Raw genomic sequence first — 52,314 nt, 5'->3', positions numbered from 1 at the left:
GGTCACCGGGATCATCGTGGTCGGGGCGCTGGCCATCTGGATGCGGTTCGACACCGTCAACCAGCGGCGCAAGGAAGCCAGGAAGGCCCAGGTCGAAGCCGAGTTCGAGGAACTGTCCAACGAGCCGGCGAAGGGTGGCTTCCCGGTGCCACCGCTCGACCTGCCGCACTACCACGGCGTCTCCCAGCCGTGAGGCCCCCCTTAAGCCGCTCTTGATCGAAACCACCGGTTTCCGCCAGCCGGAGATCCCGAATGCGGCGTGTCGTGGCCGGCGATCTCAACAAAGCACTCAATTCCGCTACGGGGCTTGACCTCCCGCAACATGGCGCATGCAAAATATTGCATGCCAGTTCCGCAGAGCCGAGGGTCGTCGCCAGGCCGCTTCTCCGGGAGAACGCCTATCGCGCGATCCGAGACGCGATCGTCGACGGCACACTCACCCCGGGCGAGCGTCTCAACGACGGCGATCTGGCGCAGTGGCTGGGCGTGAGCCGCACACCCATCCGGGAGGCGCTGACCCGTCTGGAGCAGGCCGGGCTGGTGCGGACCAAACTCGGTCGATACACCATCGTCAGTACAGTGGACGTTCGGGCCGTGCGCGCCGCCCAGTCGGTGACGGCCGCCATGCACGAGCTCGCCGTCCGGGAGGCGCTGCCGAATCTGTCCGCCGGCGACCTGGACGCCATGCGCGAGGCCAATGCGCGTTTCGCCGACGCCCTACGTCGCGACGACGTCGACGCGGCGCTCGCCGCGGACGACGCCTGCTCCTTCCGAGAACAAGCCTCAACCCTAAGGAGCCGTACGTGTCCATCGACGACTTCGAGCGCTATCCGCTGCTCTTCGGTCCCAGCCCCGTCCACCCCCTCGACCGGCTCAGCGACTACCTCGGCGGAGCCCGCGTCTGGGCCAAGCGTGAGGACTGCAACAGCGGGCTGGCGTTCGGCGGAAACAAAACCCGGAAGCTGGAGTACCTGATCCCCGACGCCCTCGCCCAGGGTGCGGACACCCTGGTCAGCATTGGGGGAGTGCAGTCCAACCACACCCGGCAGGTGGCCGCGGTCGCCGCCAGACTCGGGCTGAAGGCCGTGCTCGTGCAGGAGAGCTGGGTGGACTGGCCGGACGCGGTCAACGACAAGGTCGGCAACATCCTGCTGTCACGCCTCATGGGCGCCGACGTCCGCCTGGTCGAGGCCGATTTCGGGATCGGTCTCAAGGACAGCTGGCGCGAAGCCCTGGAGGGCGTCGTGGCAGGCGGTGGCCGCCCGTACGCGATCCCCGCTGGAGCGTCCGACCACCCGCTGGGCGGTCTCGGCTTCGCCAACTGGGCCTGCGAAGTGCAACGGCAGGAACACGAGCTGGGTGTCTTCTTCGACACCATCGTGGTGTGCAGCGTCACCGGGAGCACCCAGGCGGGCATGATCGCCGGCTTCGCGGGCCAGGATCGTCCGCGACGCGTGCTGGGCATCGACGCCTCCGCCAAGCTCGCCGAGACGCGTGCCCAAGTGGAGAAGATCGCCCGGGCCACGGCCGAACTCATCGGCTTGGGCCGGGACTTGCGCGAGGAAGAGATCACGGTGCTGGAAGGCTGGGCCGGCGACAGCTACGGCATCCCCGTGCAGTCCACCCTCGACGCCATCAGGCTCACCGGACGACTCGAAGGAATGATCATCGACCCAGTTTACGAAGGCAAGTCGATGGCCGGGCTCATCGACCTCGTTCGCCGCGGCGAGATCCCCAGGGACGCCAATGTCCTGTACGTCCACCTCGGCGGTCAGCCCGCCCTCAACGCCTACAGCGGGGTCTTTCGCTGAGCTGCCGCGTCAGTGAGATCGGGGTGCCACCCCAGCGTGGCTAAGCTGCGCGTATGGCGCGGATCCTTCTTCTGCACTCGATGTACGGCTTGCGGCCTGCTGTTCACCAGGCCGCTGACAGGCTGCGGGCGGCCGGGCATGACGTGCACGTCCCCGATCTGTACGGCGGCCGGGTCGTCGACACGCCCGAGGAAGGCATCGCGATCAAGGAGGAGATCGGCCGCGACGAGCTGCTGAAGCGGGCCGTGGCCGCGGCCGCCCCACTGTCCGCTGACGGCGGCCTGGTGTACGCGGGTTTCTCGCTGGGCGCGGCGCTCGCGCAGAACCTCGCTCTGGCCGACGAGCGGTGCCGCGGGCTGCTGCTGATGCACGGCACGTCCGACCTGGCCGACGGTGTCTCGGCCGACGATCTGCCTGTCCAGCTCCACGTAGCCGATCCCGACACCTACGAACCCGTCGACTGGCTGAACGCCTGGTACCTCAGGATGCGCCGGGCTCGGGCCGACGTGGAGGTCTTTCGCTATCCGGGCGTTGGCCACCTGTTCACCGACCCTGATCTGCCCGATTACAACGCCGAGGCCGCCGAGCGCGCCTGGGCGATCGCCCGGGACTTCCTCGCCGATCTTTGACCTCCGGGCGAATCCCGCACGAGCGGACCGGTCTCGGCGCGGGGCGCAGCGGGCCCTGGCGCTGTCGGATGGCGGGACTACCGGCGTCGGGTGGCGCGCACGACGACATCCTGGAGGGGGACCGCTCGGCCCCCGCGGCCGGTGAGCGTGCGGAGGTGCTCTTCGGCGGTGACGATCTCCCACTCCATGCCGTCCATGCGCGCGGTGATGGCCGCGGAGGTGGCCGAGGCTTCGGCAGGAGGGTGGTGCCCGTGGCCGGTGGAGCCCGGGGTGTGCAGGTGCCCCACGATGAGCAGCGTGCCGCCGGGAGCCACCCATCCGGCGATGCGGTCGTAGAACTCCAGTTGGGGCATCGCCGGGTGGGCGTAATGGGTCATGACCAGGTCGACCTGCGCGTCCGGGCTCCAGACGCTCAGATCCGCCTCGACCCACTGCAAGCGTTCGGGGGCTTCGCTCGTCGCCGCGCGCTCGGCAGCGCGGGAAAGGGCCTCGGACGAGATGTCGGCTGCGGTGACGTGCCAGCCGTGGGAGGCGAGCCAGATCGCCTCGGCCCCGGCGCCGCACCCGGCATCCAGTGCCGTGCCCGGTGTCAGGCCGCTGGTCTCCTGAGCGAGGTACGGGTTCGGCGGGTTGCCGCCCATGGATCCCGGGCCCCCGGCTCGCCCTTGTTGCCAGTGCCGCTCCCAGAAGTCCTTGTCGAACCCGTGCGTCATAGGTCGTCCTTCTCTCGTGCACCCCCTCTGCGGGTGCGTTCTTCGGTTCGATCGTCATGGTGCAGACAGAGGAGGCTGATACGCAAATGTTGTTGCCGAATGGCAAAATGCATGGGTGGATGAAACCATTGACCGCACCCTTGACGCTGTCGGACCGAGGTTGAAACGCCTTCGGCTGCATCGCGAGGTCACGCTCGCCGACCTCGCGGCGGAGACCGGCATCTCCACCAGCACCCTGTCCCGGCTCGAGGCGGGGCTGCGACGTCCCACGCTCGAGCAGTTGCTTCCGCTTGCCCGCGCCTACGGGGTCACACTCGACGAGCTCGTCGATGCGCCGCCGACCGGCGACCCCCGCATCAATCTGCGTCCCATCCCCTGCGGCGACGGCTCGGTCATCCTGCCGCTGACCCGTAGGCCCGGAGGAATCCAGGCCTACAAGTTCGTCCTTCCGACAGCAAGCGACGACGCCGAACCCGACCTGCGCACCCATGAGGGCTACGACTGGGTCTATGTTCTCAACGGAACGCTCCGCCTTGTCCTCGGGGAACACGACCTCATCCTTAAGCCCGGGGAGGCCGCGGAGTTCGACACGCGCACCCCGCACTGGTTCGGGGCCACCAGCGCCGGTCCCGTCGAGTACCTGAGTCTCATCGGGAAACAAGGCGAACGCGCGCACGTTCGTGCAGCACCGAGAAATGGCGCGGCCGAGTAAGAAGGCTCAGAGACCACAAGTGAGGGGATCAGCCTAGAGGGTCTGGTCGGAGGCGGTGGCAAGATCTGCCACCGGGATATCCGGCGACTCGGCGGGAACAGGGACCTCATGCAGGACAGTGCCGAACCGCCGGCGAAGGCGCTGCGGACGCCGCGCGCCGCGGGAGCCGCAGGGATTCTGTCGGCCCTGCTGCTGGGCGGCGCCATGATCCTGGTACGCAGGGCGATACCCGAGCGCCCGCTCGAGGCGACCGCGTATCTCGCCGACGTCGCCGGCCGCGACGCCCTGCGGCAGGCGCTGATCCTTCTGCCGTTCGGAGGGGTCTTCTTCCTGTGGTTCATGGGTGCGCTACGCGACTCGATCGGCGCGCGGGAGGACAGGTTCTTCGCGACGGTGTTCCTCGGCGCTGGCCTGCTGTACGTGGCGATGCTCTTCGTCTTCGGCGCGACGGCGAGCGCCTTCGTGGTCACGATCGATGCGATGAGAGGCTCGATCCCGCCGGCCGGGCTGTTGCACTATGGGCGTCACCTCACGATCATCCTGCTCACCGAGTACGCACCGCGCATGGCGGGCGTGTTCACGCTGACCGCCACAACCATCGTGGCCCGCCTCGGTTTGTTCCCCCGCTGGCTGATCCTGGCCGGCTACGTCGTCGGGCTGGTGCAGGTGCTGCTCGTGAGCCGAGTGGCCTGGTCGGAGATCATCTTCCCCGCCTGGGTCATGGTCGTCGGGGTTGTTCTGCTCATCTTGCCGGCCAATCGCATTGATGCCCCGAATATGCCGAAACGATGAACCGTCATGCAACTGGCAGGATGAGGGTCAACGGCCTGGATACGATGGGGGACACACCATGAATGGACCGACGGTCGCCGCCGGTCGCGGCTCCTCCCCGCAGGGCCGTACAAGCGATACCACGACGCTGGTGGGCCGGAGAGCCGAGCTCGCCCACATCGTGGACGCGATCGACGCGGGCCGGAGCGAGCCGCGGACGTCCCCGCCGAGGTGACCAAGGTCCTCGCGGTGGCGCAGCGACCGCTGGCCGCCGGGGCGTTCACCGAGCCCGCGGCCACGGCGTCCTGGAAGACCAAGCCCTCCTGGGCCCTCATCGCCACCGGCGACCAGGCGATCAACCCCGAGGTCCAGCGGTTCGGCGCCAAGCGGGCGGGAGCGACCGCCGTCGAGGTGGATGGCGCCTCGCACGCCGTCGCGGTGTCGCGTCCCAAGGACGTGGCCGACCTGATCCGCGAGGCGGTCCGGGCCACCTCCGTCTGAGGTCGGGGGTCAGGTGCTTCTCGTTCGCCTCGGACCTGCGGCGGGACAGCGCCGTGCGCCTGTGGGCCTCGCAGCGGCCGCCTCGAGGGTCACCAAGTTCGCGGGCGGGTCCCACCTCACCCTGGTCTCGCACCCGGACGCGGTCACGTCCGTGACCGGATCGGCGATCTGCTCCGTGAAGGCCGATTAGGCGGCCGTTCGGCCTGCTGACGCGGTGCTGCCCGGCGGCGAGCCCCGCCCTTACGGGCGGAGCCGGGCCCGTGCGAGCCTCGTGGCGGGGCGCCCCGTCCGACGCGCGCCTACGGCGAGTCGAGCGGGCCGAAGGCACGCAGTGCGGTGCCCAACCCGGGGGGTTTCCCAAAAGGCTTGAAAAGGTCGGTCACCGGGCCACGGCCAGCCGGTAGTCCTCGTCGGTGGCGAGCAGGTTCCGGTGCGTGTCCTCCGCGGTGATGACGCCGTCGTCCAGGACGAGGACCCGGTCGGCGGCGTCCAGGAAGGCCGGGCTACTGGTGATCACGATGGTGGTGCGGCCCCGCCGCAGCCCGGCGATGTTGCGCGCGATGAGCTGCTCGGTGACCGCGTCCACCGCCGTCGTCGGGTCGTGCAGGACGAGGACGTCGGTGTCGGCGGCGAGGGCTCGGGCCAGAGACAGCCGTTGGCGCTGCCCGCCGGAAAGATTCGCGCCGCGGTCGCGGACGCCGTGGTCGAGTCCTTCGCGGTGGAGGGCGACGACGTCGGTCAGCATCGACGCCTCGACGGCCTCGGGGACCATCCGGCTGGTGCCCGACGGGTCGATGTTCGTGCGGAGGGTGCCCGCGAAGATCTCCCCGTCGTACGGGTTCACCAGCATGTGCTCGCGGACCGCCTCGATCGACAGGTCTGCCGTTTCCTGCCCGCTGACCCGTACCACGCCCTCATACGCGCCGGGCGGGACGTTCATGGCCAGGACCGATGCCAGGTCGGCCGCCGCGCGCGGCTGGTAGGCGGCGATCGCCACGAGCTCGCCGGCGGACACCTGGAACTTCAGCTTGCGCAGGGACCCGTACCGGACGCAGTCGACCTCGAGGTCTCCGCCCGCGGACGGGCGGTCCCGCCCCGGGGTCATCACCGGCGGCGCGGCCAGCACCAGAGCCATCCGCTCGGCCGAGGCGCGCGCGATCATCACGTACTTCGGCATCTCCGAGAACAGCTTGAGCGGTTCCATGATGAACTGCGCCAGCCCCACGGCCATGACGAGCTGCCCGATGGTGATCTGGCCCTGGAACGCGAGCCACCCCGCCATCAGGGTCACGGCGGTGGCGAGGATCGCGTTGAAGCCCAGAGCGGCGCCCGCGTACGCGCCGTTCACCCTGGCGACGGTGACCGCCTGGTGCTTCGCCTCCGTGCTGACCTTCCGGTAGGACAGGAACGCCGCGTCGTTGCCGCCGAAGCCGTGCAGCGGGCGCAGGCCGGTGATCAGGTCGGCGACCTTCGCGCCCGCCCGCGCCACCCGGGCCTGCTGTTCGCGGGTGCTGACGCCGATCCGCTTGGACATCACGCTCAGGATCGACAGGATCGCGACGGTCCCCACGATCACCAGCAGGCCGAGCCAGACGCTGGCCATGCCCAGCGTCACCGCCGTGATCAGCACCGCGACCAGTGAGCTGATCAGCAGCGGCACCACCTCGATGATGTCGGCCGTCTGGTCGGCGTCCTCGGTGGCGATGGTCAGCACCTCGCCGGACTTGAGATCGACGTCTCTGGCCACTGGCTGGAGTCCGCAGGCCGCGACCTCGACCCGCCAGCGGTGCGCCTCGGTCGTGTTGGCCTTCTGCAGGATGCGCATCCCGAATCGCCACGACAGCGACACGATGGTGATGATCACAGCCAACGCGGCGATCGACAGGGCGAGCGCGCCGAGGCTTCGCTCCCGCATCGTGTGTTCGACGATCAGGCCGAGCGCGATGGGGAAGGCGGTCTCGCCCGCCTGGTACGAGCCCAGGAGGACGGTGCCCCAGGTCATGGCGCCGAGGTTGCGCCTCAGTGCGGTCCGGAGAATGCCGGACCCCGTGCGAGGCCGCTGCGCGTCAGGAGTCGTCATCGAGGTGGCGGGCATCCGGTTGACCTAACTCCCCGCTCGCCAGGCCTGCCACAGTCGTGCGTACCGTCCGCCCAGTGCCACCAACTCCTCGTGAGTTCCCTGCTCCACCACGCATCCCGCGTCCAGCACGGCGATCCGGTCCGCCGCCGTCGCCTGCGTCAGCCGGTGCGCCACGAACAACGTGGTGCGGCCCCGGCACGCGGCCAGCACGGCCCGCTCCAGCTCGGCGGCGCCCTCGCTGCCCGCCTCTGCGGTCGACTCGTCCAGCACCACCACCGGCGACCGGCCCAGTACCAGCCGGGCCAGGGCTATCTGGGCGACCTTGGTGACGTCCAGGCGCTCGCCGCCCTCGCCGACCATGGTGTTCAGCCCGTCGGGCAGCGCGTCGACCCACCCGTCGGCGCCGACCGTGCGCAGCGCGTCCATCAGCTCGGCGTCGGTCGCGTCCGGCGCGGCCAGCCGCAGGTCGTCGGCGAGCGGACCGGAGAACACATGCGTTTCCTGCGTCAGGATGCTCACCAAGGCCCGCGCCCCGGCCTCGTCCAGGCCCGCGAGGTCGGTCGGCCCGATGCGCACCGATCCGGCCTGTGGGGTGCCGATGCCCGCGATCAGGGCAGCCAGGGTGGTCTTGCCCGCGCCCGTCGCGCCCACCAGCGCGAGCGAACCGCCGGCCGGGATCACCAGGTCGACGTCCCGGAGGACGGGCTCCTCGGAATCGGGGTAGCTGAACGTCAGTCCCTCGACCGTCACCGGGTACGGCGTGAGGTCCGCGGACACGGCGGCGGCACTGCCCACCAGCCGGTCGTGCGCGGCCTCGCCCAGCACCCCGACCAGCCGGGTCAGGCTCGCCCCGGACTTCTGCGCCTCGTCGAAGGTGAACATGATGGCGCCCAGCGGGTTGAACAGCCGGTGGAACAGCAGCGGGGCCGCCGCCACCTCGCCCAGGCTGGCGGCGTCGGCCTCGAGCAGGGCGTACCCCACCACGATGATCAGGACCAGCCCGATGAACTCGGCACGGTTCTCTCTGCCGACGAACCGGCCGAACAACCGGAACACCTCGATGCCGAGCTCGCGCACCCGCCACGACTCAGTGGTGACCTGCTGGCGGAAGGCGTGCTCAAGGCGGTATGCCCGGACTGTGTCGATCCCGTTCAGACCGCTGATCAACGCCTGCGCGCGGTCGGCCTGGGCCGCCCGCTGCTTCTGGTAGAGCGGGGCGGACCGGGGGAGATACCAGCGCAGGGCCAGCGCGTACGCGGGCAGCGCGCCCGCGCCCGCCAGACCGAGTCGCCAGTCGAGCCCGAACATGCCGGCCGTGGCGATGACGACCAGCACTCCGGCCGAGAACACCGTGGGGATGGCCGTGCGGATGCCCTTGGACAGCACGGCCACATCGTCGCCGACCCTGGACAGCACGTCCCCCCGGCCGACCTGCTCGATCCGCGCGCTCGGCATTCCCAGCACCGCCCGGACGGCGTCCTCCCGCAGCCGCGCGAGCATCTCCGCGCCCAGCCGTCCGATCAGGTACGTCGACGCCCCGGTGGCCGCGACGCCGACAAGCGCGGCGGCCACCATCAGCGCGCCGATCGTGACCAGGATCGATGGCGGTTCGCCGTCGATCACCCCGTCGACCACCCGGCCGAGCAGGAGCATCGGCAGCACCGCGAGCGCCGCCCCGGCCACCGTGGTGAGCACGGTGGCGACCGCCAGCCATGGCACGTCGCGGAAGTGCGCCGCGACCCAGCGGGTGGCCTCACGTCCGGTCGCCGTGCGCAGGGTCGCCGGGGCGAGGCGGGTGTCGGTGGCGCTCACCCGCATCTCCGCTTCGGTGGACCCATGACCATCTAAGAGAGCGCCATCAGGAAGGAACCACCATCGGCGTGCCGGCGACGGGGTCGGGGACCACGACGCAGTTGAGGCCGAAGACCTTCTCGACCAGCTCGGCGGTGATCACCGCGGTTGGGGCGCCCTCGGCGACGATGGCGCCTTCCGCCATCGCGATGACGTGGTCGCAGAAGCGGCAGGCGAGGTTGAGGTCGTGCAGCACGACCACGATGGTCTTGCCGGACTCGGCGTTCAGCGTCCGCAGCAGCCGCAGCAGCTCCACCTGGTGGTTGATGTCCAGGTAGGTCGTGGGCTCATCGAGGAGCAGCAGGTCGGTGTCCTGGGCGAGCGCCATCGCCACCCAGACCCGCTGCCGCTGGCCGCCGGAAAGCTGCCGGAGCGGGCGGTTGACCAGGTCGGCGGTGCCGGTGGCCTCGAGGGCACGGGAGACCGCGTCGTCGTCCTGGTCGCTCCAGCGACGGAACCACCCCTGGTGCGGGTAGCGGCCGCGGGCCACCAGGTCGGCGACGGTGATGCCCTCGGGGGCGAGGGGGGTCTGCGGGAGCAGCCCGAGTGTCTTGGCCACGTCGTGGGTGCTCATCTCGGTCAGCGCCTTGCCGTCCAGGTATACGGCGCCGTGACGGGGTTTGAGCAGCCGGGCCAGGCCGCGCAGCAGCGTGGACTTGCCGCACGCGTTGGCGCCCACGATGGCCGTGATCCTGCCGTCAGGGATCTGGACGTCGAGGTTGGTCACGATCGCCTGGTCGTCGTACCCGAGGGTCAGGCCCTCGGCGCGTAGCCGGGTCATCCGCCCGCTCCTTGCCGGTTGGTGGTGGCCAGCAGCCACAGCAGGTAGGGTGCGCCGACCGCGCCGGTCACCACGCCGGTGGGCAGCGCCGTCGGGAGCAGGTGGACGGCGATGAGGTCGGCGGTGAGCAGCAGCGCGGCGCCGACCAGCGCGGCTGGGATGATCCCGCCCGTGGCGGGGCCGAGCAGCCGGTTGGCGATCGGTCCTGCGACGAGTGCGACGAAGACGATGGGGCCGGCCACGGCGACGGCCAGGGCCGTCAGCACCACTGCCGTGGCGAGCAGGCCGGCCCGGCTGAGCTCGGTGCGGATGCCCAGCGCCCGGGCGGTGTCGTCGCCGAGTTCGAGCGCCCGCAGCTGCCGCTGCAGGAGGACCGCGGTGGGCAGGAGGAGCACCAGGGCGCCGAGCAGGAGCCGTAGCTCGCCGGCGTCGGCCTGTCCGACGGAGCCGGTCAGCCAATGCATCGCCTGCCGGGCGTCGGACAGCTGGGCGCGGGTCAGCATGTAGCCGATCAGGCCGTCGAAGAAGAGCGTGGCGCCGATGCCGATGAGGATGAACCGGTAGCCGGCGACGCCGTCGCGCCAGGCGAGCACGTACATCAGCAGGGCGGCGGCGACGGCCCCGCCGAGGGCCAGCGCGCTCACGGCCAGTCCGCTGACCTGCAGAAGCACGATCCCGGTGATGGCGGCGAGCCCGGCGCCGGAGTTGATGCCGACGAAATCCGGGGACGCGAGAGGGTTGCGCAGCAGCTGCTGGAAGATCGTCCCGGCGGCGCCGAGGGCGAGGCCGACGGCCAGCGCGGACGCCGCGGTGGGCAGCCGCAGCCCCCGGACGACGAAGTCGACGCTGGGGTCCTCGCGCAGGTGGAGCACCGAGGCGATGACCTCGCCCGCGCTGAGCTGGAAGCTGCCCACCATCATGGTGAGCACGAACAGCGCGCTGACGGCCACGGCCAGGGAGCACGTCACCACAAGTGAACGGGTGGCCCGGCGACGCCGGGTGGTGCGGAAGGCGCCGGCGGTCGCGGCCCGCGCGGTCGTGGTCGCTGTCATGGTCACACCTCCGACAGCCGGCCGTAGCGGACGATGCCGACGAACGCCGGTGCTCCGAGCACGCCGAGGACCACACCGACCTGCAGTTCGTCGGGGACGGCCACCACCCGGCCGAGCACGTCCGCCAGCAGCAGCACGATGGGGGCCAGGAGCATGGAGTACGGCAGAATCCACCGGTAGTCCGGGCCACAGATGAACCGCGCCACGTGGGGCACGACGAGCCCGACGAAGACGATCGGTCCGCAGGCGGCCGTGGCGGCCCCGGCGAGCACCGCGACCACGGCGAACGCGGCCGCCCGGGTCCTGGTGACCCGCTGGCCCAGGCCGCGGGCCATGTCCTCGCCGAGCGCGAGCCCGTTGAGCGCCCGCCCGAAACTCAACGAGGCGACCAGCCCGAGGATGAGGAACGGCGCGACCCCGGTCAGGATCGGGGCATAGCGCCCGGCGAGCGACCCCACCTGCCAGAACCGCAGCTCGTTCAGCGCGTCCACGTTGGTCATCAAGATCCCAGTGGTCACCGAGGCCAGGCCCGCGGTGACGGCCACGCCGGACAGGGCCAGCTTGATCGGGGTGGCGCCCTCCCGGCCGAGCGACGCGATCGCGTACACCAGCACGAGGGCCCCGATCGCCCCGGCGAAGGCGAACCAGACGTAGACGCCCGCGCCGCGCACGCCGAGCACCGTGATGGCGAAGACCACGAAGACGGTCGCCCCAGAGTTGATGCCCATGATCCCCGCATCGGCCAGTGGGTTACGGGTGACGCCCTGCAGGATGGCGCCGGCCACGCCGAGGGCGGCGCCCACCAGGATGCCGATCAGCGTGCGGGGCACGCGCAGCTCCAGCGTCACCGTGCTGTTGATCGACCCGTCGGTGTCCAGGCTGCCCAAGGCGCGCAGCACCTCCGGCAGGCCGATTGAGCGCGAGCCCAAGGTGACGCTGAGAAACGCGACCAGAGCCAGTAACACGCACAGGACGGCGAGCCCCGGCCCGAGGGCGACGGCTCTGCGTGCGAGATGCGTCGAGCTGCTCATCAGCGGCGATCAGTCGCCGACGTTCGGGTCCGCGGCCTTGACCGCCGCCGTCAGCTTGTCCAGTTCGGTGGCGAAGTGGCCGTAGGTGTGCAGCCAGTACGCCGGCCACGACGCGACGGCTCCCGCCTTGGCCGCCTTGATCTTGAACCAGGTGGGCTGCTTCTTGCCCCAATCGGCATTGGAGGTGGGCTTGAAGCTACGGCCGTCGAACAGGATCAGGTCGGGCTGGTACTTGTCGACGTTCTCCCAGCTCAGGTTCTCCCAGTACGGGAAGCCGGGGTCCGGGCTGTCCGGGTTGATCACCTTCATTCCCCAGCGCTGGAAGTCCAGCAGTTCGGGGGCGTACTCGGGGTTGGCCACGTACACCTTGTCGTCAGCAGGCGACATCGCGGCCACGGTGAGGCCCGACTTGGCCGCGACCGCTTCCTTGAAGCCGGCGAGCGCCTCCTCGAAGCGCTTCTTGTTCGCGGCGATCTGCGGGGCGTCGACGTCGGCGCCCAGGCTCCTGGCGAGGTCCTCATACCCCTTGGCCAGGTCGACGATCGACTTGCCCTGGGAGACACCCACTACCGGGGCCAGCTCGGCGAGCTTCTTGCTCTTCTCGTCGACGCCTTCCTCCAGGCCGCTGTGCGCCTTCTCCACCGGCCACCAGTCGCCGACGATCAGGTCCGGCCGCAGGGCCGCGGCCTTCTCCACGTCGATCTTGCCCCACTCCTGTCCCAGGATCTCGATGCCGGTCAGGTCGAGATCCTTCAGGTTCGCGTCGGTCTTGACGGACTCGTCGGCGTAGATGCCGACCGGCTTGATGCCGAAGGACATCAACGCGGCCGCCTCGCCCGCGTGCGCGATGATCCGCGTCGGGGTCTTGTCCGCCTTGACGACCTTGCCCGACCCGTCGGTGAACGACCACGGGCCGGAGGGTGTGGCGGAGGCTGCGGTGGTGGTGCCGGAGGAGTCCGCGGAGCCGCAACCGGCGAGCACTACGCTCAGGGCGGCGAGCACCAGGACTGGACGCCATGCGCGCATGGTGGAGCTTCCGTTCTCGTGTCGAGTGATCTACAAAGGTCAACAATTAGGCAAGGCTAACCATAGTTTTCGGCTTTTGGCTAGATCAGTGTGATCGGGCTCACCGGGGGCGAGCCCCGGCCTGGGGGCAGTGCCGCATCGCGAGGCCGGCTAGGGACGCCGAGTCGGAATTTTTCCGGACTATTGACGAAATTTGGATGACTTCGGCAGACTCTCCGCATGCGGCGGGGGCGCTCACGCAGAAAGCGAGCTCGACAGGCTCCGAAGTAGGAGGACGTGACTGATGACGAGTTCCGGCAACGGTGTGCACGTCGGCCGACGGTCCTTGCTGGCCGGAGCAGCCGGCCTGTTAGGGGCGGCGGCCCTGCCCGCGACCGCTGCGCAGGCGACCTCCGCGGAGATCGCGTCGCAGCGGTACCCGTCGAACTGGCCCGACCTCGAGCCCTACGGCCTCGCGGACACCCGGCTGGACCTGTGGCCACGTGCGGACAATTCGCTCATCCTTCCGCTCGAACTGCGCCCCCGCGACAACGAGCTCGGCCGGGTCTGGATGCGCGACACGTACGTCAACTGCTTCGTCGTCAACGGCCGTCCGATGTACGTCGCCACGGGCACCACCCGGGTGTCCGGGCTCGCCGGAGCCGCCCCATGGAACGACGGCATCTTCGTGTGGGTGTCCCCGTCCCTGCGGGGGCCATGGAGGCTGGCCGACACCACCGGCATCCGGCCCGGCGCCGAAAAGGGCAAGGTGTGGTCACCCGAGTTCATCGGCGAGAACCGGCCCGGACGCATGGTCGTCGCGCCGTGGCAGGAGTATTGGCACGACGAGCAGTTCGGCAAGCGAGGCGAGGTCTGGGCTCCGGAAGTGCACTATTTCCGCGGCACGTGGTACATCGTGGCGTGCATGGGCGACCACTCCCAGAAGGTCGGTTCGTTCATGCTTGTCAGTGAGGGCGGCATCGAGGGCCCGTACCGCCTCGTCGAAGGCAATCGCGAAAAACCCTTCGGCGACGCTTTCATCGGCGGACCCGCCTTCATCAAGCCCGGTGCCTACCACCACATCGACGGCAGCCTTTATACCGAGGGCGACGACGCGTGGCTTGTGCTGCACAACCACCTGTACGCGAAGTTCCGGGACGACATGGAAGACATCATCCCGACGACCAACCTCCCGAAATTCCAGCAGACGCCCTACACGCCCGAGCCGTACCTCGAAGGCGCGTACGTCTTCAAGCACGGAGGCAAGTACTACCTCCTCCACGCGGCATGGAACCGAAGGTCGACCACCCCCGACGGCAGCACGCGATACGCCTACGACCCGCCCGGCCCCGGCCGCGTGCAGTATCAGTACGACGCGGTCGTCGCCGTCTCGGACACCTTCGAGGGACCGTATTCCCAGCGGTGGACGGCGGGCGTCGGCGCCGGCCACAACAACTTCTTCAGGGATCGCAGCGGCCAGTTGTGGGCGACGTTCTTCCGCAACCCCAACTTCGGCTACTGGTCCGACCCGTCGCGCATCGCCGACGCCGCCGTGGCCGGCATCGTGCGTCTGGAATGGACCGGCCCGCAGGGCAATCGCCTGTACGTTCAGCGCCGGAATCACGGCCACACGATCAACGATTGACCCAGCCGGCGCTCGCCGAGCCGGCCCCATGAGGCAGGGATCGAACGCTGGACTCTCCCCTTATGGGAGGCCTCATGCTATTTTCCGGCGTTCGGCCCGCACAGCGGCTCCGCACCCGCTGATCGCCCGGCTATCGAGGAGAGCGACGCATGACCATCGTGAAGGGCATCGAGGCTCGCGGCATGCACCACTGCGAGACGACGGCGCTGGGTGTGCTGCTGCGGCATGAGGGACTTGATCTGTCCGAGCCCATGCTGTTCGGGCTCGGCTCAGGCCTGTCCTTCATCTATTGGGACGCCAAGGCAATGGACTTCCCCTTCCTCGGAGGCCGCGTCAAGCCCTTCGAGCTCACCAGGAACCTCGCCGCCCGGCTGGGGCTGACCTTGCGGGTCGAGGAGACCGCCTCACCGCGCAAGGCGTGGGCGAACGTGTCCGCCCGCATCGATGCCGGACTGCCGGTCGGCCTCCAGCTCGACTGCTACCACCTGGACTACTTCCAGTCGAAGGTGCACTTCGGTGGCCATGTCGTCGCGATGTACGGCTACGACGAGCACGATGCTTACCTGGTGGACACCGCACAGCAGGGAGGAGCCGTGCGTACGAGCCGGACGACCCTGGCCATGGCGAGGGCCGAACGCGGCCCGATGACCGCCAGGAACCGCTCCTTCTCCCTAACACTGCCGGCGCACCCGCCCTCCTGGCAGGACCAGATCATCCCCGCGATCAAGGCCTGCGCCGACGCCTTCCTCGCCGCGCCCATCGCGAACCTGGGCCATCGTGGCATCGAGAAAGCCGCCCGCCAGGTGCCCAAGTGGCTGCTCCGCACGGACGAGCCGAAGCGGGACCTGCCACAGGCCGCCCTCCTCATGGAGAAGGCCGGCACCGGCGGCGCCCTGTTCCGCGCCCTCTATCGTGACTTCCTCGGCGAGTGCGCCGGGCTCATCGACGATGGCGGCCTGCGCGCCGGTCACCGGCTGTACGCCGAGGCCGCCGCCCTGTGGACGGACGTGGCCACCTTGATCACGAAGGCCGGCGAGGAGGGCGACGCGGCGTCCCTCGAGCAGGCCGGGGTCATCCTCCACGACCTTTCGCGCATCGAGAGAGATGCCATGCGGGTGCTGCGTGAGATACAACCCGCGGCCGTAGCATCGTAAAACCGCAGTTCGGAGTATCCCGTACACACGAACAATTACTAAACCGAACCGCCGCGCTTTGCCGGATCACGATGGCGCGCCCTTGGCCATCGATTCCGCGCCGGGTGCGTGCCGGCCTTACATGAGCGACTCACGCGACCGATCCGGCCTTGAGACATGCGGCTTGACCTGGCCGGATATTGATCGGCACGGCAAACACCATCCTGAGTTCGCGGTCGTTTGCAGGTTTGTTGCAGCTTTCGTCCTCAGCATTGACACCTTTTGACAGCCGCCTCTATGGTCCGAGTGAGTGGTAAGCGCTTTCCCTGCGGCGTCCGCCTTTGTTGTGGTGGCAGCATGCCACTCCATTTCGCCATTTCCGCGCCGCCAGCGCGCGGATTCGTACGCCCTCTAACCGGTCCCGGCATTCGACGACGAAGGTGAGACGAGGATGAGACGAGCAGTCGCGTTGCGCTTCCAGGCGGCGCTGGCTACGGCGGCCATTGCGGCCGCGATCGGTGTGGTTTTACCGGCAATCCAGGCGTCGGCAGCAACCGGCAGCGCCACCGGCTACGCGACCAGCAACGGTGGGACCACCGGCGGTGCGGGCGGGCAGACGGTGCGAGCCACCACGGGCACCGCGATCCACGCGGCCCTGTGCAGCCGGGCCAGCACCAGCACCCCGATCACCATTCAGGTTGAGGGGACCATCAATCACGGCAACACCAGCAAGGTGTCGGGCACAAGCTGCAACACCGCCGACGGCCTGATCGAACTCAAGCAGATCAGCAACGTCACGATCATCGGAGTCGGCAACGGCGCCGTCTTCGACCAGCTGGGCATCCACATCCGCGAGGCCAGCAACATCATCATCCAGAACGTGACCGTCCGGAACGTCAAGAAGTCGGGCTCGCCCATCTCCAACGGCGGTGACGCCATCTCCATGGAGAGCGGCGTCCGCAACATCTGGGTCGATCACGTCACCCTGGAGGCTTCGGGCGGGGAGTCGGAGGGTTTCGACGGCCTCTTCGACATGAAGGACAACACCCAGTACGTGACCCTGTCCTACAGCATTCTGCGCAACTCCGGCCGCGGTGGGCTCATCGGGTCCAGTGAGAGCGACCTCTCGAACGGCTTCATCACGTTCCACCACAACCTGTACGAGAACATCGACTCCCGCACGCCTCTGCTGCGTGGCGGCATCGCCCACATCTACAACAACTCGTACGTGAACCTCCACGAGTCCGGCATCAACTCCCGGGCCGGGGGCCGCGCCAAGGTGGAGAACAACTACTTCAAGGACTCCAAGGACGTCCTGGGCACCTTCTACACCAGCGAGGCCGGCTATTGGCAGGTCGGCGGCAACATCTTCGACAACGTGACCTGGTCCAGCCCCGGCAGCGAGAACAATCCCGCCGGCCCCAACCCGGTGTCCAACACCACCGTCAGCATCCCGTACTCCTACAGCCTCGACGGGGCCGGCTGCGTGCCTGCCATCGTCGCCCAGACGGCAGGAGCCAACAAGGGTCTGCAGGTGTCGAACGGCAACTGCACGCCCCAGACGCCGACACCGACCCCGACCACCCCTACGCCGTCAGCCACCCCTACGCCGTCAACCACCCCCACCTCCGGCGGGACCAACCTGAGCATCGGGGCAGGCTCCGACGGCTCCAGCAAGGCCGACGGGACCAGCTACGGCAACGTGCGGGACGGCAACCTGAGCACCTACTGGTCGCCGGTCGGCTCGACCGGTGACATCTCGATCAAGTGGAGTTCCGCCAAGACGGTGTCCAGGATCATCATCCGTGAGGCGTCAGGCTCCGCAGGCGCCATAGGGTCCTGGCAGGTCACCAATGGCGGCACCGGCGCCGTCCTGGCCACCGGCAGCGGGGCGGGCGCCATCACCTTCGCCCCGACCTCACTGAGCAAGATCACCTTCAAGATCACCAGCTCGACCGGCACGCCGAGGGTCGCCGAGTTCGAAACCTACGCGGGATAGCAGGACGCCCGTCAGGACAGCACGGTGCCCTCCGCATCCGTGAGGAGCGATGGGCTCATGCCGACCGGGCGGGCTGCTGCTGCGTGATGCAGTGGACGCCGCCGCCCCGGGCGAAGATCTCGCGTGAGTCCACCCCGACGACCGTGCGGCCGGGATAGACCTCGGCAAGGACGTCGAGCGCCTCCGGGTCGGCGGGATCGTCGAAGGTGCACGCCACCACGCCGCCGTTGACGACGAGGTGGTTGACGTAGCTGAAGTCGACGAAACCCCGCCGGTCGCGGAGGGTCGCCGGAGCGGGAAGCCTGACGATCCGGTAGGAGCGGCCGAGCATGTCGGTGGTACGCGCCAGCGTGTCGACGACCTCGGCGGTGACCACGTGATCCGGGTGTTCCGGGTCGCGTTGATCGTGGACGAGCACCGTCCCCGGAGACGGGAAGGCGGCGACGATGTCGACGTGGCCGCGGGTGCCGTAGACCTCGTAGTCCCGCGTGAGGCCACGGCGCAGCCAAATGGCCTGCTCCGCGCCGATCGTGGCGGCGAGCTCGCGCTCCACATCGGCCTTGCTCATGCCGGGGTTGCGTCCCGGGTCGAGTTGCACGGTCTCGGTGACCAGCACCGTGCCGAGCCCGTCGACGTGGATGCCGCCCCCCTCGTTCACCATCGCGGAGGGCAGGTACGCGCAGCCGGCGACGTCGGCCATGGCGGCGGCGACCTTGCTGTCGAGGTCCCAGGAGGCCCATTCCTGCCCGCCCCAGCCGTTGAAGCTCCAGTCGACGCCGCCCAGCCGTCCGTCGGCGTCGAGCACGAAGGTCAGGCCGATGTCGCGCATCCACGCATCGTCGAGTGGCTGCTCGACGATCGTCACCTCACGCGAGAGCCGCGTACGGGCGTCGGCGACGTCGGACGGGTCGACGACCATGATCACGGGCTCGAACTCGAGGATCGCGTGCGCGACCTGCGTCCAGGTCCTGCGGGCGATGTCGATGTCGTCCGCGTTGCCGCCGAGCGCCGGTGAGGCCGGTGGGAACGCCATCCACGTGCACTCGTGCGGCGCGGTCTCGGCCGGCATCCGCCAGCGCATGGGCTCGCTCACGCGGGCACCTCGCCGTAGGGCTTGCCCGGGTCGGCAGGGGCGGTCAAAGGCCCGTACGTGTCGGGCCGGCGGGTGGTGAGGAAGGGGAAGAGGTCAAGCCAGTCGCGCCGCTGCTCCAGGTCGAGGTCGGCCACCAGAACAGCCTCCTCGTCCCGGGGCGCCTGGACGAGGACGCGGCCGTACGGGTCGGAGATGAACGACGAGCCGTAGAACCTCAGAGCCCCTTCGTCGCCCGTCCGGTTGGGGACGACCATGAACGTCCCCGCAGTGATCCCGTTCGCCGCGATGACCTGCTGCCAGAGCGGCTGGGTGTCGAACTCCGGAAAAGCCGGCTCGGAGCCGATCGCGGTCGGATAGACGACGACCTCGGCGCCGGCGAGGGAGTAGGCGCGGGCGAGCTCGGGAAACCACTGGTCCCAGCAGGTAGGAAGGCCGAGGCGGACGCCGTGCAACCGGTCGACCTCGTAGACCGGATGGGGGTCGTCCGCCGGCCCGGCCCGGAAGTAGGTGTCCTCGTAGTATCCATCGGTGACCGGGATGTGCAGCTTGCGCGTACGGCCGACCAGATCCCCCTCCGGGGAGACGAGGATGGCCGTGTTGAAACCGAGCCCGTCCGGGCCGTCGGCCCTTTCATAGACGGACGCGTGCACGAAGACCCCGTGCGCCTTCGCCGCGCCTGCCGCGAACGTGTACGTCGGCCCGCTGGTCAGGGACTCGGCCGTGTCGCCGGGTCGCCCGGTGGCCCGCTCGTGCGCGGGGTATTTCGCCAGGGTCAGCTCTGGCAGGAACACCACCTCGGCGCCCGCACTCGCCGCGACGCCGATGGCGTCGGTGAGCGCACCAGTGAGCTCGTCGGGGTCGGGACGCCAGGCGTGCTGCACGAGCCCGACACGCAAGGGTGACCGCTGCGGTGTGCGGACCCGGGCAGGCGACGGCGGCGGGTTCAGCCGGGTGAGGACCTTCACGATGTCTCCTTGAGCCGTGGTGGCGACAACGGGTTCGGACGGAGGTGCACCAGACGGGCCGTGGCCTCGGAGAGCAGGCCGTGTGCTTCCTCGACGGTGAGCTCTCCGGCGAGCCAGCGGTTGGCGAGGCCCTCCACGAGCGCGGTCAGGATCGTCGCCGTCCGCGTCGAGTCGGAGGCCGCGGCTGTCCCGTCGTCGTTCTGGACGGCCGCCACCGACCGGGCCACCTCCTGGATCCAGGCGGACGTGGTGCGGCGCAGCGGCTCCCGGAGCTCGGTCTCGAACACGGCGAGGGCACGCAGCTCGTTCCAGGCCGCGGAGTTCTCTCGTACTTCCGTGTCGTCGTCGATCTCGGACAGGAGCTGCTGCTCGAGTTTCGCGAAGGCCGACAGGCCGGCGTCCGCACGCCGGGCGCGTACGTCGTTGGCGTGGGCGTTGATGTAGTCCAACGTCGCGCTGAGCAGCCCGGAGCGGTCGGTGAAGTGGTAGTAGAGCAGGCCGGGGGAGACGTCGGCCTCCTCCGCGACGTCGGTGACGCGCAGACCGCGGACGCCGTCCCGGGCGATGCGCCGCGCGGCCGCCCGGAGGATCTGGGTGCGTCGATCCATCAGACGCCGGCCTCCTCGTCGATCAACTGGCTCGTGGACCACGAGCGCCATCCGGGCAGTGTGTCCCAGCCTGAAAATTCAGTCAAGCCCCCTGGTGATGCCATCGCATCAGGCCGTTTCAGGCCTGCGCCTGGGTGTCCAGCATGTGGCGAGCGTGCCTGAGGAAGCCCTCGAGGGCCAGCTCGAACGCACGGTCTGCGCGGTTGTCGCCGATCGCGTCAAGGGCTTCGGCCAGGCGCGGGGTGGCCGCGTCGTCGGCGATCTCCCACATGGTCTCGGGAGCGGCGAGGTCGAGGGCCGAGCCGAGCACGAGGTTCTCCAGGGCGACGATGACCGGCATGACGTCCGGCAGCGGGAAGCCGGCCTCGAGGAGCAGGGTGACGGCCCGCTCGTACTGTTCGAGGACGCGTGGGGCGCGTACGGGTGAGGTCATCAGCATCGGAATGGCCCGGGGGTGGGCCGCGAAGGCGGCGCGATAGGACCGGGCCCAGGTCATCAGGGCCGCGTCCCAGGGCCGGATGTCCAGGGCGGTGATGTCGATGCGCTGCGCGATCCGCTCACGGAGCAGCTCGACGATGCCGTCCCGGCCGTCCACATGGTGATACACCGAGCCGGTCTGCACCCCGAGGCGGCGCGCGATCTGGGGGACGCTGAACTCGCCCTGCGCGTCGACGATTTCCAGCGCGGTGGTGGTGATGCGCTCCCGGTCGAGCAGGGGTGTGCGCGGCCGTCCCATGGTCGGTGTTCCTCCTGGAGGGGCTTCCCTAAATTCTGGAGATGAGGTTACATTGCGGAAACCGAAAGCCTTTAGGTTAATTGGCGACGGACACCCCACACGCCCGCCTCCCTGTCTTCACCCCCAGCTAGAAGGGCTTCTCCATGCCCGTTACCCACTCCGCGTCCAGCTCCGGTGGGAGCGCCACGGCCCCGGCCCCATCCCTGCGCTCCGGCTCGCTCGGAACCACGGACATCGCGTTCTTCGTCATCTCCGCCGCCGCCCCGCTCACCGTGATGGCCGGCGTCGCGCCTCTCGCGATCATGCTCGGCGGGATCGGCGCCCCCACCGGCTACCTCATCGCCGGCATCACCCTCGCCGTCTTCGCCGTCGGCTTCACCACCATGAGCCGCCACGTCCGCAGCGGCGGCGCCTTCTACGCGTACATCACCCGTGGTCTCGGCCGCACAGCCGGGATCGGAGCCGCGCTGCTCGCGCTGGTCGGCTACAACGGCATGGAGATCGGCGTCTACGGCCTGCTCGGCTCGGCCACCCAGGGCACCGTCCAGGCCCTGTTCGGGGTGGACATCCCCTGGCTGCCCATCTCGTTGGCGGGGCTGCTGCTCATCGGCTACGGCGGATACCGGTCCATCGAGTTCGGCGCCAAGGTGCTCGGCGTCCTGCTGGTCGCGGAGATCGGCATCCTCGTCCTGCTGGCCGGCGGCGTGCTCATCAAGGGCGGCGCGAGCGGACTGTCACTCGCCTCCCTCGGGCCGGGCAACGTGCTGGTGCCCGGTACGGCCGCCGTGCTGGCGTTCGCGTTCGCCGCGTTCACCGGCTTCGAGTCGACCGTCATCTACCGTCGCGAGGCCCGGAACCCCGCCCGCACGGTGCCGCGCGCGACGTATCTCGCCGTCGGATTCCTTGGCCTGTTCTACGCGTTCATCGTCTGGATCGCGATCCAGGCGTTCGGTGACGCGCAGGTCGTCGCGGCGGCCGGCGCCGATCCTGCCGGGCTGTTCTTCTCCGCCATCACGACGTACGTCGGGGCGTGGGCGGCCGACCTGATGCACATCCTCATCGTCACCAGCGTCCTGGCCTCCCTCCTGGCCTTCCACAACGCCATCAACCGCTACGGCCTCGCCCTCGCCGAGGAAGGAATCCTGCCGAAGGCGCTGGGCCGCGTGCACCCACGCCACGGCTCCCCTTACGTCGCCGGTCTCGTCCAGACGGTCCTCGGCGCCGTCGTGGTCGTCGCCTTCGCCGCGGCCGGAGCCGATCCGTACGGCCAGCTGCTGCTGTGGGTCAACACGCCCGGCATGCTCGGCCTGATGGCGCTGCAACTGCTCGTCGCGCTCGCCGTGCCGTTCTACTTCCGGCGCGTCGGCCACCGGGAAGGCGTGCTGCGCACCGTCGTGGCTCCCGTCGCCGCGGCGGTGCTCCTCACCGCCGCCATCACGCTGGTGATCACTCACCTCGACCTCTTCACCGGCGCCTCCGCGACCGTCAACACCCTTCTCGCGGCCATCGTCCCCGTCGTCTTCCTGGTCGGGCTCGCGCTCGCCTGGCGGCTGCGCCGTGCCAGGCCTGAGGTCTACGCGCACTTCGCGGCCGAGCCGCCGGCCGACGCCGGCGACTGACGCCACGCGCCTCCGCCACACCCCGCGACCAGCCAAGGAGACTCTCCCCGCATGTCCACCGCCGACCTCGTCATCACCGGTGCCCGCGTCCGCACCCTCGACCCCGGGCGTCCGTATGCCTCCGCGGTCGCCGTACGCGACGGGCTGATTGCCGCCGTCGGTGACGCGGGGGACGTCGCCCCCTGGCGCGGACCCGGCACGGAGATCGTTGACCTGGCCGGCGGCTGGCTGGTGCCCGGCCTGGTCGACAGCCACAGCCATCCCGTGTGGGGGCTCGAGATGGCCACCGGTCTCGACCTGACCGAGGTCCGCGACCTCGACGGGCTACGGGCGGCGCTCACCGGGGCAGAGCGAACCGACGGCTGGGTCGTCGGCTTCGGCCTGGACCACAACGTCTTCGGCGGCCGGCCCATCGACCGCGCGCTGGTGGAGGACGTCCTGGACGGTGCCCCGGCCTTTCTGCGCCTGTACGACGGCCACTCGGCCCTCGTCACCGCGGCCGCGCTCAAGGCGGCGGGCATCACCGGCCCCCGGGCGTTCGCCCAGCGCTCGCACATCGCCACCGACGCCGGCGGACGGCTGACCGGACATCTCGTCGAGCACGCCGCGATGGACCTGGTCACGGCCGTCCTGCCCAAGCCGTCGTCCGCGGAGCGGCGCGTCCGCCTGCTCGAGCTGCTGTCCGCCATGGCCGCCACCGGACTGACCGGGGCCCACGTCATGGACCTCGGCGACCTCGGCCTGGTCGACGCCATAGCGCAGGAGAGCGTCCTGCCGCTGCGGCTGCGCTTCGCCCCCTGGTGCATGCCCGGCGACGGCAGCGAGGCGCTGGAGGAACTCATCACGCTGCAGAGCCGCCGGGGACGGCACTGGCAGGTCGGCGGGGTGAAGCTCTTCATGGACGGCACAGTGGAGGGCGGCACGGCCTGGCTGGAACATCCGGACTGCCACGGACAGGGCACCGAAGCGTTCTGGCCCGACCCCGCCGCCTACAGCAACGCCGTGCGCTTCCTGCACCGCGCCGGGGTGCGGACGGCCACCCACGCGATCGGGGACGCGGCCGTACGCCACGTTCTCGACACCGTCGAATCGCTCGGGCCCGGCGGCCGCCTCGCCCATCGCGTGGAGCACATCGAATCGGTGCCCGACGACACGGTGGCACGGTTCGCCCGCCTGGGCGTCATCGCCTCCCTGCAGCCACCGCACACCGGCTACACCCGCGCCGACCGGTCCGACGAATGGTCCGTCCGGCTGGGGGAGGCGCGCGCCTCCCGGGCCTGGCGCCTGCGGGACCTGCGCGATGCCGGCGCGGTCGTCGCGCTCGGCTCGGACTGGCCCATCGCCCCCTACGACGTGCGCGCCGTCCTGGCGACCGCACGCACGCCCCGGGGCGCGGCCTCCTCGCGGCCGGGACTCTCGGGCCTGCAGGCCCTGGAAGGCTGCACCACACACGCGGCGCTCGCCGCCGGCGAGGCCGCCATCGCCGGCCGCATCGCCGAAGGGTTCCGGGCCGACCTGACCGCGCTGGGGCTCGACCCCGTCGAGTCGCCCCCTGACGAAGTCGCCGAGGCGCCGGTACGCCTCACGGTGACCGGCGGGCACGTCGTCCATCGCGGCGCCTGAGCCAGGCGTTCCCGTTCAAGGTCATCCAGCTATCGTGCCTGCATAGCGGCATCGTGAGAGGTCCGTCTGGGCACGATCACGATCGTGAGGGATGACGGAGACCGGCGCGCACTCTCGACGCCGCTATTGGCCGCGGGGATCGTGGGCGTCACCGTGGCCGTGGTCGCGCTGGACGTGTTCGCGGCGACGGACGTGCGGCTGCCACCGCTACTGATCTTCCTGCCGGCGATCGTCGCGGCGCTGGGCACCGTGCGGCAGACGGCCGCCGCGTCGGCGTGGGTGGTGCTGGTGGTCGCGGGCACCCTGGCCTACCTGGGCGAGAGCCTGGACGACAATCTGCTGGCGACCGGGTTCACGGCGGTGTTCGGCGTGATGGCCGTGCTCGGGTGCCGGTATCGGGTGCGGCGTGAGGAGGAGGTGCGCCGGCTGCGCTCCGCGGCGGCCGCGCTGCAGCGGCAGATCGTGCGCCCGCTGCCGCTGCGCACCGGTGACGTGGTCGTGGACGGCCTCTATCAACCGGTGGAGGAGGACGCGATGGTGGGCGGCGACATGTACGAGGTGGCCGACTCGCCGTACGGCACCCGGGTCCTGATCGCGGACGTGCAGGGCAAGGGACTGCCGGCGATCGGCACCGCACTGGCCGTGCTGGGGGCCTTCAGGGAGGCGGCGTACCGCGAGGAGACGCTCACCGGGGTCGTGGACGCCATGGAGTCGGCCGTGGCCAGACAGAACGCCTTCGCCACGCGGACCGGCGACCACGAGCGGATGGTCACCGCCCTGGTGCTCGACATCGGGCAGGCGTTGGGGGTGGAGGCGGTCAACTGCGGGCACATCGCGCCGTACGTCATCCACGACGGCGACGCCTACCAGGCGGAGCTCGACGAGCCGGATGTCCCTCTCGGCCTGGCGGGGCTGGCGGCCGGGCCGCGCCGCGGCACGCGGTTCTCCTTTCCCGAGGGGGCGACGCTGCTGCTGTGCACGGACGGCGTCACCGAGGCCCGCGATCGCGGCGGCGCGTTCTATCCGCTGGAGGAGCGCCTGCGCGGGTGGGCCCTTGCGCCGCCGCCCGCCGACCTCGCTGAGACGCTGGACGCCGACCTGCGGCACTTCACGGGGGCGGCCCCGCGCGATGACGTCGCGATCCTCACGGTGAGCAGGGCGTCGAGCCGGGGTGCACGCGGCGGGGTCATCTGCTGATGCCGGCCGTCATGCCCTCGACGATGCGGCGGCCCAGCCAGACGTAGAGCACGATCATGGGGTAGACCAGGATCACGATGCCCGCGAACATGCCGCCCCAGTCAGAGCTGTATTGCATGCTGCTGTATAAACCGAGGAGGGCGGCAGGCAGGTTGCGTTCCTCGGGGAGCGGGGCGATCAGCAGGGCGAGCAGAGTCTCGTTCCACAGGCCCATGACGTTGAGCACCAGCACGGTGGTCAGGCCCGGCCTGGCCACGGGCATGATGACCTGGACGAACGCGCGGAGTGGACCGGCGCCGTCGATCTCGGCCGCCTCCTCGATCTCGTGCGGCAGCGAGCGCATATACCCGGTGAGCACGAACACCGCGAAGGGCACCGACAGCGCCACCTGGAAGACCAGCAAGGTGATGCGGTTGTCCCACCAGCCGGTGACCCAGTCCTCCATGAACGTGTAGACCGACAGCTTGACCACGACGATCGGCACCAGGATCGTCTGCAGCGGGATGCTCAGTCCCATCGCGAAATAGCTGATCGTGGGGCCGGCGACGCGCCGGCTCGAGCGTGCCAGCACATAGGCGGCCGGGGCGGACACCGCCACGATCACCACGGCGCCGAACCCGGTCAGCATCACGCTGTTCAAGGCCGCGGCGGAGAATTCTGCCGCCTGCCACGCCGAGCTGAAGTTGTCCCATCGCGGGGTCTCCGGCAGCGCGAAGGGATTCAGCCACACGTCCCGCGAGTCCTTCAGTGACTGCATGCCCACCCACCCGATCAGGGCGAGGTTGAAGGCCACCCAGGCCCACAGCGCGACGGCCGTGGCCCGGGGCAGCAGGATGTCCCCGATCAGACGTCTCATGACAGCTCCACTCGCTCACGCCTGGTGATGCGCCGGGTCAGCACGATCAGCACGGCCGTCACGAGCAGCGTCATCACGCCCATGGCCGCCGCGCTTCCGAGGTCCGGCAGGCCGGCGCCCTTCACCACGATGTACTGCTGCACCGCGATCGTCCGGGCGGGGATCGGCGGTGCGGCAGCGGTGCCCGCGGTGGTGAAGGCCAGCACGATGTCGAAGATCTTCAGGCTGCCGACCACCCAGAGTACGGCGGAGACGGCGAAGACGTCCCAGGTCAACGGCAAGGTGATGTGCCAGAACTGCTCCCATTTGGTGGCCCCGATGAGCTGGGCGTCCTCATACACGTGCGCCGGGATGGCGTCGGCGGCCGACATCATCAGCGCGACGTAGAAGCCGGTGCTCGACCAGACCAGCCCACCCACGATGCAGCGCAGCACCATCTCGGGGCCGAGCCAGGGCTGCGGGTCCAGACCGAACCACTCGAGCACGGTGTTGACCGCGCCCTCCGGGTTGAGCAGGAAGCCCACCGCCGCGCCGATCGCGATGATCGAGATGACCATCGGCAGGAAGACGACGGCCCGGATGAAGGCCCGCCCCCTGAGCTGCCTGAGCACGACCATGGCGAGGAAGGTGAAGCCGAAGATCAGGGCGCCGCCGACGATGGCCATCACGAAGGTGTTGGTGAAGGCCGTGGCGAAGACCTCGTTGTGCAGCAGCGCCACGTAGTTGTCCAGCCCGCGCCAGGTCATCTCCGAGCCGGGTCCCGACCATTTGGTGAGACTGACCCAGATCCCGAACAGCGAGGGCGCGACGAACAGCAGGGTGTAGACGAGGAGAGCGGGTAGCAGAAAGGGCCAGAAGGCCCGTTCGTAGGTCTTCACCCGTTCGCCAGGTGCTCGGCCGTGCGCTTCTTGCCCTCGCGGACGAACGTGGTCGCGTCGATCTTGCCGGAGAGCAGCTTGTCGCTCAGCGGCAGGAACATGTCGCCCCACCAGGTCTTGTCGGCACCCGCGTAGTCGTAGCTCAGGTGCGTCTCCTTGGCCTCCAGCACCGCCTTCTGCACGTCGGCCATGTGTGCGGGCGCGGGCACGTCACCGCGCGAGGGGATGTTCAGCGCCACGGTGGAGATCTGCTCCATGTACTTCTTCTGCAGCGCGAACGCCAGGAACTTCTTGGCCGTCTCGACGTTCTTGCCCTTGGCGTTCACGCCCCAGCCGAGGGTTCCCACCTCGATGGATCTCTTGCCGCCTGCGGGGATCTGGAACGAGGCGACCTTGAAGCCGGGAGCCAGCTGGGGCTGCACCTCGCTGGCCAGCCAGGTGCCGTTGAGGTTCAGGTCGTAGGTGCCCTGCGCCCAGGCGTTCTGCGCGGCGGGGAACTTGGTCGCCATGAAGTCCCGCTGGAAGTAGCCGCCCTGGGCGAGTTGCTCGACCTTCTTCGCCGTGTCGAGCACCTGAGGCTTGTCCCAGTTGGCGGGATCCTTGGCCAGCTCGGCGAGGCTCCCCGCGCCGTTGGCGCCCACCAGCAGGGCGTAGAACCAGTAGACGTTGTAGAAGGCGATGGTGCCGTCCTGGCCGATCGGGGTGCGGCCGGCCTTCTTGGACTCATCGAGGAAGGCGATGAACTCCTCCCAGGTCTGCGGGTTCAGCCCGGGGTGCTTGGCCGCGTCATACCAGACGGCGGTGGAGATGATCGTGTGCGGAACGTAGGCCAGGCCGTTCTTGCCGGAGGAGGCCCGCCGTACCGGCTCGGGGAGCACCTCCTTGACCGTCTTGCCCTCGCCGGGGACCTGCGCGTTCTCCAGGTCGTCCAGCGGGCCGATGATCTGCTGGGCGGTCAGGGTGTCGATGTCGCCGGTGGTGGTGTCGAACAGGTCGGGGCCCTGGCCGGAGGCCATCTCGGCGTTGAGGTTCTCGTTGCCGGTGCGGCCGACGAACTTCAGGTCGACCTTGGTGCCGGTCTCCTTGGCGAAATCGTCGAGGATCGTCTTGATGATCTTCGCCTGGGGCTCCGCCGCGCCCCAGGACGAGCGGTAGGACAGGGACTGCTGGGCGGGTTCGCTGCTGTTCTTCTTGCCGCAGGCGGCCAGGCCGAGGGCACCGATCAGGAGGAGAGCCGTCATTTTACGCATGGTGGGGGGCCTTTCCTATCGAGACGACGGTTCGGGTGTGCCTGGCTTGTTCCGCGGCCCAGACCACCCGGTGCGTGGCGAGGCTGGCCTGTGCGTCGGTCGAGACCAAGCCCGGATTGTTGTCGCGGACAGCGGCGACGAACGCCTCCAGCAGCGCCCCGTCACCCCCTCCGTGCCCGGAGGCGGCCGAGGCGTCCGCCCCCGCGAGGGCGTCGATCACCGACACCTCATCGGTGAGGAAGTCGTGGACGCGGAGCGTCTCGCCGTCGCACTCGATGGAGCCGTGCGTGCCGAAGATCCTCGTCTTCCTGTGCTCGAGCGCGCCGAACGCGGTCATGGTACAGGTGGCGCTCGTGCCGTCGGCGAACTCCATGATCACGACCTGGCTGTCGACCACGTCGTTGTCGCAGGCGTAGACGCATCTGCCGTACGGGCCCTCACGCAGCGCCGTGAGCACGCCCTCCTCGGTGAAGTCGCGGGTGATCGCGCCGAGCGGCCAGATGTGCCGGTCCGGATCGGCGAGGCACTCCATGTACAACTGCCTGGCCGAGTAGGGGCAGGTGGGTTCGATCGAGCAGTCCAGGCACCGGTCGGCAGCCCCTGCCGGCCTGCTCTCCTTGGTGAAGTGGACGAGCTTGCCGAAGGAGGAGACCCGCTCGGGCACCTCACCCTTGATGTGCACGATCCAATCGAGGTCATGGCAGGCCTTGGCGAGTAGCATCGGGGCCGACTCGGCCTCGTTTCGCCAGTTCCCCCGCACGAAGGAGTGTGCCTGGTGCCACCAGCCGACCTGCTCCAAGTGCTGGATGTTCATGATCTGGCCGATCCTGCCCTCGTCCAGGAGCTCCTTGAGCATCCTGGTGTAGGGCGCATAGCGCAGCACATGGCAGACCGCCAGGATCACGCCGTTGCGGTCGGCGGCCGCGGCGATGGCCGCGGCGTCCTCCTCCGTCGGCGCCATCGGCTTCTCCAGCAGGATGTGGTAACCCAGCTCAGCCGCTCGTACGGCGGGCTGGAGGTGCAGGCGGTCCTGCGTGGCCACGATCACCGCGTCGGCCAGCCGCTCGCCGGCCAGCAGGTCCCGCCAGTCGGCGAAGGCGTGCTCGGCGGGGATGCCGTGCTCGGCCGCGAAGTCGGCCCGCCTGCCCTGGTCGGGCTCGGCCACGGCAACGACCTCGGCCAGCCCGCCTTCGCGGGCCAGCCTGGCGTAACCGCTGCCTCGCAGGCCCGCCCCAATCACGGCAAGAGTGACCATCAACATCCCCTACGCGTAGTACATTACTAATGAAGGATGTTTTTATTTCTCTCTGCCAGTATCTGTCAAGGGGGCCAGCGTGACAATCCGTGGTGGCGACACCTCGCGGCTTCGCCGGATCAATCTCGTGACGACGCTCCGCACGGTGCGCTCGCAGGGGCCGCTCGGGCTGACCGACCTCGCCAAGCGGGCCGCACTCTCCAGGCCGACCGTCGAGGGCCTGGTCGAGGAGCTGCTGGCGGCGGGCTGGCTCAGGGAGCTGCCACCGGAGAGCGGCCAGATGGGGCGGCCGGCCAGGTTGTTCGCCTTCCACGCGACGGGCGGCCACGTGCTCGGGATCGACATCGGCTCCTACACGCTCAGGGCCAGCGTCGCCGATCTGGAGGGCACGGTCGTGGCCGCGCACGACGAGCAGATCGCCTCCACCGCCGGCCGCGCCGAGCGCCTGGCGGGACTCAGGACAGCGATCGCGGCCGCGCTGGAGGCCGGCGGGCTGACCGCCGACGGCATCGCCGCTGTTTGCGTGGGCACCACCGGCGTGGTGACTCCTGAAGGCGTGGTGAAGCTGTCGGTCGGCCTTCCCGAGTGGACCGGCGTCGATCTGGCGGGCGAGCTGCGCGCCGACTTCGACTGCCCCGTGCTGGTGGAGAACGACTGCAACCTAGCCGCGCTCGCCGAGCGTTGGCGCGGCCAGGCCGGCAGCGTCGACGACCTGGTGTTCGTGCTGGCCGGCGTGCGCACCGGTGCGGGCATCCTGGTCAACGGCAAGCTGCACAAAGGCGCCAGGGGCGGCGCGGGCGAGATCGGCGCGCTGCCGCTGCTCGGCTGGCACCGCGCGCCCGTCCATCTCACCGGCTTCCAGGGCCTGCCGCCCGGCACGCCGGCACGGGACGCCGCCGCCCAGGTCTTCGCCGCGGCCAGGTCCGGCGAGCCGGCCGCGCAGTGGGCGGTCGAGCAATACGCGCGCGACCTGGCGGAAGGCATCGCCGCCCTGGTGCTGACCGTGGATCCCGAGCTGGTGGTGCTCGGTGGTGGCGTCTCGCGCTCGGGCGACGTGCTGCTTGGGCCGGTGCGGCGGCACCTGGACCCGTTCTGCCTCGAACCTCCCGCGGTGGCGATCTCCGATCTGGGGGAGCAGGCTGTGGTCCTGGGTGCGATACGGCGCGCGCTCGATCGCGTCGACGCCCGCCTCTACGACTTCGACGCTCCCCTCCCGAAGCCGTCCTCTTGACGATGAGGGCCCCTCGCCTGACCCGGGCGACGGGCCCTCATCGGCGGCTACCTGGTCTGGCTGCTGGTCACCGAACGCAGAGCAGGCAGGTTGTAGAGCTCCAGCTCATAGACGGCATACATGCTCCAGCGGGTGTAGTTCGCATCGTTGATCTTCAACCGCAGCTTCCTGACGCCTTGCAGGTCGGGAAGATCGGCAACCGAATACTCCATGACTCCGTCGTCATCGTCGTGCGTCCACCGGAACGCGACGCCCCGCGCGGCGGTCGTCCAGTCGCTGCCGTTGGCCGAGACCTCGACGTCGACGTCGGTCAGGCCCTGCGGAATGCCGCCACGGGTCGCGACCACGAGCGTGTTGAACGCCTTCGGCTCGTCCCAGTCCAGCACGATCTCGTGCGGGAACGGGTTCGCGTCGGTGTAGCCCTGCTTGGCGGCGAACATCGTGCCGTATTCGCCGTCGGCCATCTTCTGCGGGCCGTATTGCACGCCGCCCTCGCCATCTCGGGCCGCCGACGCCGACACCGCCGAAGAGCTGCGGGCGATGTTGGCCTCCGCCGTGTTCACCGCGCCCTTCACGAGCGTGAGCCCATAGGCCTTCGAGGTCTTGCCATCGCTTGCCAGCGTGCGGATCTCGACCTTGTTCTTGCCGTTCGCCACATTGACGTCGACGGTCGCGCCGTTGGCGACAGCGCTGCCGTCGACGGTGATCGTGCCGCCGGCGTCGGTCAGCGTCGGGGTCAGGGCGACGGTGCTCGCCCCCTGGTTGACGAGCAGCGCATAGTCGCCGCGATGCCCCTCGAAGGTGAATTCCGCGACGTTGGTGAGCTTCAGGTCCTTCAACGTCGCGTCGAAGTGCTGCTGCCCGGGCGCGAGATGCACGCGGAATCCGTCGAACCGCACCTCCTTGTTTTCGAGGTTGGTGATCTCGATCCGGTGCTTGCCCGGTGTCAGCCCGGTCTTTCGATAGGCGGTGACGCGGTCGTAGGGGACCGCCTCGTAGAGGTCGATCACCGTCGCCGGCCCACCGTCGACCGACACGGACGCCTTTCCGGTCGTCGTGTTCTTCTCGAAGAACGCGTCGATACCGGTGCCCTCGAACGCGTAGGTCGCCTTGTCGCCGGCCGTCTTGCTGAGGTGGACACTGCCGAGGTAGGCGGACTGCCGCTGCCGAGGCGCCCAGCCGGCTGAGTAGCCGATGCTGCCATCGGTGCTGTCGAGCAGGAAGGTGTTCGGAACGTCCTGCCCCTCATAGGGGCTTGTCGGCTGGGGAATCGCGCCGACGGCCTCACCGGCGGCCGCCCGCACGAGGTAGCTGTGCAGAGTGTCGAGATAGGCCGGGTCGAGCGTGTAGCGCCGCGGGTCATCCGGGCTGATCGCGCTGTCGACGATCTGTTGCGCCAGGACCGGGTTGCGCTTGCGCAGGATGTTGAGCAGCTCGTAGTCCTCGAGACCATCGCGATGTGCCTCGAGCCGCAGGCTGCTCTTCACCGTCATGTTGGCCTTGTCGGGATAGACGATGTAGGAGTCGCCCTTCCACGGGCCCACGTACCACGCGTTCCACGCCCAGTGCAGATGGCCCTGCACGCCCTCGCGCTCGAGGTCCCAGAACAGCATGCGGCCGGTCATCGTCGGCTGCGTCCAGAACCGGTTGAGCCACGGGGGAGTGTTGACCTCACACGTGTAGACCCACAGGTCCTGACCCGCGGCCTGCTGTGCCTTGTAACCGGCCTTCTTGTGCTCGAATGCCGGCGTCAGCGGAACCCAGGTGTCGACATAGGGCTTGGTCCTGTCGTCGAGCAGGATGCCGTCGGGGTCGGCGTCCATGGTGCGGAAATCGGCGCCGATGCCGGCGTTGATCTGCTGAATCTTGCGCGCGACATAGGTCCAGAGGTTGCGCTGGTCGGCGGTGATGGGCTCGTCGCGAATGTGCTGATACCACGTCAGGCCGCTCGTCCAGCCCTTGCTCTTCAGGTGCTCGTGCAGCGCGGTCAGGTAGTTCGTCAGGAAGGCGTCGGTGACCGCCAGGCTGTCCGGCAGCTGGGTGTTCCAGCTGTCGCTGGGCTTTTCGTTGTCCGGCATCTTGTTCAGCGCGTGAATGAGATGCTGGTTCGCGAAGTTGGTGATCCCGTGCCGCTTGAACGCCTCGACGTAGCGGTCGAAGTTCGTCCAGTCGATGTCGTCCGGGATTCCCTTGACGAATTCCGACAGCTCCGTGCCGGTGGACTGCAGGAACAGGTCCGTGCGGAGCCAGACCATGTTGGTGCGATATTCGGCGAGCTTGCGTGCGAACTCGTCCATGAGGTCGAACCACGCGTCGCTGTAGGTGTCGACGCCGTAGTAATACTTGCCGACGTCGTAGGCCTGGGCGGTCGCGGCACCGTTCCAGCTGAAGCCGTCCCAGGTGAAACCGTTCGTCATCGTCCAGTGGTAGTTGGTGAACGGTGACTTGTCGATCGTGGGGATCTCGACGTTGCGCACGCTGAGCTGGATCGGGACCGAGTAGTCCCCCCGGCTCGTCTCGACCGTCGCCGTGCCGCGATAGGTGCCGGGCGCCGTGCCGCGTGGCACGAAGCCGGTCACGAAGACGGGCTGAGTCTGGCCGGCCTCGACCCAGGTCGCCTGGTCGTTGGACAGCGGGTCTGGCATGGGCGACTCGGGATAGAGCAGGTTGCCCTCACGGTCGGGGAAGAACGGGTTCGCCGCGACTTTGCCGTCGTCCTTGTAGGCGACGAAGCGGTAGCTCAGGTTGGCCCTCGCGATCCGCTGCTTGCCGCCTGCGGATAGGTCGCCGAAGCGGACGCGCTCGACGCGCAGCCGTTCTTTCGCGCGCACGGCGATCTGCGCGCTCTCGTATTCACCGCGGGCGGCTACGAGGTTGATGGAGGTGTTCCGGCTCTGGGGGACCGTCGTCGTGCGATAGACGGTCTTTTGCGGACTCTCGACCCATAGCTGCGCAGCGTTCGGACCGGCCATGGCCGCCGGCGTGAAGGGTGCGAAGGGTGCGAGCAGCAGGGTAACGCAGAGTAAGGGGATGGCTCGATATCGCATGGCCACTTATCATGGATTCTTGTTTAAGTCTGGTCAAGAGTGTGCGGGCCTCCGGCGAATGCAATCGTATGCCTGCATCGTGATGCTGTAGTCTTTTCCGGATGTCTGACGAGCAGCCGGCCAAGCGGCCCGTGCCCACCATGCGTGACATCGCCGCTGCGGCGGCCGTCTCGCAGAGCACTGTGTCCCGCATCCTCAGCGGCGCGCCCACCGCCGTGCCCATCGCGCCGGACACCCGCCAGAGGGTGCTGCGGACGGCGCGGGAGTTGGGCTACCGCCCCAACCCGCTGGCGCGCGGGCTGCGTGGTGCGTCGACGAACCTCATCGGCGCCGTGGTGCGCGACTTCAGCGATCCCTTCTTCGCCGGGGCGATCGAGGCGCTCGTGGTCGAGTCGATGACGCACGGCTACAACGTGGTGCTGGGCCACGCGCCGGTCCGGGCGGGCGATGAGGCGGTCTCGCTGACCACCGTGCTGGAGACCCGGCACACCGATGCGGTCGTGCTGCTCGGTGACATGCAGGAGCATCCGCAGGTCCTGGCCGACCTGCGCCATTCGATCGTGCCGGTGGTCGCGCTCTGGCCGGGCACGAGCCCGCGCGAGTTCCCGACCGTTGACGCCGACGACCGGGCCGGCATCCGGGACGGGCTGGACCATCTGGTGTCCCTGGGCCACACGAGGATCGCCTTCGTCCATGCGGAGCTTCCCAATGAATATCGGGCGCGGGAGGAGGCCTATCTCGATTTCATGCGTGAGCGGTTCGGCGCCGTGCCGCCGGGCTATGCGGAACGCTGCCCCAGCACCTTGGCCGGAGGCGATGCCGCGCTGCGGCGCCTGATGGACCGGCCCGACCCGCCCACGGCGGTGGTCGCCTCGACCGATGTGGTGGCCGTGGGCGTGCTGCACGCCGCGCACAGCGTGGGCGTGACCGTGCCGGATCACCTGTCGGTCGTCGGGTTCGACGACATTCTCATGGCGGCGCATACCGTGCCGGCGCTGACCACCGTACGAATGCCGATATCGGAGATCGTCGGCTACGCGGTCACGCAGGCGGTCGGGCTGGCTCGAGAACCGGCCGGTGCCGAGCGCCCGCCGACGCTGCAGATCTTCAAGCCGGCATTGATCGTGCGGGATTCGACCGCACCTCCGGCTCCGCGGTGACGGGGATCCAGACCCGCATCGCCTCCACCTGCCGGTTCGCCCAGGCGAAGTAGGGGATCGCGCCGGCGGTGAGGTGCTCGCCGGGCGGCGTTGAGCCCAGGTCGACGACCGGGACATCGACGCCGATCATCGCAGGCTCGACGTCGGGCCGCGGCATCTCCTGGGGGTGGCGGCTGCCGTCCCACGCCAGGTCCTCCAGCTCCGTGGTGGCCGGAGCGTCGACGGCTTCCAGGCAGTAGACCAGCGGGCCGCGCTCGATGGCGACGCACCCGCGGATCGCGTCGGCGCGCCGGTCGGGCACGGTGACCCGGATCACCGGCTCGAGGTCGAGTACGACGCTGTCGCCCGCGTTCCACTGCCGCGAGTGCTGGACCACGGGGCCGATGGCCGAGCGGCTCCATGCCGGTATCCGCAACGAGAGCGTCCACGGCCGATCAGGCGTCTGGAGAATGCGGACGGTGATGCGGCCCTGCCACGGGTATTCCGTCCGGATCGCGAGGCGGACGTCTCCGACTGTCAGCTCCGTGTCCGCATATTGGTGGATCTGGATGCCGTCCTCGTCGCCGGTGGCCAGGTAGTGGTGCCAGGAGCTGAACAGGCGCATGAGATTGGGCGGGCAGCAGGCGCACGCGTACCACGGGGCGCGCCGGCCGTGCCCGACCGGCTCCGCGGCGCGGTGAGTCCGCCGCTGCAGCGGGTTGGTGTAGAAGAACTCCTCGCCCGTGAGTGAGACCCCGGCAAGCACCCCGTTGTACATGGCCCGCTCGATCGCGTCGGCGTATTCCGGCTCGCCGGTGGCGAGCAGGAGGCGCCAGGCCAGCATCACGCTGGCGATGGCCGCGCACGTCTCGGTGTAGGCGCGGTCGGGAGGCAGCTCGTAGGGGTCGCCGAAGGCCTCGTCGCGATGCCGGCTCCCCATCCCGCCGGTGAGGTAGGTCCGGGTACGGATCAGATCGCTCCAGCGGCGCCGTACGGCGGCGAGCAACTCCGCATCGCCGAGTTCCACGGCGGCGTCGACCGCGCCGCAGTCCAGATAGAGCTGGCGTACGGCATGCCCGGCAACGGCCGCCGCCGCGCGCACAGGCTGGTGGTCCTGCCAGTACTCGGCCCCGAAGCGCCCCTGGCCGATCAGCCCGTGGCCGCGCAGCCCGAGCATCCGCTCGGCGAGCTTGAGGTGGCGCTCCTCACCCGTGACCCGGGCGAGCTCCACGAGCGCCATCTCTATCCCGGGATGCCCATCGACGCCAGGCCTGCCCCGCGCGCCGAACTCGGCGTCGATGTGGGCCACCGCGCGCGTGGCGACCGTGAGCAGCCGGTCGTCACCGAGCCCTCGGTGCCAGGCGACCGCGGCCTGGACCAGGTGCGCCACGCAGTAGAACTCGTGCCCCCAGGCCAGATCACCGTAGGGGACGCCACCCTTGACCACCTGGACGAAGCTGTTGAGATAGCCGTCGGGCCGCTGTGCCGCCACCACCACCCCGATCGCCTCCTCCGCCGCGGCGGTCAGAGCCGGATCCGCGCCACGCGCCAGTTCCCAGCCGACGGCTTCGAGCCACTTGTAGACGTCGGAGTCGAGAAACGGGAGGGTCGCGCCGACGCTGTCGGCCTCGGCCTGATACCGCCCCTGCCCGCCGGCGGCCAGCCGCAGATTGCCCAGCGCCCCGGACTGCTGGAGCCGGCCGAAGCCATGCGGGATCGTCTTCTCGCGGTTGAGCCGCTGCCGCCGCGCCCAGAACCCGCCGACGATCTCCACATCGGACGCTTTGATCGGGCACAGCCGCGGTTTCGCCGCCGCGGTCGGCCACACGATGCCTGCGCTCATTTGATGGCTCCGCTCATCAGACCCGACACGTAGTAGCGCTGAAGCAAGAAATAGACGAGAACACACGGGATGATCGAGATCGTGACGCCGGCCTGCAGCATGCCCCAGTCCGTGCCGCCGAGGCTGGTCTCCGTTCTCGACGTGGCGAGGATCAGCGGGAGGGTGAACGCGGAGCTGCGGCTCATCATCACCAGCGCACCGAGGAATTCGTTCCACGAGGTGATGAAGGCGAACAGCGCAGTGGTGACGATCGCGGGCACCGCCGCGGGGATGAAGACCCAGCGCAACGCCTCCCACGACGACGAACCGTCCATGATGGCCGCTTCCTCCAGCTCCCTCGGCACGGCGCTGAAGCTGTTGCGCAGCACGTACAGGCTGAACGGCAATTGGATGGCGGTGTGCAGGATCGCGAGGCCGAGCAGCGAGTTGGTCAGGCCGATCTTCGCGAACATGAGGAACATCGGCGTGAGCAGGGCCTGGTAGGGAATGATCAGCGCGAGCAGTAGCACCACGAAGATCAATTCTTTGGCCGGGATGGGGAAGCGCGCCAGCGCGTAGGCCGCGGGAACGGCCAGCAGCAGCGTGAGCACGATGGCCAGCAACGCCGTGCCCAGGCTGTTGGCGAGATAGACCGGCAGGCCCTCCTGGTAATTCCACAGCCGCGCGTAGCTGTCGAAGCTGAGCCCGTGCGGGAAGTAGGTCGGGGGAGAGGCGGCCGCCTCCTCGGTCGGCTTCACCGAGGCGAGAACCGACATCGCCAGCGGCATCAGCATGACAGTGCAGACGGCGAGACAAACCGCCGCCACCAGGTATTTTCCGCGTCCCTTCACTGGTGGCTCCGGCGGGTCAGCAGCAACTGGATCACGGTGAAGACGAGGATCGTGAAGGCAAGAATCATCGACAGGGCGGCGCCGTACCCGAGCTTCAGGTAGGGGAAGGAATTCAGGTAGATGTAGAAGACCGAGGTCGCCGTCTCATTGGCCGGCTGGCCGGCGGTCATGATGTAGAACTGGTCGAAGGCGAGCAGCGAGCCGATCACACTCACCAGGCTCACCAGCAGGACGGTGCGCAGGGTCAACGGCAGGATCACCCGGGTGACCCGCTGCCGGTGGTTCGCCCCGTCGACGAGGGCCGCCTCGATCACGTCCGTCGGCACGGCCTGGATGGCGGCGACGAACAGGATCATCCCGAAGCCGATCACCTTCCAGACCACGGAGGCGCTGATCGCGAAGTTGGAGACGCCGGCGTCCACACCCAGCCACAGCACGGGTTTGTCGATGATCCCCAGATCGAGCAGGGCCCGGTTCACCAGGCCGAAATCGCTGCTGAAAAGCCAGTACCAGAGCAGGCTCGACACCCCGAGACCGATCACGACCGGGATGAAGACCACCGTGCGGGTGAGCCGGCGCAGGACGGTGTTCCGGGCCGTGAGCAGTGCCAGCAGGTAGCCGCCGATGATGAGGAACGGAGTGATGAGCGCGGTGTAGAGCAGGGTGAAGCGGAAGGAGACCCAGAACTGGGTGTCGTCGAAAGCCCGCTCGTAGTTCGCCAGCCCGACAAATCTCGGCGGGGACAGCAGAGACCAGTTGTGCAACGACATCCAGGCCATCTGCACCAGGGGATAGGCGGTGAAGGCGAGCACGAAGAGCAGAGCCGGTGCCAGGTAGGCGAATCCCACCAGGCGGCCGCGTGGGCCGTGGCGCATGACAGCTCCTCTTGGTGAGTGGGGGTGTCCACCGGGCGATGGGCGGCCCGGTGGGCACGGCGAGGAAAGCCGGGTCTACGACCGGCCGGCGATGGCCTTCATCTCTTTCTTGGCATCGGCGATGACGGTGTCGAGGGCGTCGTCACTGTAATAGGCGCGCTGCAACATCTTCAGCCACGGCCCTTGCGGCGAGTTGATCTGCTCGAAGAACGTGACCGTGTACGGCGTGCGGCCCACCGTGAGGGCTTTGGCCACGTCGCGCACCAGCGGCTCGGCCTGGAAGTACTTGTTGTCCACCATGTCGGTTCGCGTGGTGAGGTTGAGCGCCTTGGCGTAAACCTCGACCTGCACCTCGTCGGAGAGCAGGAACTTCATCACGTTGACCGCGTCGTTGACCCGCTTGCTCCCCTTGGGCACCACCACCAGGTCGCCGCCGATGAAGGAGGCCGAGGAATTCGGCGCCATCCCGGGCAACAGGGCGATGCCGAAATTCATCTTGGATTCTGCTGGCGCGCCAGCGTGATGTTGAAGTTGCCGGTGCCCATCATGCCCACCTTGCCGGAGCCGAACTGGAGGTGGAATGTCTCTCCGTTCTCCGCGCGGCCTCCTTCGAGGACGTTGCCTGCCTTGACCATGTCGCGGGTGAACTGCAGCACCTGCTTGACACCGTCGCCGACCAGCGGCTCTTCTCCCGGGCCCGCTGCCTCGATCGTGGCCCCCGAGGCCCACATCAGCGGACCGACGGTGAAGATGTTGCAGCCGGCGCAGTTGCCGGGCAGGTAGTAGCCCTTGACGCCACCACCCAGCGCGGTGATCTTGTCGGCGTAGCTCCGCAGCTCTGCCAGGCTCGTGGGCGGCTTGTCCGGATCGAGCCCGGCTCGCGTGAAAAGATCCTTGTTGTAGAAGAGGGCGGACACGTCCGCATAAAGGGGGATGCCGAAGAGCCGGTCCTCGTAGGTCGCCACCGTCATGTGCCCTTTGCTGGCGGTCTTCAGCTCAGGCCAATCCTTGATCTGATCGGTGAGGTCGACCAGCTGCTGTTCCTTTTCGAACTGCGGGGCGTAGATCAGGTCCATGCCCATCAGATCGGGCACGTCGCCCGCGGCGACACCCTGGGCGATCTTCCCCACCATCTCAGTGTGGGGGATGTAGGTCAGATTGATCTTGCAGTCGGGGTTCTTGGTGTTCCACGCCGCGACCAGCATGTCCACCATCTGCTTGTTGCCGCCTGAGCGCTCCCACATCGTCAGGGTGCCCTTGCTGGCACATGTCGTCGTCGCGGCCTGCGGTCGACTGGCCGCGGGGGGCGGCTCCTCCTGGCTGCAGGCGGCGGCTGCGAGCAACAGCGCCGCCGCGGCCGCCCGGACAGGCCACCTGGGATGGGTCCTCATGGCCAGGCTCCTCTCTGTGGAGTGGACCGGTGTTGACGTGACCCCCCGCTGATGGGAACGTAACCCACATGAATACGATTGCATACAATCGTTTTCATTTTGTGATTCAGAAGCCCGGCTTGCCGGGTGGAGCCATGCGTGCAGGTCAGCGCTCCGACGTGGTCTCCCGCACCCAGGGCAATGCCAGTCGCTCGACCAGCACCAGGGCGGAGTAGAGCGCGACGCTCATCGCGGCCAGCAGGGTGATCGCCGCCCAGGCGGTGGCGCTGTCGGCGATGCCGCTGTACTGGACGATCTGGTAGCCGAGGCCGCCCTCGCCGGCCTGGAACTCGCCGATCACAGCGCCGATCGCGGCCAGCGGCATGGCGACCTTCAGTCCGACGAAGATGTGCGGCAGCGCGGCCGGAAACCGTACCTTGCGGAAGGTCTGCCAGCGGGAGGCGTCCAGGGATCGGGCCAGCTCGGCGAGTTCGGCGGGCGTCGAGGTCAGGCCGGTCGCGGTGGAGAGCACGATCGGGAAGAAGGAGAGGAGGAAGACCATGGTCAGGATCGGCCGCTGCCCCCAGCCGAGCGAGACGACCAGCAGCGGCCCGAGCGCGATCTTCGGCACCGCGTTGATCGCCACCAGCAGGGGCGAGAACATCCGCTCGGCCGCCCGCGAGGCGGCCAGGAGCAGCCCGATCAGCACGCCGGCGACCACGGAGATGAGGAAGCCGGCCACCGTCTCCAGCGTGGTCATGGCCAGCCCGCTGATCAGCTCCGCCGACTTCACCTGGAAAGCGGTCAAGACCTCGGAGAGTGGCGGCAGCACCGCCGGATGGACGAGGGGGAACGCCGAGGTGACCAGCCACCAGCCGCCGATCGCGACCGCGAGCCCGAGAGCGGGCCACCCCGCCGCCGTGACCGCCGCGCTCCCGTGGGGAACGACACGTCTCGCGGGTGGGGTGTCGCCCGCCTCGGCCATGTCACGTGCTCCTCGTCCGGTCAGGGCTTCGGCGTCAGGTCTGCGCTGATGAGCTGGTCGGGGGTCAGCCCGGGCGGCATGGCGTCGGCGTCCTGGAGAAGCTTGATGCTGCCGGCGACCCGGTTCGTATCGATCGTGCCGACCACGTTGGCGGCGCCGTCCGGCCGGACGAAAGCACTCATCAGGGTGAGTTCGGCGGCGGCGGGAGCGGGCGCCGAGGCCGGGACGTTCTTCTGCAGGATTTGTCCGGCCTCGTCAGGGTTGTCGATGCTGTGGACGAGCCCCTTCATCAGGGCCCCGATGAAACGCTTGGCCAGGTCCGGCTGCTCCCGGGCAATCTTGGTCGTGGTGATCAAGACGTTGCCGTAGAGATCACTCATCACCTCGCTGTAGGGAAGCACGACCGCCTGCTTCCCCTTGGCCACCGACTCCACCGTCGGCTCGCCCACGACGAACTGGCCGATGCCCGCCACGGTGCCGCTGGCCAGCAGGCCGATGAGGTTCGCGGGTGCGCCGTTGACCCAGGTGACCTTCGTCGCGTCGACGCCGGCCAGCTTGGCGTAGGTGGGGAAGAGGTTACGCACCACTGATCCCGGGCTGTCGGCCAGTGTCTTGCCCTCCAGGTCCTTCGGCTTGGCGATCCCGTTGCCTTGGAGGCTGATGAGCGCGGCCATGGTGCGCTGCTGGATTCCGGCCACCACGACGACGCTCTTGGCGCCGCCGTTGCCGCGCGCCAGCAGGAGGCCGGTGAGGTCGACCGGGGTGAACATCGCCGCTCCGGCCTCGATCTTCGCAATGTTGTCGCCCGTACCGCCTCCGGGCTTGATGTCCACGTCAAGGCCGGCCTCGCGGAAGAACCCCTTGTCCTTCGCTACCCAGGCGTATGCGTCCCGCCCGAAGTTGCCGAACGAGGTCAGATAAGTCACCTTTTCTAGTGGTTTATTGCTAGAAGGAGATGTCTGCTGTTGACTGTCGGGATTGCTGCAAGCAATGAGGAATGTGCAGGTCAAGGCGAGTGTGGCGACAGTACGGGTGAGCCTGCTCATGCACCGCTTCCTTTCATCCGACGCCGATCGGCCTGCGAAGGGACGTTCGGGGGCTGGAGCCGGGAGACCATGGGTGAGGTGATGTCGCTTGGCAGCTGTCGCGGACAGCGTACGAGATGCCTGAGCCTCAGATGGAAATCGCGGTGAATAATACAACAAATGGCATCTAAGCCATAAGACTTCCATTTCCTGTCAATCCGTATACTCTGGTTCGACTGGATTAAAACCGCAGTCAGATGGAGAGCTGCGCGCATGATTGAGCTGGCTGGGGTTTCCCGCAGTTTAAGTGGACGATCCGGGATCGTGGAGGCGCTGCGCGGCATCGACCTGACCGTGGCCGAGGGCGAGTTCGTCGCTCTGGTCGGCCGATCGGGATGCGGTAAATCTACACTTCTGAGGCTTGTCGCCGGTTTATTACCGCCGACCGAAGGTGAGATCACGGTCGCCGGCCGGCAGGTCACCAAGGCACGGCGCGACATCGCGATGCTCTTCCAGCGGCCCGCGCTGCTGCCCTGGCGGTCGGTCATCGACAACGTGCTGCTCCCGGTGGAGATCTTCGGCTGGCGCCGGGCGGCGCATCGTGAGCGCGCCCTGCGGCTTCTGGAGATGGCCGGGCTGGCCGGCTTCGAGAAGCGCCTGCCGCACGAGCTGTCCGGCGGCATGCAGCAGCGGGTCGCCCTCTGCCGGTCGCTGGTCGGCAACCCTCGGGTGATGCTGATGGACGAGCCCTTCTCCGCGCTCGACGCGATCACCCGTGAGGAACTGTCGGTGGAGTTACAGCGCGTGCACATGGAGAACGCGCTGACCATCGTCTTCGTCACCCACTCCATCGATGAGGCGGTGCTCCTGGCCGACCGGGTGGTGGTTCTCACACCGCGTCCGGGACGAATCCGGGAGGTGGTCGACATCCGCATCCCGCGCCCGCGGACCCTGGGCCGCAACGCCCATTTCGAAGAGGTCGCACGATGCAGCGCCGATCTGCACGAGCTGCTGGTGGGGTGGGGCACGTCCGCGGTGGCCCGGGAGAGGGGACAGTGAGCATGCGCGTGTGCGTCTTCACCGAGCCGCATCGCGGCGCCACCTACGACGATCAGCTGCGGATGGCGCGGCTGGCCGAGGACGGCGGCTTCGAGGGCTTTCTGCGCGCCGACCACTATCGGTCCATGGAGCTCGAGGGCGGCCTGCCCGGCCCCACGGACGCCTGGGTGACGCTGGCCGGCCTGGCCAGGGAGACCTCCCGGATCCGGCTGGGCACGCTGGTCTCCTCGGCGACCTTCCGGCTGCCCGGGCCCCTGGCGATGATCGTCGCGCAGGTGGACCAGATGAGCGGCGGCCGGGTGGAGTTCGGCATCGGCACGGGCTGGTACGAGCGGGAGCACACCGCCTACGGCATCCCGTTCCCTCCGGTTGGTGAGCGCTTCGACCGGCTGGAGGAGCAACTCGCCATCATCACGGGGCTGTGGGCCACGCCGCCCGGCGGCCGGTTCAGCCACCACGGCAAGAACTATCGGCTGGTCGACGCCCCTGCCCTGCCCAGGCCGGTGCAGCGGCCGTGGCCACCGATCATTATCGGCGGCCGCGGACCGAAGCGCACCCCGCGGCTCGCCGCCCGCTACGCGGACGAGTTCAACCTGCCGTTCAGGAACGTGCCGGAGACCGCAGAGGCGTTCGAGCGCGTCGTCGAGGCGCAGGAGCGGATCGGCCGGCCTCGCGACGGCCGTGCTCCGCTGGTGCTCTCCGCCGGCATCGTCGTCGCGATCGGGCGTACCGATGCGGAGGCCCGGCGCCGGGCGGCCCCGTTGCACGTGCCGAGCGCGCTGCCGCCGGAGGATCCGGTGATCGGCTCACCCGCCCAGCTCGTCGACCGGATCGGTGAGTTCGCCGCGATCGGCGCCACCCGCGTGCATCTGCGCCTGCTCGACTTCGCTGATCTCGATCACCTGGATTTGATCGCAGCGGAGGTGCTGCCGCAACTCGACAGTGGGCGTGACGCGGCCCGAACGTACGGCTGACCGGCTCAGGTGCGGAACGGGCCGGTCACGCAGTAGGTGATGCCGCCGGACGACGATCCCGAGGTGCCGCGCTGAGAGGAGAAGTAGAGCCGGTTGCCGGCGGGGTTGAAGGCCGGCCCGGTGATCTCCGACGAGCTCTGGCCGTTGATCCGCAGGAACGGGGAGATCGTGTCATCGGGAGTGATCAGGCAGATCTCCATGTTGCCGCCGTCCTCGGCCACATAAAGGTCGCCGAAGGAGGAGCCGGTGACGTTGTCGACGCCGGTGAGCGGCGGCGTACCCGGGCTGACGAGGCTGTCGTCGTAGGCGAGTTCGTAGGTGTTGCTCGTCAGGTTGACCTGCCACACCCGGTTGTCGCCCTTTGTGGTGAACCAGACCGTGTCGTTGGCGCAGTGGCAGCCCTCGCCGCCGTTGAAGGACTTCGAACCCGACACCTGGCTGCGCGTGGCCGTCGGCGAGCCGTCGGGGTCGGGGACGTCCGCCCAGGTGAAGGAGCCCGAGGTGGCGGAGCCCGCCATCAGGACCTGCAAGGTGCCCGATGACAGGTCGCCCCAGGTAGTGGGGACGAAGCGGTAGAAACGTCCGTTGGTTTCGTCTTCGGTCAGGTAGATCACTCGTCGGACCGGGTCGGCGGCGGCCGCCTCGTGCTTGAAGCGGCCCATGGCCGGGCGTCGCACGGCGGCGCTGCCGAAGGGATAGGTCTCGTAGACGAAGCCCCGGCTGACCTCCTCACACGACAACCATGTGTTCCAGGGGGTCTTGCCGCCCGCGCAGTTCGTCCGGGTGCCGGACAGGATCCGGTAGGCCGAGGTGACGGCGCCGGCGGCGTCGAAGCGGATGGCCGAGGCGCCACCGCCCGGGTTGATCTCGGAGTTGGACACGTAGATCCAGCCGCCGCCGTCGGCGAAGCACGCGCCTCCGTCGGGGGCGTTGTGCCAGGTGTAGGACGTGCCGGGGACGGCCCGGCCGGAGCGGGCGATGACTTGGCTGGTGAAGCCGGTGGGCAGGCGAATGCCGTTGGCATCCGCGGTTTTCAAGGGGCCGTACGGGCCGGGGGCGTTCTGAGCCGGTGCGGCGAGAGCCGCTCCCTGCCAGAGACTGCCGGAGAAGGCGATCGTGCTCGCACCGAGGACCGAGGCGCGTAGGAAATGACGACGTTCCATCACCAAACCTCCCTGAGGCGGGTGCAGCCTCGCCGACGGTAAGTCGGGCACGTGGACGACGTCATGTCAGGGAAGTTAACAGCAACGGTGAGCTGCGCCACGTTCCAGTACGGCCCGCGCGTGTCTCAGCGGCCTGGAGGTGCCCAACGGCGGTCACGGCGACCCGCTCACCCGTCCGCGCTCGGTCACCAGGTCCACATGCCCACCCGTGTCGGCACTCCCGGAGAGGCGTGCAAGACGGGAGCTCCCTCCGGGGCGGGCAGTCCCGCGACCTGCACCAGATCCTGTTCCAGGTTGATCAGGCGAGCCTGGGACAACGGCCACGCAGGGTGTTCTACCTGCGCGGCTGCCAGCCGGCCGGCCACGAGGGTGAACAGCAGGAAGCGGGCGGTCAGGAAGTGCGCGAGCTCGTCGCGTTCGCTCTCCGCCAGCGGCGCGCCCGCCTCCACCTCCACGTCGCATCGCGCGCCGGACGGTCCCGGCCAGCGTCGCCGGCAGCGGTAGACGGTATGACCGTCCTTGGCGTCCACCGACATGTCCGACCAGAAGTACGGCAGCCAATAGCCACTACGACCGGCAAGGGCGGCCGGCAGGAGTCCGGCGTCCAAGGACAGGAACCAGATCCCGGAGCGGCCACGAGCGTCGCGTACGTACGTCCGCAGGTTGGTCTCCGGGAATCGGGACAGCCACGGCAACGCGGGGACGCCGGGGACCCGTACCCCTTGCATGAGAAAGGGTGTGAGCCCCACCCACGCCGCTCGGTCGAAGGTCTCGACCGTGAGGCCGTCCGGCAGCAGGGCCTGCACCCGTGCGGGTGGATAGCGCCAGTGGATGAAGGTCATCTCTGACCACTGGTGATACATCACCGGCCAGGTGACGCGGGGCGACGGTGGCGCTCGCACGGTCACGTCGTTTGGTCGATGATCCGGAAGGTCGGCTGGTGCTCCTGCGTCATCTCCGCGTCGAGGGTCTTGTCGTCCAGGAATGAGGCCGCGGTCGGTTCGAGATATACCCGGACGCCCTCGGATTCGAGTATTTGATCGTCGGGGTGTGGTCCGCCCGAGATCGACAGTTCGAGAGATCTGCCGGGCCCGTCGACGGACAACGATGCGATGCGCAGGCCGGTTTCTGGCGGCGTTTCCGGTTGTGATGTCAGATCGCGGATTGCTGCGACCGCGTCCGCGGTCAGCGTGAGCACGGTGACTCCTCGGTCGGCGAAGCTGTCAGTGGTCGTGGAGAGGTTGCCCTGTCGCTTGCCCTGAACTCCTTGCCCGCGCCGAGAAGCCGATAACCCCAATTGTGGTCAAATACCTCCGCCGCGGCAGGCTGCCGCGGCGGTCAGGCGGTGGAGTCCGTCAGGGGGTTACCGGGGTGCCGCCGAAGGTCACGACGAGGCGGCCGTCGGAGGCGAAGGACCAGCCCAGGGTGCCGGTGTAGGAGGAGCACCGGGACCCGTTCGAGCCGGACCAGAACTGGTTCGTGCTGTCGGCGTTCCCAACGATCTTGTCGTTGGTTCCGCTGCTGCTGCGACAGGAGGTGTTGTTACGGAACACCGAGGTGCCGGCCTCGAACGTGAAGTTGCGCTCGGTGTTGTCGATGCTGACGTTGTTCGCTATCGACATGGTGCCGGGGTTGCGGTTGTAGGTGAACCCGTGCTTGCCGTTGCGGTAGGCGATGGTGCGCCGGACGACGTGGTTGACGCCGATGTCCTCGCCACCGAGCTTGAAGCCGTTGCGGTCGCCGTTGCCGGCCTGGCTGCCGTCGCTGAGGGTGCCGTTGTTGTAGGCCAGGGAGTCCTCGATGGTCACCGCGCCGATGGCTCCCGTGTCCGTCTTGGTGTAGAGGTCCCAGCCGTCGTCGATGTTGTTGCGGGCCACCGCGTAGCGGAAGACGTTCCCGGATCCGACGGTGAGCTTGGCGGCGAAGCCGTCGGCGTCCTCGCCGTCGGAGTCGGCGTTGTCGTGCGACAACGCGCTCAGGACGAGGTTGTTGGACGGCCACTGATCACGGGGGGTGGTGGAGACGGTCCGCGACAGCTGCAGGCCCGTGTCGCGGTTGAACCGTGTCACCGTGCGCTCGAAGATGTTGTTGCTGCCTCCGACGAAGATGCCGTTGTCACCGGCACGCTCGACGGTGATGCCGTAGACGTGCCAGAAGGACCCGTTCACGGCAAGCCCGCGGTTGGCCGGGTCCTCGCTCTGGGTGGAGAAGTTCAGCACCGGAGTCTCACCCGGGTAGGCGGACAGTTTCTTGCGGGCGCTGGAGGTGCCGTTGTTGCCCGGCGCGATGGTGACCGTCTGCGAGAAGGTGTACTTCCCGCCGCGCAGGTAGATCGTCCCGCCGGGGGCGATGCGGGTGATCGCCGAGGTGAGCGTCGTCGGGTTCGCCTGCGTCCCGGCTGCGCTGTCGGTGCCGTTGGGTGCCACATACAGCGTGCCGGCGGACGGGGTCGGCGTGCCGCCGCCGGTGGGGGTGACGGTCGGGGTGGGGGTGGGTGTGGGACTGGTGGTCGGGCCGCCGCCGCTGCCCGTGGGCCGCAGCGTCCACTGCTTGGTGATCGCCGAGTCGCAGGAGTTCTGCTGTAACAGGGCGCCGGCGGCGGTGGAGTTGTCCTTGACGTTGAGGCACTTGCCGCCATTGGTGTTGACCACGCGGTAGTGGGATCCGGAGACGGTGAGCTGCCAGGTCTGTGAGGCGGCGCCCGTGCACGTTTCCTGCTGTACGGCCTTGCCGGCGCTGGTGGAGGCGTCGCGGACGCCGAGGCACTTGCCGCTGTGCTCGGCCTTGATCTGATAGTTGGCGCCGGAGGCGGTGATCGTGAAGATCTGTCCGGCGGTCTCGGCGCAGGAGCTCTGCACGAGTTGCACGCCGTCGCCGGTGCTGGGTCCGGGTACGGCGGCGCACAGGGCGCTGCCGGCGTTGACCAGCATGTAGTTGCCGTTGGATGGGGCTGCCGAGGCCGGTGCGTTGAGCATGGTCACCAGGCCACCCGTGGTGACGAGCCCGGCGGTCAGCGCGACCGTCAGCCTTCTGCCGAGATGTTCTCTTCTGCGCACGTCCAGCTCCATTCGTATGAGTGCTGTGGAGGTGTCGGTTCAGGGCATGGCAAAGCAGAGCCCGCTTCTGCAGTTCTTCAGCTCGCCAAGCCCAGCCCGCAGGGGGGTGGCTATGTGGATGTGCTGTCACGCGTGTCGTTCTCTGCGCGTCGCGCCCAACAACCGGTTGCAGATCACAGTGGCGTTACATGCACGAAACGTCAATACATCTAGGTAAAACTGCAAACGACGCGACCCATTGTGCCTGGTCGCGTCGTTAATCCTGCAACAACCGATTGCAAAAAACGCTCGGGCGCTTGTCAGGCCGGGTTAGTACGTCATTCACTCGCCGCCGGTGTCAGGGACATGGTCCAGAAATCGGCGTAGCGGCCGCCGCGGCGCAGCAGCTCGTCGTGGCTGCCTTCCTCCACGATCCGGCCGTCGTCCAGGAAGACGATGCGATCGGCGCGTTGAACGGTCCGCAGCCGATGCGCGACCATCACCACCGTCCGGCCCGCCATCAGGCGCTCGATGCCCTCGTGGACGGCCGCCTCGTTCACCGGGTCGAGCGCGGAGGTCACCTCGTCCAGCAGCACGATGGGCGCGTTCTTCAGCAGCGCTCGCGCGATCGAGACACGCTGGCGCTCACCGCCCGACAGCAGTGCGCCACCCTCGCCGACCTTGCTCGCCCATCCGGCGGGCAGCCGTTCGATCACCTCGTCCAGTCTCGCTGCGGTCGCTGCCGCCCGCACCTCGGCCTCGTCGGCGTCGGGACGGCCGAGCCGTACGTTCTCCTCGATCGTGCCGTCGAAGAGGTAGACGTCCTGGAAGACGATGGCGATCTGCGCCATCAACACCTCGGTGTCGATGGCCCGCACGTCCACACCGCCCACACGCACCTCGCCCGCGTCCACGTCGTAGAACCGCGCGAGCAACTGCAGCAGGGTGCTCTTGCCGGCGCCCGAGGGTCCGACGACGGCGAGCCGCCGTCCCTCGGGCACGGACAGCGACACGTTGCCGATCACGGTGCGGTCGCCGTGCTGGAAGGTGACGGACGCGAACTCCAGGTGGTGGCGTTCCGGCTGGATCGGTTCCCGGGGCTCCGGCAGCGGCTCGGTACGCAGGACCGTGTCGAGTCTGGCCAGCTCGGCGCGTGCGCTGCGGAGTTGGCCGCTGATATCCGTCAGCGACAGCAGCGGGTCGGCGCAGCGGGCGGCCAGCACCAGGATCGTCAGCACTTCTGCCGCACCGATGCTCCCGCCGAGCGCGAGGTAGGCGCCCAGGACCAGCACCACAGTGAACATCACCTGCACCGTGAGGGTCAGGCCCACGACGCCGGGCAGCGCCTTCAGCACGCTACGCCGGGAGGCACGCCGGAGATCCCGCAGCGAGTCGTCGAGGACCTGGAAGCGTTCGACGGTGCGGCCACCGGCTCGCAGCACCGGCTGGGCCTGGAGGTATTCGATGACTCGCCCAGTGGCCTCCTTGTCGCGTTCGTGGCGCTCGGCGTCGGTGGCGGCCGTCGAGCGTCCCGTCCAGATCTGGACGGCCGCCACGATCGGTGCGGCGGCCAACGCGGCCAGGCCCAGCTGCCAGTTGAAGGCGAGCATCACGGCCACGATCGTCAGGGGCGTCACAGAGGCGGAGATCAACGGTGTCAGCAGATGCGCGATCACGCTCATCGCCCGCAGGAGGCCGCGGCTGGCCAGGACGGACACCTCCCCGACCCGGCCGGTGTCGTACCAGCCGAGGGGCAGCCGGGCCAGGTGATCGCCGAGGCGGTGGTACATGCCACGCAACATCGTGGTCCCGACGCGGAAACCGGAAAGATCGCTGAGGTAGCGCAGCACCGCGTAGACCGCGACCGCCGCCCCGAACGCGATCAGCCACGGCACGGCGTCGGCGGGCGTGCTGCCCAGCAGTGCCCGCAGCACCGGAACCAGCAGCGCGTAGGACAACCCCTCGGCTATCGCGGTCGTCGTCATCAGGGCCACGGTGCGGCGCACCGGCTGGGCGTAGTGGTGTCCCAGCACGCGTAGCAGCATGCGAATCATCGGGGCTCATCTCCTCGGGATCGCCAGAACGCGGCGAACGTTCCGTTCTGTGCCAGCAGCTCGGCGGGCCTGCCGCGCTCGACGATCGACCCGTTCTCCAGCACCACGACGGTGTCGGCGTCGGCGACCGTCTCCAGCCGATGGGCGATGACCAGGATCGTCCGATCGCCCTTCAGCGTCGCCAGGGCCCGGCGCACCGCCTGTTCGGTCTGCGGGTCGGCGAAGGAGGTCGCCTCATCGAGCACCAGAACGGGGGCGTCGGCGAGCAGGGCGCGGGCGAGCGAGATCCGCTGGGCCTCGCCACCCGACAGCCCGGCCTCTTCACCGATCACCGTGTCGTATCCGCGAGGCAGCTCGAGAATCCGATCATGAATGCCCGCCAGGCGGGCGGCGCGCACCACGTCATCGCGGTCGGCCTGCGGTACCGCCAGCGCGATGTTGTCCGCGACCGATGCGCGCAACAGGCGTACGTCCTGGAAGACGAAGGAGACCATCCGGTAGAGCTCCCGGCTGCCGATCTCGCGCAGATCGACGCCGCCCAGGACGACCGAGCCGTGGGTCGGGTCGAAGAATCGCGGCAGCAGCTGGACCAGGGTGGACTTGCCGCTTCCCGACGGCCCGACGAGCGCGGTGACCGTGCCGGGCTCGAGCACCAGGTCGATCCCGCGCAGCACCTCGTGATCATCTTCATAACCGAATCGGACGCCACGCAGTTCCACCCGATGCCCTTGTGGGGCGAGCGGGTGCACGGGCTCCGGCAGCGACGGGACCGCGAGCACGTCCCGGATCCGGCCGACCGCGCGCCGGGCGGCCTGCAGGTCGTCGAAGCCGTGGCCCAGAGCCGCCACCGGAGCGGTCAGGCCCAGTCCGAGCAGCAGGAAGGGCAGCAGGTCGACCGGGGCCAGGCCACCGTTCGCGATCAGAGCCGCACCGCCGATCAGCACGACCAGCAGCACGAACGGCGGCGACAGCGCCAGTTGCATCCCCGCGGCGAGCCCGGACAGACCGTGCGCCCAGCGGAGAAAGGTGTCGATCGTCCGCGGCCGTGCGGAATTTGCGGTGGGCGCGCTCGGATCCGCCGAACGCCTTGACCACCGAGATCCCCTGCACGAACTCGACCACGGAACTGGCGATGCGTCCCATGGCCGCATCGAACTCCTCCTGCTCGCGCAGCCGGGCCGGGGTCATCATCAGCGGGACCAGCGCAATGGCCAGCGCCACCGGGATCAGCGTGATCAATGTCAGCCGCCAGTCGATGGTGAACAAGTAGATCAGCGACACCAGCGGCACCACGAACGCGGAGACGAGCTCGCCGGGGGTGTGGGCGATGAACGGGTGCACCGCACTCACATCCTCTCCCACCACCTTGGCCAGCTCGCCGGTCCGGCGCCGGGAGAACCAGCCGATCGGCACCCGCCCCAGCCGCGCGGCCAGCTGCCGGCGAAACGCCAGTTGCACCTGGCCGTCGACCATGTGCCCGATCCCGGACGAGGCGGCGGTGACCAGCAGGCGGACGAACAAGCCTGCCGCGCCCGCGACCACCACGATCCAGACGTGACCGTGATCGATCGGGCCGGGCGACAACAGAGCACGACCCAATTCGACGACCGCCAGCAGCGGCGCCAGCCCCGCCACCGCACCGATCACCTGCAGGATCACCACGGCGGCGAAACTCCACAGATGCGGGCGCAGCAGACCCGCCATGCTCGGTTCCGCCGCCGAATCGGCATCCGGTGGTGGTGTGGGCTGCTCCCTTGCCTGGGCAAGCTCGGTGATGGTCATCGCGCTCCTCACTCGGCCAGGGCACGGCGCAGGGCGGCGCCGAGTTCGGCGATCTGCCGCTGCGACACCTCGGCGGACAGGATCGCCTGCGACCCGTGGAAGGTGCCG

46 protein-coding genes and 2 pseudogenes (1 of these 48 cut by a window edge) are annotated in these 52,314 nt (G+C 68.9%); 17 read left to right on the top strand and 31 right to left on the bottom strand.

Features of this window, described 5'->3' with window-relative positions; genetic code table 11:
• The 4 genes and pseudogenes from ACTWQA_RS28625 to ACTWQA_RS28610 form a co-directional block, all read left to right on the top strand.
• Positions 1-193, top strand: a pseudogene (locus ACTWQA_RS28625) (NADH-quinone oxidoreductase subunit NuoH); the annotation flags it as partial.
• 59 nt (positions 194-252) lie between these two features.
• Positions 253-555, top strand: a pseudogene (locus ACTWQA_RS28620) (GntR family transcriptional regulator); the annotation flags it as partial.
• A 248-nt stretch (positions 556-803) separates the two neighbouring features.
• Entirely contained in the window at positions 804-1,811 is a 1,008-nt protein-coding gene (locus ACTWQA_RS28615; protein ID WP_443162160.1) for a 1-aminocyclopropane-1-carboxylate deaminase, read from the top strand.
• Between the two features lie 53 nt (positions 1,812-1,864).
• Positions 1,865-2,440, top strand: coding sequence for a dienelactone hydrolase family protein (locus ACTWQA_RS28610; RefSeq protein WP_443162159.1), 576 nt, complete (start codon positions 1,865-1,867; stop codon positions 2,438-2,440).
• Between the two features lie 77 nt (positions 2,441-2,517).
• Here the strand turns inward: ACTWQA_RS28610 and ACTWQA_RS28605 are convergent, their stop codons facing one another.
• Entirely contained in the window at positions 2,518-3,153 is a 636-nt protein-coding gene (locus ACTWQA_RS28605; RefSeq protein WP_443162158.1) for a class I SAM-dependent methyltransferase, read from the bottom strand.
• 115 nt (positions 3,154-3,268) lie between these two features.
• Here ACTWQA_RS28605 and ACTWQA_RS28600 point away from each other — a divergent pair, with 115 nt between their 5' ends.
• The 3 genes from ACTWQA_RS28600 to ACTWQA_RS28590 all read left to right on the top strand — a co-directional run bounded on the left by ACTWQA_RS28600 (position 3,269) and on the right by ACTWQA_RS28590 (position 5,137).
• Positions 3,269-3,865, top strand: a complete 597-nt coding sequence (locus tag ACTWQA_RS28600) for a helix-turn-helix domain-containing protein (RefSeq protein WP_443162157.1) — start codon at positions 3,269-3,271, stop codon at positions 3,863-3,865.
• Positions 3,866-3,973: 108 nt separating this feature from the next.
• Entirely contained in the window at positions 3,974-4,657 is a 684-nt protein-coding gene (locus tag ACTWQA_RS28595; protein ID WP_443162156.1) for a hypothetical protein, read from the top strand.
• A 39-nt stretch (positions 4,658-4,696) separates the two neighbouring features.
• On the top strand, positions 4,697-5,137 hold the full coding sequence (locus ACTWQA_RS28590) for an alpha/beta fold hydrolase (protein WP_443162165.1): 441 nt from the start codon (positions 4,697-4,699) through the stop codon (positions 5,135-5,137).
• A gap of 379 nt (positions 5,138-5,516) precedes the next feature.
• Here the strand turns inward: ACTWQA_RS28590 and ACTWQA_RS28585 are convergent, their stop codons facing one another.
• The 6 genes from ACTWQA_RS28585 to ACTWQA_RS28560 all read right to left on the bottom strand — a co-directional run bounded on the left by ACTWQA_RS28585 (position 5,517) and on the right by ACTWQA_RS28560 (position 12,958).
• On the bottom strand, positions 5,517-7,139 hold the full coding sequence (locus tag ACTWQA_RS28585) for an ABC transporter ATP-binding protein (RefSeq protein ID WP_443162155.1): 1,623 nt from the start codon (positions 7,137-7,139) through the stop codon (positions 5,517-5,519).
• 102 nt (positions 7,140-7,241) lie between these two features.
• Entirely contained in the window at positions 7,242-9,035 is a 1,794-nt protein-coding gene (locus tag ACTWQA_RS28580; protein WP_443162154.1) for an ABC transporter ATP-binding protein, read from the bottom strand.
• 40 nt (positions 9,036-9,075) lie between these two features.
• Positions 9,076-9,849, bottom strand: coding sequence for an ABC transporter ATP-binding protein (locus ACTWQA_RS28575; protein WP_327589844.1), 774 nt, complete (start codon positions 9,847-9,849; stop codon positions 9,076-9,078).
• Complete coding sequence (locus ACTWQA_RS28570) at positions 9,846-10,901, bottom strand: FecCD family ABC transporter permease (RefSeq protein WP_443162153.1); 1,056 nt, start codon at positions 10,899-10,901, stop codon at positions 9,846-9,848. Before ACTWQA_RS28570 ends, ACTWQA_RS28575 begins: the two co-directional genes overlap by 4 nt.
• 2 nt (positions 10,902-10,903) lie before the next feature.
• Complete coding sequence (locus ACTWQA_RS28565; RefSeq protein WP_443162152.1) at positions 10,904-11,932, bottom strand: FecCD family ABC transporter permease; 1,029 nt, start codon at positions 11,930-11,932, stop codon at positions 10,904-10,906.
• A gap of 9 nt (positions 11,933-11,941) precedes the next feature.
• Entirely contained in the window at positions 11,942-12,958 is a 1,017-nt protein-coding gene (locus ACTWQA_RS28560) for an ABC transporter substrate-binding protein (protein ID WP_443162151.1), read from the bottom strand.
• Between the two features lie 283 nt (positions 12,959-13,241).
• Between ACTWQA_RS28560 and ACTWQA_RS28555 the strand changes: the two genes are divergently transcribed.
• The 3 genes from ACTWQA_RS28555 to ACTWQA_RS28545 all read left to right on the top strand — a co-directional run bounded on the left by ACTWQA_RS28555 (position 13,242) and on the right by ACTWQA_RS28545 (position 17,714).
• Positions 13,242-14,582, top strand: coding sequence for a family 43 glycosylhydrolase (locus ACTWQA_RS28555; protein WP_443162150.1), 1,341 nt, complete (start codon positions 13,242-13,244; stop codon positions 14,580-14,582).
• A gap of 149 nt (positions 14,583-14,731) precedes the next feature.
• Positions 14,732-15,736: a BtrH N-terminal domain-containing protein gene (locus ACTWQA_RS28550; protein ID WP_443162149.1), complete on the top strand. Its 1,005-nt coding sequence runs from the start codon at positions 14,732-14,734 to the stop codon at positions 15,734-15,736.
• A 430-nt stretch (positions 15,737-16,166) separates the two neighbouring features.
• Positions 16,167-17,714, top strand: coding sequence for a pectate lyase family protein (locus ACTWQA_RS28545; RefSeq protein WP_443162148.1), 1,548 nt, complete (start codon positions 16,167-16,169; stop codon positions 17,712-17,714).
• 55 nt (positions 17,715-17,769) lie between these two features.
• Here ACTWQA_RS28545 and ACTWQA_RS28540 read toward each other — a convergent pair whose 3' ends face one another.
• The 4 genes from ACTWQA_RS28540 to ACTWQA_RS28525 all read right to left on the bottom strand — a co-directional run bounded on the left by ACTWQA_RS28540 (position 17,770) and on the right by ACTWQA_RS28525 (position 21,116).
• A complete protein-coding gene (locus ACTWQA_RS28540) occupies positions 17,770-18,807 on the bottom strand; it encodes an agmatine deiminase family protein (RefSeq protein ID WP_443162147.1) in 1,038 nt (345 codons plus the stop codon).
• Positions 18,804-19,772 carry a nitrilase-related carbon-nitrogen hydrolase gene (locus tag ACTWQA_RS28535; RefSeq protein ID WP_443162146.1) on the bottom strand — a complete coding sequence of 323 codons (969 nt, stop codon included), beginning with the start codon at positions 19,770-19,772 and terminating at the stop codon, positions 18,804-18,806. The genes ACTWQA_RS28540 and ACTWQA_RS28535 overlap by 4 nt, the downstream gene beginning before the upstream one ends.
• Complete coding sequence (locus ACTWQA_RS28530; RefSeq protein ID WP_443162145.1) at positions 19,769-20,380, bottom strand: TetR/AcrR family transcriptional regulator; 612 nt, start codon at positions 20,378-20,380, stop codon at positions 19,769-19,771. Before ACTWQA_RS28530 ends, ACTWQA_RS28535 begins: the two co-directional genes overlap by 4 nt.
• A 118-nt stretch (positions 20,381-20,498) precedes the next feature.
• On the bottom strand, positions 20,499-21,116 hold the full coding sequence (locus tag ACTWQA_RS28525; protein WP_443162144.1) for a TetR/AcrR family transcriptional regulator C-terminal domain-containing protein: 618 nt from the start codon (positions 21,114-21,116) through the stop codon (positions 20,499-20,501).
• Positions 21,117-21,259: 143 nt separating this feature from the next.
• Between ACTWQA_RS28525 and ACTWQA_RS28520 the strand changes: the two genes are divergently transcribed.
• From ACTWQA_RS28520 to ACTWQA_RS28510, 3 genes are all read left to right on the top strand, one after another.
• Positions 21,260-22,735 (top strand): APC family permease, encoded by a 1,476-nt coding sequence (locus ACTWQA_RS28520; protein ID WP_443162143.1) that lies wholly within the window; start codon positions 21,260-21,262, stop codon positions 22,733-22,735.
• A 51-nt stretch (positions 22,736-22,786) separates the two neighbouring features.
• Positions 22,787-24,358 carry an amidohydrolase gene (locus tag ACTWQA_RS28515; RefSeq protein WP_443162142.1) on the top strand — a complete coding sequence of 524 codons (1,572 nt, stop codon included), beginning with the start codon at positions 22,787-22,789 and terminating at the stop codon, positions 24,356-24,358.
• A gap of 84 nt (positions 24,359-24,442) precedes the next feature.
• Positions 24,443-25,555, top strand: coding sequence for a PP2C family protein-serine/threonine phosphatase (locus tag ACTWQA_RS28510; RefSeq protein ID WP_443162141.1), 1,113 nt, complete (start codon positions 24,443-24,445; stop codon positions 25,553-25,555).
• On the opposite strand, the gene ACTWQA_RS28505 is transcribed toward ACTWQA_RS28510, so the two are convergent.
• Genes ACTWQA_RS28505 through ACTWQA_RS28490 form a run of 4 tightly spaced genes read right to left on the bottom strand, consistent with a single transcriptional unit; the run spans position 25,545 to position 29,794 of the window.
• Complete coding sequence (locus ACTWQA_RS28505) at positions 25,545-26,411, bottom strand: carbohydrate ABC transporter permease (protein WP_443162140.1); 867 nt, start codon at positions 26,409-26,411, stop codon at positions 25,545-25,547. The genes ACTWQA_RS28510 and ACTWQA_RS28505 overlap by 11 nt on opposite strands.
• Complete coding sequence (locus ACTWQA_RS28500) at positions 26,408-27,289, bottom strand: carbohydrate ABC transporter permease (protein WP_443162139.1); 882 nt, start codon at positions 27,287-27,289, stop codon at positions 26,408-26,410. The genes ACTWQA_RS28505 and ACTWQA_RS28500 overlap by 4 nt, the downstream gene beginning before the upstream one ends.
• Positions 27,286-28,530: an ABC transporter substrate-binding protein gene (locus ACTWQA_RS28495; RefSeq protein ID WP_443162138.1), complete on the bottom strand. Its 1,245-nt coding sequence runs from the start codon at positions 28,528-28,530 to the stop codon at positions 27,286-27,288. The genes ACTWQA_RS28500 and ACTWQA_RS28495 overlap by 4 nt, the downstream gene beginning before the upstream one ends.
• A 1-nt stretch (position 28,531) precedes the next feature.
• Positions 28,532-29,794, bottom strand: coding sequence for a Gfo/Idh/MocA family protein (locus ACTWQA_RS28490; protein ID WP_443162137.1), 1,263 nt, complete (start codon positions 29,792-29,794; stop codon positions 28,532-28,534).
• A 79-nt stretch (positions 29,795-29,873) separates the two neighbouring features.
• Between ACTWQA_RS28490 and ACTWQA_RS28485 the strand changes: the two genes are divergently transcribed.
• Positions 29,874-31,025 carry an ROK family transcriptional regulator gene (locus ACTWQA_RS28485; protein WP_443162136.1) on the top strand — a complete coding sequence of 384 codons (1,152 nt, stop codon included), beginning with the start codon at positions 29,874-29,876 and terminating at the stop codon, positions 31,023-31,025.
• Positions 31,026-31,072: 47 nt separating this feature from the next.
• Here the strand turns inward: ACTWQA_RS28485 and ACTWQA_RS28480 are convergent, their stop codons facing one another.
• On the bottom strand, positions 31,073-34,072 hold the full coding sequence (locus ACTWQA_RS28480) for a glycoside hydrolase domain-containing protein (protein ID WP_443162135.1): 3,000 nt from the start codon (positions 34,070-34,072) through the stop codon (positions 31,073-31,075).
• A 101-nt stretch (positions 34,073-34,173) separates the two neighbouring features.
• Between ACTWQA_RS28480 and ACTWQA_RS28475 the strand changes: the two genes are divergently transcribed.
• Positions 34,174-35,232 carry a LacI family DNA-binding transcriptional regulator gene (locus tag ACTWQA_RS28475; protein WP_443162134.1) on the top strand — a complete coding sequence of 353 codons (1,059 nt, stop codon included), beginning with the start codon at positions 34,174-34,176 and terminating at the stop codon, positions 35,230-35,232.
• Here ACTWQA_RS28475 and ACTWQA_RS28470 read toward each other — a convergent pair.
• The 7 genes from ACTWQA_RS28470 to ACTWQA_RS28440 form a co-directional block, all read right to left on the bottom strand.
• Positions 35,180-37,054: a glycoside hydrolase family 127 protein gene (locus ACTWQA_RS28470; protein WP_443162133.1), complete on the bottom strand. Its 1,875-nt coding sequence runs from the start codon at positions 37,052-37,054 to the stop codon at positions 35,180-35,182. The two genes, ACTWQA_RS28475 and ACTWQA_RS28470, sit on opposite strands and share 53 nt — an antisense overlap.
• Positions 37,051-37,884: a carbohydrate ABC transporter permease gene (locus tag ACTWQA_RS28465; protein WP_443162132.1), complete on the bottom strand. Its 834-nt coding sequence runs from the start codon at positions 37,882-37,884 to the stop codon at positions 37,051-37,053. The genes ACTWQA_RS28470 and ACTWQA_RS28465 overlap by 4 nt, the downstream gene beginning before the upstream one ends.
• Positions 37,881-38,759 (bottom strand): carbohydrate ABC transporter permease, encoded by an 879-nt coding sequence (locus ACTWQA_RS28460; protein WP_443162131.1) that lies wholly within the window; start codon positions 38,757-38,759, stop codon positions 37,881-37,883. Before ACTWQA_RS28460 ends, ACTWQA_RS28465 begins: the two co-directional genes overlap by 4 nt.
• A 75-nt stretch (positions 38,760-38,834) precedes the next feature.
• A complete protein-coding gene (locus tag ACTWQA_RS28455; RefSeq protein WP_443162130.1) occupies positions 38,835-39,254 on the bottom strand; it encodes a hypothetical protein in 420 nt (139 codons plus the stop codon).
• A complete protein-coding gene (locus ACTWQA_RS28450; RefSeq protein ID WP_443162129.1) occupies positions 39,251-40,150 on the bottom strand; it encodes an ABC transporter substrate-binding protein in 900 nt (299 codons plus the stop codon). The genes ACTWQA_RS28455 and ACTWQA_RS28450 overlap by 4 nt, the downstream gene beginning before the upstream one ends.
• A 145-nt stretch (positions 40,151-40,295) precedes the next feature.
• Positions 40,296-41,114 (bottom strand): ABC transporter permease, encoded by an 819-nt coding sequence (locus ACTWQA_RS28445; protein ID WP_443162128.1) that lies wholly within the window; start codon positions 41,112-41,114, stop codon positions 40,296-40,298.
• A gap of 20 nt (positions 41,115-41,134) precedes the next feature.
• A complete protein-coding gene (locus ACTWQA_RS28440) occupies positions 41,135-42,040 on the bottom strand; it encodes an ABC transporter substrate-binding protein (RefSeq protein ID WP_443162127.1) in 906 nt (301 codons plus the stop codon).
• A gap of 372 nt (positions 42,041-42,412) precedes the next feature.
• Here ACTWQA_RS28440 and ACTWQA_RS28435 point away from each other — a divergent pair, with 372 nt between their 5' ends.
• Both ACTWQA_RS28435 and ACTWQA_RS28430 read left to right on the top strand, forming a co-directional pair.
• Entirely contained in the window at positions 42,413-43,198 is a 786-nt protein-coding gene (locus tag ACTWQA_RS28435; RefSeq protein WP_443162126.1) for an ABC transporter ATP-binding protein, read from the top strand.
• Positions 43,199-43,200: 2 nt separating this feature from the next.
• A complete protein-coding gene (locus ACTWQA_RS28430; RefSeq protein ID WP_443162164.1) occupies positions 43,201-44,172 on the top strand; it encodes an LLM class F420-dependent oxidoreductase in 972 nt (323 codons plus the stop codon).
• Between the two features lie 5 nt (positions 44,173-44,177).
• On the opposite strand, the gene ACTWQA_RS28425 is transcribed toward ACTWQA_RS28430, so the two are convergent.
• The 8 genes from ACTWQA_RS28425 to ACTWQA_RS28390 all read right to left on the bottom strand — a co-directional run.
• Entirely contained in the window at positions 44,178-45,335 is a 1,158-nt protein-coding gene (locus ACTWQA_RS28425) for an alkaline phosphatase PhoX (RefSeq protein WP_443162125.1), read from the bottom strand.
• 185 nt (positions 45,336-45,520) lie between these two features.
• Positions 45,521-46,177 (bottom strand): YqjF family protein, encoded by a 657-nt coding sequence (locus tag ACTWQA_RS28420; RefSeq protein WP_443162124.1) that lies wholly within the window; start codon positions 46,175-46,177, stop codon positions 45,521-45,523.
• A 62-nt stretch (positions 46,178-46,239) separates the two neighbouring features.
• The gene (locus ACTWQA_RS28415) at positions 46,240-46,533 is read right to left on the bottom strand and encodes a Fe-S cluster assembly protein HesB (protein WP_305915412.1); all 294 of its coding nucleotides are present in this window, start codon (positions 46,531-46,533) and stop codon (positions 46,240-46,242) included.
• Between the two features lie 157 nt (positions 46,534-46,690).
• Positions 46,691-48,391: an RICIN domain-containing protein gene (locus ACTWQA_RS28410; RefSeq protein ID WP_443162123.1), complete on the bottom strand. Its 1,701-nt coding sequence runs from the start codon at positions 48,389-48,391 to the stop codon at positions 46,691-46,693.
• 317 nt (positions 48,392-48,708) lie between these two features.
• Positions 48,709-50,424 (bottom strand): ABC transporter ATP-binding protein, encoded by a 1,716-nt coding sequence (locus ACTWQA_RS28405; RefSeq protein WP_443162122.1) that lies wholly within the window; start codon positions 50,422-50,424, stop codon positions 48,709-48,711.
• The gene (locus ACTWQA_RS28400) at positions 50,421-51,098 is read right to left on the bottom strand and encodes an ABC transporter ATP-binding protein (protein WP_443162121.1); all 678 of its coding nucleotides are present in this window, start codon (positions 51,096-51,098) and stop codon (positions 50,421-50,423) included. Before ACTWQA_RS28400 ends, ACTWQA_RS28405 begins: the two co-directional genes overlap by 4 nt.
• A gap of 13 nt (positions 51,099-51,111) precedes the next feature.
• Positions 51,112-52,206 (bottom strand): ABC transporter transmembrane domain-containing protein, encoded by a 1,095-nt coding sequence (locus tag ACTWQA_RS28395; protein ID WP_443162120.1) that lies wholly within the window; start codon positions 52,204-52,206, stop codon positions 51,112-51,114.
• Positions 52,207-52,214: 8 nt separating this feature from the next.
• Positions 52,215-52,314, bottom strand: the final stretch of a protein-coding gene (locus ACTWQA_RS28390; protein ID WP_443162119.1) for an alpha/beta hydrolase. 797 nt of this gene lie beyond the right edge of the window; 100 of the gene's 897 nt are visible here — the last part of the coding sequence; its start codon lies off the right edge, out of view; the stop codon is at positions 52,215-52,217.

Source organism: Nonomuraea sp. 10N515B, from assembly GCF_052245915.1.
In the GTDB taxonomy this organism is placed as follows: domain Bacteria; phylum Actinomycetota; class Actinomycetes; order Streptosporangiales; family Streptosporangiaceae; genus Nonomuraea.
This window is presented reverse-complemented; position numbering and strand designations above follow the sequence as displayed.

Bases quoted from the DNA above. Each gene is read 5' to 3' on its own strand.
- ACTWQA_RS28450 (WP_443162129.1), bottom strand. From the start codon at position 40,150: ATGAGGACCCATCCCAGGTGGCCTGTCCGGGCGGCCGCGGCGGCGCTG.
- ACTWQA_RS28565 (WP_443162152.1), bottom strand. From the start codon at position 11,932: ATGAGCAGCTCGACGCATCTCGCACGCAGAGCCGTCGCCCTCGGGCCG.
- ACTWQA_RS28610 (WP_443162159.1), top strand. From the start codon at position 1,865: ATGGCGCGGATCCTTCTTCTGCACTCGATGTACGGCTTGCGGCCTGCT.
- ACTWQA_RS28460 (WP_443162131.1), bottom strand. From the start codon at position 38,759: ATGCGCCACGGCCCACGCGGCCGCCTGGTGGGATTCGCCTACCTGGCA.
- ACTWQA_RS28595 (WP_443162156.1), top strand. From the start codon at position 3,974: ATGCAGGACAGTGCCGAACCGCCGGCGAAGGCGCTGCGGACGCCGCGC.
- ACTWQA_RS28515 (WP_443162142.1), top strand. From the start codon at position 22,787: ATGTCCACCGCCGACCTCGTCATCACCGGTGCCCGCGTCCGCACCCTC.
- ACTWQA_RS28435 (WP_443162126.1), top strand. From the start codon at position 42,413: ATGATTGAGCTGGCTGGGGTTTCCCGCAGTTTAAGTGGACGATCCGGG.
- ACTWQA_RS28420 (WP_443162124.1), bottom strand. From the start codon at position 46,177: ATGACCTTCATCCACTGGCGCTATCCACCCGCACGGGTGCAGGCCCTG.
- ACTWQA_RS28445 (WP_443162128.1), bottom strand. From the start codon at position 41,114: ATGGCCGAGGCGGGCGACACCCCACCCGCGAGACGTGTCGTTCCCCAC.
- ACTWQA_RS28550 (WP_443162149.1), top strand. From the start codon at position 14,732: ATGACCATCGTGAAGGGCATCGAGGCTCGCGGCATGCACCACTGCGAG.
- ACTWQA_RS28525 (WP_443162144.1), bottom strand. From the start codon at position 21,116: ATGGGACGGCCGCGCACACCCCTGCTCGACCGGGAGCGCATCACCACC.
- ACTWQA_RS28470 (WP_443162133.1), bottom strand. From the start codon at position 37,054: ATGAGCGCAGGCATCGTGTGGCCGACCGCGGCGGCGAAACCGCGGCTG.
- ACTWQA_RS28575 (WP_327589844.1), bottom strand. From the start codon at position 9,849: ATGACCCGGCTACGCGCCGAGGGCCTGACCCTCGGGTACGACGACCAG.
- ACTWQA_RS28530 (WP_443162145.1), bottom strand. From the start codon at position 20,380: ATGGATCGACGCACCCAGATCCTCCGGGCGGCCGCGCGGCGCATCGCC.
- ACTWQA_RS28585 (WP_443162155.1), bottom strand. From the start codon at position 7,139: ATGACCTGGGGCACCGTCCTCCTGGGCTCGTACCAGGCGGGCGAGACC.
- ACTWQA_RS28520 (WP_443162143.1), top strand. From the start codon at position 21,260: ATGCCCGTTACCCACTCCGCGTCCAGCTCCGGTGGGAGCGCCACGGCC.
- ACTWQA_RS28405 (WP_443162122.1), bottom strand. From the start codon at position 50,424: ATGATTCGCATGCTGCTACGCGTGCTGGGACACCACTACGCCCAGCCG.
- ACTWQA_RS28580 (WP_443162154.1), bottom strand. From the start codon at position 9,035: ATGCGGGTGAGCGCCACCGACACCCGCCTCGCCCCGGCGACCCTGCGC.
- ACTWQA_RS28430 (WP_443162164.1), top strand. From the start codon at position 43,201: ATGCGCGTGTGCGTCTTCACCGAGCCGCATCGCGGCGCCACCTACGAC.
- ACTWQA_RS28560 (WP_443162151.1), bottom strand. From the start codon at position 12,958: ATGCGCGCATGGCGTCCAGTCCTGGTGCTCGCCGCCCTGAGCGTAGTG.
- ACTWQA_RS28605 (WP_443162158.1), bottom strand. From the start codon at position 3,153: ATGACGCACGGGTTCGACAAGGACTTCTGGGAGCGGCACTGGCAACAA.
- ACTWQA_RS28490 (WP_443162137.1), bottom strand. From the start codon at position 29,794: ATGGTCACTCTTGCCGTGATTGGGGCGGGCCTGCGAGGCAGCGGTTAC.
- ACTWQA_RS28475 (WP_443162134.1), top strand. From the start codon at position 34,174: ATGTCTGACGAGCAGCCGGCCAAGCGGCCCGTGCCCACCATGCGTGAC.
- ACTWQA_RS28555 (WP_443162150.1), top strand. From the start codon at position 13,242: ATGACGAGTTCCGGCAACGGTGTGCACGTCGGCCGACGGTCCTTGCTG.
- ACTWQA_RS28395 (WP_443162120.1), bottom strand. From the start codon at position 52,206: ATGACCATCACCGAGCTTGCCCAGGCAAGGGAGCAGCCCACACCACCA.
- ACTWQA_RS28570 (WP_443162153.1), bottom strand. From the start codon at position 10,901: ATGACAGCGACCACGACCGCGCGGGCCGCGACCGCCGGCGCCTTCCGC.
- ACTWQA_RS28455 (WP_443162130.1), bottom strand. From the start codon at position 39,254: ATGAATTTCGGCATCGCCCTGTTGCCCGGGATGGCGCCGAATTCCTCG.
- ACTWQA_RS28480 (WP_443162135.1), bottom strand. From the start codon at position 34,072: ATGCGATATCGAGCCATCCCCTTACTCTGCGTTACCCTGCTGCTCGCA.
- ACTWQA_RS28545 (WP_443162148.1), top strand. From the start codon at position 16,167: ATGAGACGAGCAGTCGCGTTGCGCTTCCAGGCGGCGCTGGCTACGGCG.
- ACTWQA_RS28425 (WP_443162125.1), bottom strand. From the start codon at position 45,335: ATGGAACGTCGTCATTTCCTACGCGCCTCGGTCCTCGGTGCGAGCACG.
- ACTWQA_RS28505 (WP_443162140.1), bottom strand. From the start codon at position 26,411: ATGAGACGTCTGATCGGGGACATCCTGCTGCCCCGGGCCACGGCCGTC.
- ACTWQA_RS28495 (WP_443162138.1), bottom strand. From the start codon at position 28,530: ATGACGGCTCTCCTCCTGATCGGTGCCCTCGGCCTGGCCGCCTGCGGC.